Source organism: Photobacterium kagoshimensis (assembly GCF_050337045.1).
GTDB classification, from domain to species: domain Bacteria; phylum Pseudomonadota; class Gammaproteobacteria; order Enterobacterales; family Vibrionaceae; genus Photobacterium; species Photobacterium kagoshimensis.
Genome location: NZ_JAKJSO010000014.1, coordinates 173015 through 230685, shown reverse-complemented (window position 1 = coordinate 230685; position 57671 = coordinate 173015). Strand labels below are relative to the sequence as shown.

The window sequence follows — 57671 nt, the reverse complement described above, 5'->3', positions numbered from 1 at the left end:
ATTTTTAAATTAAAACAGGTCAGAGTTGTATTTAATGCACACACTGACTACCTTCCCCGCAAATGTTTAACGCTGAATAAGATATATTAATGAAGCTCTCTACACGGAAAAAGCAAAAAGGTGTTTTTGCTATCGAGTTTGCGCTTGGTTTTTTTGTACTATTTATGTTTACTGTTCTTATATTTGAAGTTTGCAGACTAACATATATTTGTTCCCTCTTAGACTATGCTTCTGCTGAAGCGGCAAGGGATGCTCGCGTACAATTGAATAAGAATCACGACTTTATAAAATATAAAGGTAAAAATTGTCACACTGACGTTCCGAAAAATGAGACCTCTCGCTGTCAAAAAATACAGTCTTATTCAGGGAATCAATTTGCAATTTGGTTTCATAGTTTCTTGAGCACTAATGGTGGTAAATTGTGGCAGGTATTTACTGCTAGTAATGAAATGTTTATCAAAACGAGACACTACAAAAACCTGCATGCATTAGCGCATGATGCTTCCACTTCATCTTGGTCTAAAAATTCAATTTCAATGTATGAAGTGACTTATAAGTATCAACCCATCTTCTTCAAATGGTCTTTCAGTAATAGTGATATTAAACGCCACGTTTTAGTTATTGATGAATTCGAGAGGCATCAAAGTGCAAATAAATAAACAAAAAGGTGTATTTTCTATTGAATTAGCCTTCGTATTAATTGGTATGACGAGCTGCTTATATTTTTGCTTTGACCTTGGTTTTCAGCAAATACGAAAAAGTCAGCTCGAGCGTACCGCTCACTCGTTAGTGTCTTTATTAAAAGAACGCAGCCTTTTTTACCCTTCCTCTCGTGGGCAACAATTTCATACCCGAATACAAGAGAGCCAAGCACAGCAACTACAACTTATAGGTGCAAAATTACTAAATAGTAAAGTAGAAGATGTTTCCGTCATTATAGAAGAACGTCTAAGCGGGAAACATCACCTTACGCGTCAGGCCCTCTCACCGGAGGTCAATTGCGCCCCGCCTTTTTCACTGGCCTCGAAAAAGCTCGATATCACCAGAGAAAAACAAGATAAGTACGCACCGATTTATCAGGTAACAATATGCCAACGAATACCTGCGTGGTTTGAACGCATTATGGGGAATGACCCTAAAAAAACGGATCGCATTCTCACATCGTATTCAACGTTCATAGGTAGATAATTCATGACCATCCAAAAACAACAGGGTGCAGCAGCAATATATTTTATATTTATCATAGGTGCCATTATGTCAATGGGTGTACTTGCCATCGAAGGTAGTCGCTACATTGGCAAAAAAGCACGCTTAGGCGATGCGATGGAAGCCGCATCGATTGCCGTCGCGGAAGCAGACACCACCAAAAATGACTTTAACGAAGCAAAAGCGAATCATGTTGCAACACAATGGCTAACGCACCTTATCGGTGACAGCAAAAACCTTGACGTAACAGCCTCTCGTCGCATAGAAGAAGACAGTTACGGGATCAGCGCCAAATCACCCAGTAAGTTTGCTTACTATCGCTATGACATCCACACCCATTCAACGCATGAGTCCTGGTTTAAATTTACTCGTTGGCCAGCTTTTGACAAAGAAGTGGTTGTCGCTAACTCAGGTGCAGCGGGGCGGATGCAGAGTGCACCTGTTGATATGGTGTTCGTGGCTGATTTTTCTGATTCAATGGATAATGATCAAGAGGGGTACAAACCAAATAAAGGAGATGACGACGACAAAATTGACCTCTTAAAAAAAATAGTTAAAGACGTGACCAACGCCCTTCATAAAAACAATGCTGAATCTAGCTTTGCTTTTATTCCATTCGCTAAGCGTATAGTCATTAAGCGTTACTCAGAAAAAGATCGTAAATTTCGTTTTTACTGTGTGTCTCCTTTACTATCGCCCCGTCACTCCTTATTTGAAAAAGTTCGCCAACACAAGGCATTTGGTGAATTAGTACTGACGCTTCACTCTAAAAAAGATAATCATGACCCAGGCATTAAAAAGCGTGAAGCCATCTATCACCGTGAAGGTTTTACCCAATATGAACGCTATATTGCAGAACAATATATGCAGTGGATACGGGAATATGATGATGACGATGATAAAAACAAAAACAAATACAATAACGGATTGAAAGATGATGACTTAGACGACGACTGTGACGACGATGATGAATACCATCCACTGCACGAATGCCGTCTGCAAATTTACCGTTATGAAAATAACCTACGCTTAGATTATAACCACCCAACTCAGCACCAAGCCGTAAATTGGGAACGACATATTGATATAAAACGTACCGCAAGAGAGATAAACATTACTCACTTACCCAACTTTTATAGCCCTATGCCCTATGATCTGGTGCAAGAAGGCAAATTTGGTGATGAAGATGGTATCGCATTTGAACGCCATTGTGCTGAGTGGGATGACGATGATGATAACGTACCCGATTTTTATACGATAGACCGCACGACTTTCAAAACCCAAGATCAGCTAGACAAGGGTTTTCATAATTTGATCGATGAAATGGAAGAAGACAGTGGGACAGATGTTTACCAAGGTTTACTCGCCGCGCCCCATCAATTTGCCAAAGCGACCAATAAAGAACGCGTGATCGTTGTACTTTCAGACGGTATAGAAAACAACGACATGTTTAAACAATTAGTCGATGCGGGTATGTGCGACACCATTCGGCATCAGCTAAAGCATCATGGCAAATCAGCGCCCTATAATGCACATTTGCTCTTTGTTGAATTTAGCCAAAAGGAGAAGGACGATGAAGAAACTGATTTCTACGGTAGTCTTCCAGCCTATAAAAAGTGCTTTAAAGATAACATTATTAAAGCCAATGACCATGCTGATATTTCAGACGCAATACTCAACTATTTAACTGACGATAAAGGCCACAATTTCTACCGCTGATAGATCGCTTATGATGTGAATACAGTACTTTGCCTTTTAATAAGAATAAGTACTGTATTCACAGTAAACATAACTTACATCGAGCCTAACAAACGTAACCAAATATTAATAAGAGTTAGTCAAACTAGTCTTATTTCTTACTTTCTCTCCCTTATTGTTTTGATTTCACTCGCAGAACATATAAATGTCATTATGTAGTGATATATCTCTCTATCACTATGAATCACAGTTAAAACAATAATGGATTAAATAATGAAACTACGTTATCTCGCAGTGCTGCTTTCTGTAATGAGCTCATCAAGCATGGCATTTGATCTCACCACACCCCAAGCAAACAATACGGACAAGCTAGTATGGACGGGTCATTTAAGCCCAGACACCGACACTGTGACATCCGCAATTGCCGCAGCACATATTTATGGTGGTACTCCTGCCGTGCCAGAAGAGATTAATCCTGAAAGCCGTTTTGTACTCGAATACTGTAAAGCGACAGCACCAAAACTGCTTAAAGAGGTCTCTGCGCAACAATTTGGCTTGGTTGATTTTAACCAGCAAACACAACTGCATCATTCTGTGGATGAAAAAAGTATTGTCGCGATTATCGACCACCACGCCATTGGGGGAAACCCTGTAAACATGACACAAGTTGCCTCGATTGATATTCGCCCATGGGGTTCAGCTGCCACTATTCTTGCAAACCATGCCGAAACGCTTGGCATCGAGTTTCCAGCGACTATCGCTTGTACTACGCTAGGTGGTATTTTATCTGACACCGTGGTGTTCCGTTCACCAACAACGACAAAGTACGATCGTAGCTACGCAGAAAAGCTTGCTAAAGTGGCAGGCATTAAAGACATCAACGCCTTTGGGGAGAAAATGCTGGAAGCAAAATCAGACCTCAGCCATGTCAGCGCTACTGATATTCTTACTTTAGATTACAAGAACTTCACTTACGGCGGTAAGAAAGTGGGTATTGGTGTAGCAGAAACCATTACCGCTCAGCAGCTGTTAGACAGAAAGCCTGAATTTATTGCGGCAATGAAAGCTTATAAAAAAGAAGCGAACTTAGATCACCTCTTCTTCTCTGTGATTGACACTAAAAACAAACGTGCGAATCTTTTATGGATAGACAGCGCCGATCAAAAAATTGCTAACGCTGCATTTAAAGGCAAAGCATCTGAACAATGGCTAGTGCTTGAAGGTGTGACTTCACGTAAGCGCCAAATTGGCCCTGCCATTCAAAAAGCAGTTGAAGCGAAGTAGTTTAGTTCACCGTCTACACATAAAGCCCTTCATGTCACTTGGTCATGAAGGGCTTTTTATTGCCAGTACCAATGCCTCACTCATACTATTCACTATAGGCATGCATCATTCATTAAAAATCAGGTTGCATAATTAATACTTGTGCAATTTATTAAGATAAGCATGAATAAATTTTCTGAAAATCCTTTCAACACAATTAGTTATCAGCCATAAAAACAGTCTTAACCAGTTCAAGAAATGAGATTCAAGTCACCATAAAGTGGTAATCCAAATGGGAGCATACATGCATAATTTGAGAATAATCACAAATGGTACATACCTCCCATGCCCTACTTACATTTTATTTTTGGCCTTGCAGTCGTCGCCGTTCTTGCATTATTAGCAAGTAAAGACCGAACAAACATTAAGCTTCGCTATATCGTCCAGCTACTAGCAATTGAAATGAGTGTGGCTTACTTTTTACTTAACTCATCTGCGGGTACTGGCATAGTTACCGAGTTCGCCGAAGGGTTTAATGGTCTAATGGCTTTTGCCGCAGAAGGGACCAACTTTGTATTTGGAGGCCTTATTAATGAAGGCGGGTTCGACTTCTTCCTGCAAGTCTTAATGCCGATTGTCTTTATTTCTGCACTTATTGGTATTTTGCAGCACATCAAAGTGCTACCTATTGTGATCAGTGCCATTGGTTTTTTACTGTCCAAAATAAATGGCATGGGAAAATTAGAATCATTTAATGCCATCAGCGCCTTAATGGTTGGCCAGTCTGAAAACTTCATTACCTACAAAGCTATTTTAGGCAAAATGTCTGAACGTCGTATGTACACGTTAGCGGCAACGGCAATGTCTACCGTTTCTATGTCTATCGTGGGTTCTTACATGCAGCTTATCGCACCCAAATATGTGGTTGCAGCGCTATTTTTAAACATGTTCAGTACTTTCATTATTCTATCGATCATTAACCCATACGATCATGAAGCAGAAGAAAACTTTGATGATATGGTTGCTGAGGCTGAAGGCGAGCGAGTGACCTTCTTTGAAATGCTGGGCGAATACATTCTTACTGGCTTTAAAGTTGCGGTTATTGTGGCAGCGATGCTAATCGGCTTTATCTCATTAATCGCAATGATCAACAAAGGTTTCACCGTCGCACTAGGCATCAGCTTCCAAGATCTAATTGGCTATGTGTTCTATCCTGTTGCTTGGCTAATGGGTATTCCAGCAAGTGAAGCACTACAAGCTGGCAGCATTATGGCAACTAAACTGGTTTCAAATGAGTTCGTTGCTATGATGGCGCTACAAGAGCAACTTGATACCCTATCAGCCCATACTGTTGGTACAATTTCTATCTTCTTAGTGTCATTCGCCAACTTTAGTTCTATCGGTATTATTGCGGGTGCTGTTAAAGGGGTGAACGAAGAGAAAGGTAACCTTGTCGCTCGCTTTGGTTTACGCCTACTTTATGGCTCAACTTTGGTAAGTATCCTTTCCGCGATGATCGCAAACATTATGATGGCCTAACGCAGTTCCCCCTGCCTAACATCAAGAATTTGCGTTGAACACACCACACTAACAAAGCCGGCTTATGTCGGCTTTGTTTTGATATATCACCCATTAATCCAAGTAACTTGCTGTATCTCGCAACAAGCAAAAGGCCAGCACATCTGTGCTGGCCAAACAAAAGACAAAAAACGAAGTGACTTAGTAGTTAGTCATGTGTACGACAGGGTGATCAGCATCCGTCTTGAAGTACATGTCTACTTTTTTACCATCAATTTTGTAAACCGTTGATGTCACTGTACCCATCATTTCACCGCGACCTTTCCATAATGGTTTGCTTTCTAGCAAGTGACGAATTTCAGCTTCGGGGGTGTCTGCGTTTGCATTTTTGACAAACTTCTCTGCCGCTTCTTGGCGAGCCAAGCTATGCGCTGCAAATTCACTGTCAACAAACGCTTCAGGTGTACGGTAAATTGAGTGGTTAGCATGTGCTTTCCAGTCGCCAGTGCTGAAGTTAACTTTACCTGCGTAAGTATTTTCGATATTCATTGCAGGAGAGTTAGCAGCAGCGGCTGTGTAAGTAAAGTACGCCGAGTACTCAGGGTAGCGAGTGAATACGTCCCGGATCTCATCATAAGACTCTGCATTCATTACAGCCCAGCTTAGGTGAAATGAAGGCGTGGCTGTTTCAGTTAAGACTTCACTGCCAGCCAATTGGCGCAATGTGCCTTCGTCAGCCATGGTGTTCATTGCCATCGCTTGAGCACCTTTGGTTACACCACCGTAAGGGATCAAACCAGCCCAGGTTTGAATAACACGTGTTTTACCATCGGTGTCTTTATGCTTAAGCATGATAAGACCCGTGTAGTTAATCCCCATGTAATCGAAGTTAGATGCAGCCCAAGATTTATCACCTTTTGCTTTCACTGCGATTGAAGTACATTTCGCAGGCGCTTTCGGATCATGGCCTGTTTTTTCTGCTTGTAGGAAACCCATGCCACCATTGCGCTGAGACTCTAAAATTGCCTCATCAGACATCGCCACTACTAATAATAAGTTTGGAGAACGATTTAAGCTTTCAGCTAAACCTTTGATGTACGCTGCAGCATCTGGGCTCGATTTTTCTAACTTGCCAAATACATTCTTAGACTCAAAAGATTTTGAAAGCGAAATCACATTAAGACCAGGCAGCATAACACCTAACGTCGTATCAAAGCGGTCGATGCTGTCTAGGATTTGCTCTTTAGCAACCTCACCAACGTGCTTACCCAGTTCATAAGTCGAGCCAGTGAATTGTACTTCTGCAATTTGATCTGTATGTTGAATCAGTTGCGCATTTACTGTTGCTGACATACCCATAGCTAGGGCAAGAGCGATCATTGTTTTTTTCATTATGGGATACCCGATGTTCTGTAACTTGCATTAATTCAACGTCAAATTACAGAGCTAATGGTATATAGTCAAACCATTAGACACCATTTGTTACTCTGATCACGGGCCTAAATTGTGGTTTAATTTTCAAGCAACAGCAAAATTAAAAGTTAAACTCCCCCTTTTACCCTGCTTTACTCGGTCTCTAGCGGCGGTTGTGAAGTCTTATCCAACATACTTAAATGGAGTGAAGAACTGACTAAAACGCATTTCTGCTAACTCATTTACTTTTCTAATCGTTATTCATTGCGTTTTTTCGGATAAAAATAGCCAATCAACTTCATTACGCGGTAAATTCAGCCAAAGTCTTTAAACAATGCTGAAACAAACACCTATGATGAACCTTGAACAAATTCTTGCCTTTGTCACCACAGTTGAAACAGGCTCTTTTTCTGCGGCTGCACGCAAACTCAATAAAAGCCAAAGTTCAGTCAGTATTGGCGTGAGTAACTTAGAAGATTGTTGGGGCGTTCAATTGTTTGATCGCAGCTCTCGCAAGCCGATACTTACCACCGATGCTCAGCGACTCTACAGCCAAGCAAAGTTACTATTACGCCAAGCAGATAAGATGAACAGCTTCGCTTCAGCAATTAATAATCAGGTAGAAAGTAAAATTGTTATTGGTGTAGACCCAATGGCCCCACTCTCCTGCCTCGATTCAATGCTGCTCACTATCGATCGACTTTACGCTAATACCGAAGTAGAGATTCGCCTGCTTGATCATAAAGCACTGCAACAAGGGCTACTCAATCACAGCGTCGATATTGGCGTGCACTTTGGTGATGATAGCTATCCGCAATATTTGAATTTTATGACCACCCACCAGTATGAATGGCTTTGTGTTTGTAGCCCCGATCATGCCTTGGCAAACTGCGCACAGATCAGCAACGAGGAGATACTCTCTTCGCGTCAAATCATCAGCCAATCGCTAAAAAATCACCCGGTACTCAGCAAGACTTCCATCATGTCGCAAGATACATGGGAAGCAGACAATTTAATTCAATCAAGCCATATGATTGAGTTGGGGTTAGGTTGGGGGATCTTACCTGCTGATTGGTGTGCTGAACGCTTCAGTTTAGGATCGCTAGTCGCAATCACGCCTGAGTTTAACCAAGCCCAAATGTACTCAGCACTCGACGTAGTCTGGGCGGCCAACCGCAATATTGGCCCAGTATGCCAAGCGATCATTGAACACATTACCATTCGAAAATCGAATAGTAATTAATTTAGTCTATTCGAATTACATTGATAGGATGCACTCATCGCAAATAAGGAATATTAATTATGAAAAAATCAGTTATCTCTCTCGTTGTATTATCTATCCTAGGTGCGACCGCTCCCGTTCATGCGGTCACTTACCATGATCCTGTCGTCGAAGTAGAAGCTGGTTTGAATAATTTCGGTGCAGGCATCGATAACTGGGAAGAGCAACATCTTGGCGCCTTCACTTATCCAGATGCGCACCTTTACCACAAGCACGCTTACATCATGAATAACGAAGCCAACAAAGCGCCAATGGTTAAGTCGCCAACTCAGGTCGACATTACTCAGGTGAAGGTATTTGGCGGCACCAAAATGATGGATTTGTACTCGTTTATGCGTGATCGCGCCAACATCCACAACTTCGTATTAATGGATAGCCAAGGCCGTATCATGGCCGAAGATTACTGGAACGGTACTGATATCAATACCGCCAACCATGCGATGAGTGCGGGTAAATCATTTACATCAATGACCTCTTCTATTGCGGTAGAAAAGGGTTATTTCAAAATGAGTGACCCTATCGAAAAATGGATCCCAGAGTTTAAAGGCACGCCACTTGAAGGCGCTACAGTGCAACACTTTGCTGACATGCGCTCTGGCGTACGTACTATCGATGCCGAATACGACGACACTAACGGCTACCACTGGTCGATGGGTGAATGGTCTACGTGGGATTGGTCAATGCCACTTGCAGCAGGCTACAACGGCTTTGACAAAGACGCGAACGGCAAGCTAATCAACAAAAAAGGCGCACACGGTCGCCTAGACGGCATTGAAGATTTCATCAAAGTGCTTGGTCAAAACGTGAAACTTGGCAACAAGCACGGCGAAGGCTACAACTACAAGTGCGTTAACACCGAAATCTTAGGTGTGGTGACTGAACGTGCAGTGAAAAAAGCGACGGGGCTAACCTTCAACGAGTTCATGGAGAAAGAGCTATGGACGAAAGGTGGTTTCCAAACCCCACTTGCAGTTTACTCTGATTTGAACCACGGCCGTATGCCTTACAGTGGCGGCGTAAACCCAACAGCACGTGATTTCGCACTTATGGCTCAGCTAATGGCGAACGAGGGTAAGAACTTTAAAGGTGAACAGCTGATCCCGAAATGGTTCGTCGAACAAGTTCGCAACGGTGATGATGAAGTAAAAGCCGCTTGGAAATACAAAGATAACCAAGAGCAAATCGCTGACCCTGAAGGTTTCTACACTAACCAATTCCGTACCGTACATATCAATGGTCGTAAGATCTCTGCCATGGTGGGTGTTAATGGTCAGTTCAACGTTATCGACTGGAAAACAGGCAACACACTATCCATCTTCTCAAGCTTTGGTAAGCCATCTGGCCCATCGATGATCGCCACCTTCTTCAACGTGATTGACGGGGCATTTAGCGCAGCAGAACAAGCGCAAGCCAAGTAACCCGCAAGCGCTTAGTTTATAAAGAAGAGATAAACAACAGCCCCGCTTTTTTAAGTGGGGCTGTTTTAGTTTAAGCCTAAGTGACTGCATCGCCACCGTCACGAACCACTCAGCTGCCTGTTCGGCAGTGAAGACTATAATGCGCAGGGAAACAAGGTTCGCATTTTTCTAAGCTGCCTGTTCGGCAGTGAAGTCAAGTACGATAAGTCACTGGTGTTTTATGATTTTCTAAGCTGCCTGTTCGGCAGTGAAGGCAAGAACATTTACAAATCTTGCAGCCTGATTTTTCTAAGCTGCCTGTTCGGCAGTGAAGTCTTGCAGCTCCCGAAGGTGCTCAAACATGCTTTTCTAAGCTGCCTGTTCGGCAGTGAAGTCTAATTGATGTACTTTCGGAAGTGCCATCTCATTTCTAAGCTGCCTGTTCGGCAGTGAAGATAATTACGTTAAAAAACTTGTTAACCATATTTTTCTAAGCTGCCTGTTCGGCAGTGAAGCCCTTATTAATGCGGTAACTAAAGAAGTTATCTTTCTAAGCTGCCTGTTCGGCAGTGAAGCTGGCGGGTTGACTGGCCAAGTTGATACGTTTTTTCTAAGCTGCCTGTTCGGCAGTGAAGCACCCGCGCATTGGTGGCTGGTGATGTGCAGTTTTCTAAGCTGCCTGTTCGGCAGTGAAGGCAGCGCTTGTATGCTTAGCCACACCATCAACTTTCTAAGCTGCCTGTTCGGCAGTGAAGTAACGATAGCAATATCAGTTTCTCTATCATCTTTTCTAAGCTGCCTGTTCGGCAGTGAAGAATGAAGTTGAATTCGAAACCGAAGCCAAGCATTTCTAAGCTGCCTGTTCGGCAGTGAAGTTACGCTAGACAATGAAGGGCAAACTATCTTCTTTCTAAGCTGCCTGTTCGGCAGTGAAGATCTTTTACTTGCTCATAGATGCGCGTAGATATTTCTAAGCTGCCTGTTCGGCAGTGAAGTCACTTGCTTCTCCCAATCGTGTTTATTTCTCTTTCTAAGCTGCCTGTTCGGCAGTGAAGATCAATAACATGGCCATAAATCGTAGTCTGGATTTTCTAAGCTGCCTGTTCGGCAGTGAAGAGCGATACGTGACTACGATATGCAGATCGCACTTTCTAAGCTGCCTGTTCGGCAGTGAAGCCAAATCAAGAAGCATTACCTTCATATCATCATTTCTAAGCTGCCTGTTCGGCAGTGAAGATTCAGACTTTGACTGGTTCATATTGAAATAATTTCTAAGCTGCCTGTTCGGCAGTGAAGGAAAAATGATCGATTCTCAAGTGTGCCTGGAATTTCTAAGCTGCCTGTTCGGCAGTGAAGAGGTTGTTGCAACTACTGGTGGCCTACCTTACTTTCTAAGCTGCCTGTTCGGCAGTGAAGCCGTCGCCCTTGCCCTTTTTCGCCATCTTGTCTTTCTAAGCTGCCTGTTCGGCAGTGAAGACTGACATCCTTGATTTAAACGATGTTATATGTTTCTAAGCTGCCTGTTCGGCAGTGAAGTTATCGAGGGGTTATTTACTGACTCTGCTAGTTTTCTAAGCTGCCTGTTCGGCAGTGAAGTTAAGCCCGGCAATCATGCTGGCCTCATCTTCTTTCTAAGCTGCCTGTTCGGCAGTGAAGACACATAAAGTGCATAGAAGGTGGTGTTCATTTTTCTAAGCTGCCTGTTCGGCAGTGAAGCGCGGGTGTCAACAATTTTCTTTCAGCGTATGTTTCTAAGCTGCCTGTTCGGCAGTGAAGTAGATGATATATTAAATCAGGTGAAAATATATTTTCTAAGCTGCCTGTTCGGCAGTGAAGTCTAGCAAATAGTTACTTGTTAATTCTGCGATTTTCTAAGCTGCCTGTTCGGCAGTGAAGGCTCCCAGTGTTAGAGGCACCCCGTCATTGTTTTTCTAAGCTGCCTGTTCGGCAGTGAAGCCTAACGTGCCCGCCACCTCAGTGCTTGAGTGTTTCTAAGCTGCCTGTTCGGCAGTGAAGATAACGGCGTCCCTTTTTGCATTCCTCGCGATTTTCTAAGCTGCCTGTTCGGCAGTGAAGCATCCTTTAGCGTTATTACGGCAATTCTTGCGTTTCTAAGCTGCCTGTTCGGCAGTGAAGCAAATATCTTGGCTGCATCGATAAAGCTCTGATTTCTAAGCTGCCTGTTCGGCAGTGAAGCGTTGAGTTTATCGCTGAAGGCTTGATTGTTAAAGAGCTTGAGGGAAATAAACGAGAAAAACCCTATTTTTTAACTACCCTACTCACCAGTTAAAAATCAATGAGTTACAGGTAGCCTAAAAAATAGGGTAAGAAAGGTTAGAACCAAGGAATAGTTGCTTGGCTACTAAAACCGTAGCTAGAGTATTCACCGCTTACTGCTTGCTGACTGATATCACCATGCTTGACATAAATACGCAGTACGTTTTTATTAGAAAGGCTTTGTATCTGCAAATATGGCAAGTTCAACTGAGGTTGTTTGCTCTCGGGAATTTGGTGTCTTGCTTCTTCCTCTGTTAACCAACCTTTTGCAATAGATCGCTTACGCAAGTTTTGTGGGCTTTTCTTTTGCACCCGCGAAACGGTGCGATAGCCGAATAACTCAGCAGGAACAGGTAATACATCACCAACCTGGGTATAATCTCTTAGCCCTTTTAGCCAGGGCTGCGCCATTAATAAATCAATGGATTGCTTCGAGCCATGTAAACGCAGCACATCACCTAGCACTCGACCATGCTTTGGAAAGCTTACTGCAACCTGCCCTTTGCAAGTTTGAGCCATTACGCGATGGAACTTGGCGAATAGATTATTTAACAAAGCAGGCGCCGTAATTTCGAGATCTGGCTCTACTTGAATATCAAGGTAGTAATCCATTATTACTCTCCGAATACGCCACCGCGAACCAACATCGCCATTAGGTAATGCTGTTCATTAAGCTCTGGGGTTTTATCTTTCAGCATCCAGCTATCAAGAATATTATAGAAATCCGTTTTGTCTTTTGGTTTACGGTAAGCAACACCACGGTTGGTTACGCTACCATACGGTTCAATGGCAATTGGACCAAACTCGTCACTTTGTGGGTACCACGTATCAATCGTGCGCAAAGCATTACCAATTTTTTGCGAGTGCATGGCTGCTTGGTCGCCAAGTTGATAAAGGAACTTACTCTTCTTGTCACCCGAGTTCATCACCAACTCTTGTGATGGGAAAACAGTTTGCGCTTCGCCAAGTTGAACGTAGGCTTCAACTGTCAGCAGTGTTGCTTTTTCACCTAAAAGCCCGAGTTCAATAACAGATGATATTTGATCTAATTTATCGTTATTGTGATCAAAAGATTTCAAACAAAGATCTTGTGCATCGAATGTCCACTGCTGTTCACCGTGGCTGATACGCACTTCTACTTGCTCTGCACCTACGCGGTTACGCCACAAGAAACGACCATTAGCTAAGTTGGTAGCGTAACGCTTCGCCAGCTCTTTAAAGCCATTTGCTTGAACATAACTAGAGATCTTATCCGCTAAAGCAGACTGATACTCTGGGTTATTACAAGTTGATGGCACAGCTAAGTCGCCTAATACACGTAGTGTAAAGGTGACTTTCAATGTGTCGGAATCAAATGGTAACGCGGCGTTATCGACAGTTTGTAAGTTAGCTTTTTCTACTTCAGCATCGATTTTACTGGCTTTCGCGCCTTTCAAGCGGTTTGAAATGGTGCCTCGTACTGACTTTTCTGTCACTTGAATCGCTGTCCAGCCATTTTTTACAGCGCGATCTTGCCAGTTACCTGAGTGCATAACGGCATCTGAACACGCAAGTTTAGATTCAAAAGCCAATACGGAAGGGGTGGTTAATTTTGTCATTGTTACTTTCCTTAAAAATCGAAATCTAATTCTTCATCAGCCATTGTGTCGTCCTCTGTAATTTCTTGAGTACGACATACATAAAACGGGGCGTGGTAATGGTATTTCCACATTATTTCTTGTAGCGATTCCAGCTTACTTGGCGCTCCAATCCACTCGCCAATGCTGTGCACTGGCTCAACAAAGCTCACTGGTGTTTGGTTGTCGCGTACATTTGCGACTTCACCTGCTGAGTAGGTTGGCGCTATTTGCTTGTAGCCGATTTGAATTGGCACTAAGTAGCCCTTAGGTTTTGCTACTCTGTCCCATTTCACTTTGCCGCTTTCGTCAGACTCACTTAATGGCTCATCTGTCGCAGCAAATTTAAGTGCTGAGAAATCCAACCAGTTATCTAACGAATTACCGCTTTGCTCATTCTTTTCAGCCAGTAAGTCTGAACGTTCACGTAGCACAAAACCGGGCAATAAACGGCGCAAAATCGCTTTATGGCAATCACTCTTCGCTAGAGCACAACTGTCGATAGAAGTAATACGCCCGCCCGCTAACTTATGCCTTTCGGCTAACGCTTTGATCGCGGCACATTGTTCATCCCGTATTTGCTCACTGACAATATTGATACCGCTTGCTTTAATCACTAAAGAGACGGTTAAGTGCATGCGCCCTTCTTCATTGATTGGCGCTGTCTTTCCTTCTTTCGTTAGTGGGTTTCGAGTTAATGCAAAAGAATACGGTTCGTATTGATTTTCTCGATAAGCATGAACTTGATGCTGATGACACATGATGCCAACATCGTCTAAACGAATGCCGTGGCTTTGCTGTAACTTACGCGATAACGCATGCACGTAACCAAGAAAGTGCGTAACCGCAGGGAAACCATAAGTAAACCCAGCAATCGCATTGGCATTACTGATGCGTATTTTTTTTAAGATAAGATATTGTGCTGCCATTAGCTTATCTCCCACAGTGCTTGCTTAAAGGCTTCTTGCCATTGATTTGATTCCACAAGGCCGAGTGAGAGCTCATCTTTGGCAAAGTGATTTACATTCGCGACTAACCAACTACCGAATGCTTTGGCAATATCTTGCTGCCATTGATCATCATGCTGATCCCACATAGGGTTGTTGGGATCTAGCCAACGACACTGCGCAGAAGCTAGTTCATTGGTCTCGTCACTCCACCCTAGAGGCAATTGCTGCCATTGGCTTACTTTTGCAAACACTTCATCTATCACTTCATCAACTAACCGCTTAACTTTGTTTCGGATAGTTAAGTTACTTTCTCGCTCTTGCTGATTCACTTGAATCAAAAAGCGCACTAGGCGCTTGACAGCAAATCGCGTGGCATAACGAAGCTCTGGATGAGTAAAGATATTGTCACTGGTTAGTGGCGCTTTAAGCTGCGATTGCCACTCTGGTGGGCGAGTAGAAAACAGATAATTACGCCCACCTCGCCCAGAGTTAAGCTGTGATACGTTTTGTGGTTTAGAGCCCCCAGCAATCGTAACGGCTAAGTTCGGGTATGCCACAACAGGTTCTGAATGCGGTACTTGTTTTTTCCGCGCTTCTCGGGCTGCCACCATCTCTGGGCTAAAGCGGCTGTAATTGATCGCTTGATAGATCGCCTGAGAAAGCGAAGAAGAATACAGCGGCGCTAGCAAGTGATACTCGTTATCCGCAATGGGAAAATAGACCTGCTTAGCCAGTGTGTGGCTGCTTGGTGTCGCATCTAGTAAGGCTTGCTTTAAGCCAACTCGCCACTCTTCTAGCTGAGCATCATTTTTAGCAATGGCCTTCAAAGAAGCCACATCATCTGATTTTAAGTAATCAAGCAAAGACTTACCGTTGTCATCCGATAATTGCAGTAGCCTTGCGACATCAAGCGCTGCTGCGTTACCTACTGCGTCAATGGCGGGCATTTGTAGTACGGCTGTATCTAAATAACGATAGTCTTGGCCTAAATCAGTGGCCAGCACGTTTGTGCCTTTAGCGGAACTATGAGTAAACTTAATGGCATGCGTTGCCATGCTGATCTGCGAAGCTCTTTTTGCCGCGCTATCCAACCAGTTGGGGATGTTAAAGTCTGACTGTAGCTTGTCTTGCTTATCAGCAAATTTGACTTCAACGTCTTCTATATCTTGTGCCGTTGTCGCTTTACTGCGTTCCTTTTCATAATCCTTATCGAGTGTTTCTCGCTTGGTTTGATAGCGCTCCTCGATAAAGTGATGAATTGCTTTGGTTAATGATTCTGTCATTTTCCCTCCATAAGATATGGTGTTGACAAGATACTACCAATTCAACATCAAACACTCAACCTATACAGCAGTATTTGTTTTATGTTGGCCATTAATTTACATCTCACTGCCATTGGCTTAAAATCTCCCCCCTACGTTCCACGTAGTTTAGAAATATACCGCAGTGTTTTTCGTACCATTGACTACCGCACAGGTAGCTTACTGAGCTAGCACAATCGCTAGCTCATTTCTTTCCCTTCAAAAATCCCAAGCACAGGGTGATACAACCACTGCTTACCCAGTTCGTTCTCACGCGGAGCACGTAAACTAACCGAAGCAAACTGAATACAGGTTTCTTGCAACTCTGTATCGTGCCATTCGGATAGTTGTTCAATAACCTCTGGTAACTCTGCGGCACCCCAAATTGAATTACTATCGGCCACCATAAGATCACCAAAAGGCTCAAAACCAGACGAGTCAATAAGTTCGTTCGATACCCTATCCCACTGTTTGAATACTGGCTCTTCACCAAGCTCATCCAACATGCACACGTAATCAATCGATGGGCTACTTTGCCTAAATGGTGTCTGTTTTTGGAACTCCGCAAATAAATGTGCTTTGCTATTGCTATACCAAGGTTTAACTGTATCTCTTAGCTTTAAATTCATGGCGAGATGTTCCAACTCAATAAAACCACCCGCTTGTTTTTTTACTAGCAACTGGCTTTTTTCAGGCTCAACAAATCTAGGTGAAGAGCTAATCTCATGTAAATTTTTTGCTTCCATCTGCAAACATAGATCATGAGACAAAAGCTGAAGACATGGCACCTCACTACCATTTTTGCTTAACTTATAAGTTTGCTTACTTTCAAACCCAGGTTTTGAGTAGGCGGCTTTATCTAGGCCTTTAAGTGCCTTAACATTTTGATTTAACACTAAAATATTGGTGGTTTGCGGGGCGATACGCCTGTGCCTTTGCACGCGCCCCGCCAATTGAATGATCGAGCGCATAGAACTTGGCTCAACCACAGCCCAATCGTAGTCATGATCGCGCCCGACTTCCGCCACGGGCGTTGCGAGTACCACAAAAATATGATGCTGCTCAGGGTATTGATCCAATGCAGCTTCAACCACTGGCGTTTTGATGATCCCTTGAAGATCGTCTCGGTCACGCTGCAACAGCCCATCCAATTGTTGCTCTATAGCCGAACGCACCGCTAAAGGGTGCTGGCTATGATAGATACAGTAATGGATGCGCGTATTTTCAGGCGGCGGGGTTGCTAACAAGTGCTTTGCTACAGCCACTAAAGGCTCAATGTTGGCCATGCGAACAATACCTGCCGATACTGTTTTACCTTTAGAGCCTCGTAGTTCAGAAACAGTTTTATGCTCAGCGGCAAGCTGAGTTATTCCTTGAAACACCCTAGTAGCAAAAGTTTCAATAACTTGGTGCGGTGGAAGTTTAGTCTCTGCTATTTTCAGCCAGTCCCCTTTATGTAGATGCTCTGAGTGTTTGGTCAGTTTATCTGCTCTAAGCTTTGTAAACTCATCATGACAAGCTCTAAATTCAGCGATACCACCTGCACTATTCGATTTCACACCAAATTCATCAAACCATGCGCATGAAACAGGCATGGCAACTTGCTGTCCTATCACTTGATTATATTGCGCACGCCCGCTTTGGTAGCAAGCAAATAAATGCGTCACTAACGCTGGCGGCAACGTTGCTGAGGAAAGCAATACCCTTGAACCAAGAAGGCCAGCAAAATAAACCAACCTAGCAAGGGCGGGATCATCTTCCAACGAAAAATCATCGGGTTCATCAAGCACTAAATCGCTGGTTAACAGTCGTAACATTGGCGCTATCTGCTGGCCACCTGTCACGCCTTCTGATACGGGAATAATATGATCTATGGTACTAACCGATAGTGGAGCACTTACTAGCTTATGAATCGCGCCTCTGTTTTCTAACCAACGATGTAAATACTGGTTATCAATTTCACCGTCATAACGCACATATTCATGCTCGGCAAAGATCTGTTCTGACTCACTGCCACCTTCGCTAGCTCTCTCTAATTTTTCTAGTTCTTCTTGCTGCTTTTGCTTATAAAACAGCTCTTTCACCGCTTGAGAACCAATGTGTACTGCGAGGTCGTCAGTATCTAGGTTCAACCTTTGCTGTAGCGCATCACCCGTTTGTAAAGTAAGGGTACGTAGGCCTAATGCCACACTAAAACGACAGCCTATTGTCGGATTGGAAAGACCATACATAATACGCGCGTTGGCAAAGGTTTTACCTTGGCCTGTAGATGCCATATTTACGCCGAAAAAACCCTGTTGCTCAGTTTGTTCAGCAATGCTGTAGGCACAATCGTAGGCCTTATCTTGCCAGCGAAATTTACTGATTTTGCTACGACGCTTGAAGCCTTTATGATTGGTGATTGCAGGCATTACCCCGCGAAGCTTAGGCATTGTACGTGCTAATATGTAGGCGTGATGAGCCACGCCCACGCAGTGCTCATCGAGCTTTTGTTTTGGCTTGCCTGTTTCTCTGTAGGTATTGGCATTGGCGTTATAGCCATCATCTTGCCAATAGGTATTCGGCTCCCCTGAAGAATATGCATGATCAGCCAACATCAATGCCATGCGAGCAATGTGTAATGGAAAGGCTTTATCAAGGGAGGCGTACTCCGCCAAGTTAGCTTGATTCAATGCTCGCTTCGCAAGCTCTTTGGCCTTACTGCGCCATTTATAACTGCGCATTGGTGTACCATGAGGAAACACGGTAACAGCAGCTCTTTCTGCTGGGGTAAACTTATCTATACAATGGTTTAGCGCATTCCAATTGGCGCCAAAGCCCGTAAGCCAGCTATCCACATCATTTAAGTCTTGTTTTGGTCCATCACCAAGGCATTTTGGTAATCGGTGATGAGATAAAATCAACCAGACTATACATTGGGCAAGCGGGGACTGAGACAAATCAGTAAAGCTAACACTTTGCGTTGGGTCACAACCTTCAATTAGTGGTTTGTCATCATTTTCAGAAACAGTACCAAGATGCACTAACCACTCTTGATCGGTTCGGCCTGCCACAAAACCAATAAACAGTTGGCAAGATAGCCACTCGTGGCGGTAAGGTTCGAAACCTTTGCTTTTTGATTTAGGTTTTAGCTTCTGTTGAAACAGCTTGTTGCCTTTACCGAAGTCGTGGAACAGAGCCGCAATTCCAGCCATAAGAGCGGAGGCTTGAATGCTATTCATGTTGTTTTCATCTTGGCTTCTAAGAATATCTCGCTGAGTCATATTAGTTGGAACACTGCCATCTAAATTAAACTTGCGACGATTACCAACAACCCACATTAATTCCGTATGGTTTTTGCCACGTACCCAATGGCAAGCTACAGCGGTATTGCGCCTTGCTGTTTTCTTTAATAATTGTCTTAATGTTTTTAGCCCTTCATAGGTGATTGGTGTCTGCCATGTTCGCCTACCTTTACGCTCTGCAAATTGGTCTAAGACGCGGCGTGTTTCTGGTAAGGCTTGCTTGCTGCACTCAGAAACCAATAAAATATTCACCCTTACTGCTCCACTTTGTTATTTTGCGCCAATACTGAAGCCGTGCTTTGCAATGTATCGATCATCACATCTAATGCATGCGCTGAACGAAACTGATTTAAGCATCGCTGACGAAATTCTTGTTCGTCGTCTCCTTCCATGGCGGCGATAAAGGCTTGGGGTAATATTAACGCATCTTTAATTATATCTGCGACGTCAAACACTAACCCACCTCGGCGCGTTTTACCATGCAATACCGCTAATCCATGAGGTAAGCCAATCACCCAACATGCTGTTGCAGCCAAACCATAGGCAAGATAATTACCATGATCTAAAAATCGGTTAGCAATATCACTGCTGTTACCTCGCTCAGAACGGGTAAAGTCGCCATATTGGCTGGCATGGCAAGCAAGTTTATAGAGCGTTTTGGTGGTGGTGGCTTCTAAAGAGAGAAGATCTTGCGTAGTAGCACAGGTTTGCATTTTGTCTTCAAAGCGATTTAGAGCCCCTTCTAGCTGTTCACTATTGAGGTTAAAGTCATTTTTAATATTGGCAGACAGCCAGTGTTTACGAATTTGCTTAATGCGTTCAACTTGAAATAGTTTGGCAGCATCAACACGTTTTTTGTCTTCAAACCAAAAACTTACCCATTGCTGAAGATATTCTGTCGGCCTATATTCAGACTGAGGAAGCAACCAAGACACGTCTACTTGCACTTCGTTGCCTGAGTACAAGGGTGTTCCACCGCCACCGCAAAAACCAACCAAAACCCCAGCTTTGGCTAACTCCCGCATTGCCGCTTGCGTAATGGATGTACCCGTACCTAACATTAGCGCGGTCGTATTTGCGATAGGAATATTCCAATACAGACTTTCTTTACCTTGGTCGGTAACATATTCAACTCGCCCTGCATTTACCAATACACGACAATGCTGCAAGTAGTAAAGATTGGCACGCTTGGAGTGTAGAATCGTTTTCAGATCGCTAGGAGTCATTACTTTAGCCATAGGTTCACCTAATGATTGATATTAAACCTTAGTTTCACTCATACCGTTTTTACTTATCGTGATGCAAAGCGTAATTTTCTACCCTATTTTTCAAGGCTCATAACCACCAGAATCAAAATGATGACTTTGAGTGACATTAAAAAGGGAATAAGGCTACCTATATGATTTTGTCTGTTTGCTCGCTTAGATCTTTTCATTACCGCCATAGTAACGATCAGCCGTCATCACTTACCCTCAACAGATAAAATCTTGAACAAACACTAAATGTTACGGCGCGGTAAGCAATATGCTACTTACGCATATATTGTTAACCACCGTGTGAGAGGCGAGTCAATTTCTGCTTGCACAGTATTGCTAAGTCATTGACCAAATAGATAACTTTGCTCAAGAATACATCGCTCACAATAAATTCGGTCACTATCAAAGCAAGCTGCTCGTTGGCTAAACAATTACATTTATTTCGCGTAAAACAACTTAACACGCAAAGCCAATCTACATATTGCACTTAAATACAGCGCCTATGCTGTGAACTATTACAAGGTATCTGACAGGATTTACCCCAAATAGGACATTAAATTGCCCTGTGTTTTAGTGGTTTTAATGCAAGGAATGTAGATATGAATTTTAAAAGGGTTGTACTCTGTTTAGTCGTTAGCTTCATTGCCGGTTGTGGCGGCGGATCTGAAAAAACAGGTAACAGCACCGCCGCGACATCAACAGCATTTTCTAATCCGTACCTGCCTGCCCAAGGTGGCGCAGTATGGCGTTATGATGTCGCAGATTCTAGCGAGAGCATCACGCTGTCGAGTAGCAATGTTATTAAAAATAACGGCCAAGAAAGTGTGGAGTTAACATGGGATCACAGCGGGTATAAGCAGACGCTACGTCAGAAAAATAATGCAGTCTATATCGACCGTATCAAACTCAATCAGGTTACTGTCGACAATAAAGACTATCAAGTTGACGTCGATTTATCAGGAGATCCCGTTTTGCTACTCCCTGAATATGCAGTTATTGGCAATATGGCAGGGGTTGATGGCTATCATGATATGAAAGTGACAATATCTCCCAATGTCGGGCCAGCATATGGTGAGTATACATATGAGTGGTCATATAAAGGTGCTGAAACCGTTAAAACCAATACTGGCAACTATGAAGCCTTACATATTAGCTACCGTCTTATCCTTTTAATATCTGTTACGACACAAGATTATGGCACGGTACATACTCAGGTAGATATCAATCAGGAATTCTGGCTAGTACCTGATATAGGTATTGTTAAATTAGCCGACTATAGTGCTGCCAGTTCTACCCCATTTATTGCTATGCTTAGTGGCTTCAATAAATACAAAAATGAAAATAATGTTATCGCCCCCTTGCCGCATAAAATAACGATCCCATCAGATAGCCCATGGAAAAATATCCATAGCATCTACAAACTCAACGAGTTATACGGGAACTGGGAGAATGAATACCAGTGTGATAGCAGCACAGAGTACAGCCCTTCATTCAAACTGTCGTTAAATGAAACCAGCTATACACTGCGTACACTTGTGACCAATAACGAGAGCTGTAATGAGGCCGAGGCTCGCGAATATATCGAGTCTGGTACTTATAAACTACTTGGCCACGACATTATAGATACCGATTACTTACACTTAGAGTTAATGCCAAGTTCATCGGAGCAGAACTTGTACCGATTTGGCAATTTAGTGCACAATACCCAGAACTTTGCTTACACTCATGACATCAATTTGGCTAAAGGCAAAAACGGAGAGCTCAAATTCGCTGTCAATACTATTCCCGAAAAGTTTGTCGATCAGCGTCTCTACACAAGATTAAAGCCTACAAAAGCAAAAACACCTAACATCGAAGGTTTGGAAAAAACAGCACTGGTTTATTTTATAAAGTACGATGACGTTATGATGATCGCCCCAGAAGATGACTTTGCAGGTTGGGGAATGCAGGTATGGAATGATAAACAATGCGATTCTATTCTCGATTCACAACTCAAAGACATCAGTTGGGAGAAACCACTTCAACCTTTAGGCTATGATCCAAGCTACGGTATTTACTTTGAATTAAAGATAAAAGAGGGGAATACAGGCTGCGCGAATGTAGTTATCCATAAAGGTAATCAGAAATCTGTGGATGATAATATGAGATTGAAGTTATCCGCTCCGCTTTATTCTACTATTACCTATAAAGACACTCTCATTAGTTATAATTAACTATTTTAAAATAATAAGAACCGCTGAAGCCTCAGTGGTTTTTATTTTACGATCCAACAAAAAAACAGGCTTTATCATTTACCCGTTAATACACGGTTCAAATGATAAAGCCTGCCAATTTATTTTAATATGATGCAGCTTGCCTTAATAAAGATAGAGCAAGCTGCAATCTAAGCGATTAAGCTTGTGGAAGTGTACCTTCACCGTTAGAAACAACAGCGTCGATTTGAACTAGTGCGCCCATTTCGATTTGAGAAACACCTACAACTGTACGTGCTGGAAGCTCACCGTTGAAGAATGTTGTGTAAACTTCGTTTACTGCGTCGATATCAGCAACATCTTTAAGTTGGATGTTGATTTTAACGATGTCGTCCATTACGTGGTCAACGCTTTCAACGATAGCTTTGATGTTTTTCATGCACTGCTCAGCTTGCTCTTTAGCACCGCCAGCTACGATTGCATTTGTTTTAACGTCAACTGGAAGTTGAGCTGCAACGTGGTTGTAGTGAGAGAAAGCAACTGTTTGTGTGTGTAGTGCGTTACGTGGTGCTGCATCTGTGTTGCTTGCACGGATAACGATGTTGTGGCGGTCTTCAACTTCTTGTGGAGGTGTGCCGTCGCCGTGTGATACAGAAGCATCGATTTGAACTAGTGCGCCCATTGGTAGCGCGTCTGCTGCGATAACAGAACGTGCAGGTACGTAAGCAACTGTACGTGCGATAGCTGAATCTGGGAAGAACGTTGAGTAAACTTCGTTTACTGCGTCAGCATCAGCAAGATCAGTTAGGTACATGTTGATTTTAACGATGTCATCGAAAGGTACATCGATGCTTTCTAGCACAGCTTTCATGTTTTTAAGACACTGAGCTGTTTGCTCTTTCACGCCGCCTTCTACTAGTGCGCCAGTTTTAGCGTCTACTGGTAGTTGAGCAGAGATGTTGTTGTAGTGAGAGAAAGCAACTGTTTGCGTTGAAACTGGGCTTTGTGGTGCATTTTCAGTGTTGCGAGAAAGCTTGATAAGCGCACAAGGAGCTTGTGGAGCAGTACCTTCACCGTTAGAGATAAGCGCATCCATTTGAACCAAAGCATCGCCCATTGGCAGTGCGTTCACTTGAACAACTGTGCGAGTAGGTAGAAGATTAGTGAAGAATGTCGCGTAAACTTCATCTACAGCTTCAATATCAGCAATGTTTTTAAGGAAAACGTTAATTTTAACAACGTCGTCCATCACGTGGTCGATGCTTTCAACGATAGCTTTAATGTTAGCTAGACATTGTGCGGCTTGGTCTTTTACGTCACCAACAACGATTTCACCTGTTTTAGGGTCTACTGGCAATTGAGCCGAAAAGTTATTGTAGTGAGAGAAAGCAACTGTTTGAGTTGATAGCGTGCTTTGAGGTGCGTTCTCAGTATTACGAGAAACTTTGATGATCGCGTCAGTCATTGGAATATTATCCTATTATATAGTACATAAATACGTTTTTATATTGAACGTAACGTATTTGAAAGAATGTTTTAAGTGCGGCAATAGTATGTGAATTAATTCAGGGTAAATGTGACCCAGCTCTAAACATTTTTTTACTAGCGAGACGAAAAAATAGGATAAATAGTCACTTTACGACTAATTATCCACGAATTAATTAAAATTCTGGGTATTACTTCATTTTATTTTTACGTTCGATTCGTCAATCGTGAATATAATCTCATCGAGTTGAATGACATATTTTGTGGATTTCGTTTAATTATGATAACCAGTTCACACTAAGCTTGTTAAAGTTAATACCATCACACCATTAGACCGACGTTTATGCCGTTATTAATGCATAAATTCTCCTAAAAGCAGCATCCTGCCCACAACCTGGTAATCAAGTTGTTAATAATGTTATTTGTATTAAGGAGAATAAATATACATGTGGGTGTTTTTCATAAAACAAAACAAGGTCGGGCTAGTAAATAACGTTATTCAATAAGCCGTTATTACTTTATGCATACAATACAACTGAGGCTTTCGTAGTTTATCTGGCTATAGCGGGCTTTTTCTTGATACGGCGAGGCGTTCTGAATGTGGCGGAGCGCTGTGGGTATGGCGGATTTGATGCAAATCCTTTTCACGTTAGCTCAAACGTAAAAAAGGCGCTAATAAATTTGCGCCTTTCTTGAATGTGGCGGAGCGCTGTGGGTATGGCGGATTTGATGCAAATCCTTTTCACGTTAGCCCAAACGTAAAAAAGGCGCTAATAAATTAGCGCCTTTCTTGAAGGTGGCGGAGAGATAGGGATTTACTGCTCGCAAGCTCGCGCCCTTCGGGCTATTGCCTTTTCGCGCCTTCGGCACGGGCAATGTGCTTTCGCTTCGCTCAGGTGAACCCTGCTCTAGGGTTCGGCACCCTATCTATAATCACAAAATTTAGACGAAAAAAAACCGCTGACGTTTCAGCGGTTTTTTCGAATGTGGCGGAGAGATAGGGATTTGAACCCTAGATACGCTACAAACGTATGCCGGTTTTCAAGACCGGTGCTTTCAACCACTCAGCCATCTCTCCATGCGGCGGATAATACGGATGTTGCTAAGCACTGTAAAGCATAAATTAAATATTGGCGCTCAAGCGGATAGTAAGTAACCATTATGCGTTAATTTAGCAACATTGGTGCGTGCACACGCATATCACCGGATCACATATCAAAATTAATATTGCAACATTAAGTAAGAATATCTGGAAGCAAGATATACTCTAGCAATAGTGATTATTATTAGTAAAAACAACAATATTAATAACTAAATATACTATTGTTTGCGTACCACTATTACGGTATAACGTTCCATATTTAAGGGTAGATTCATCTTCACGGATAGGCATCATGGGTAAAGCGCGTACACTTTCTCTCATACTTACAAAATTGACACGCCTTCAGCAATCAACGAAGCATGATGCAGTTAAACAACTGCGTGCTGAAATCAATCAAATGATCGCAATAGAAGGAATCACTCTCCCTGACGAATACGATTGTTTTTTAACCGCTTACGATGTTTATCGTAGCCAGGCGATTGAACATGCCATTCCCTACTTCATTCATTGTCAGATACTCTGCAACTCCAATAACAATGAAGTGTTACACCTATATTGCGATGTCCACCTTGGTACTATTTACTCTCTTATTGGTCAATACCACCAAGCGTTAAAGCACTTCTTAGCTGCTCAGCAAAGTAATACGGTTGAAGATGAAAACTTAAAGCTACTGCTTAATCTTAATGTCGGTGATACCTACTTATCACTGGGTGATTTTGACCGTGTTAAAAGATATTGTTTAAAGGCTGCAGAAATGGCAGTAGCCAGCAATGAACAAAGCTGCCTAACCTTGGCGCTAGACAATATCGCTCTGGCCGAGGGTCACCTCGGAGAGTTAGAGAGTGCTTTAGATTACATTGAACAAAGTATTGAAATCGCAAAAAAACTCGATTGTTCACGCTCAATGGGTTTTGCCTATGCGTATAAAGCGCGCTTACTAACCTTAAAAGCTGAACATAGCGCAGCAGCCGATTTATACCGTAAAGCTGATTTATCTTTCCTGCAAACATATGAATACATGGGGCGCAGCGATAATTTATACCACTATGCACGATTATTAAAAGCATCAGGCGATCTTGATTCATCACTTGAGCAATGCCATCAAGCGCAATTGCTCATTCACCAAGAGCAAAACTATCAGCTAAGAATTAAGCTCTTTCAGCTAGAGGCTGAAATACACCAACAACATGGTGAGGTTGTACTTGAAAAAGAAGCTATTACTAAACAAGTAGAGCTTGCCAACCAAGAACTGAAACGTGCAACCAGTAATGAGACAGAGTATATAGAAAGTATTCTCAAACTCGGCGCAGATAAGCGTGAGCATGACTCCCTACAAATGTTACACGGTAACCTAAAAATCATCACACAGATAGGCCAAAATATTGCAACCGTTAATAGCCTTAACGACTGTCTTCTTGATGTCTTTAACCAATTAAACAAAATCATCCCTATTCACGTATTCGGGATAGCCCTTTATAATGAAGACAAGCAAGCACTTAATTACAATCATTTTATTGAAGACGGCGAGCTAATTACTCCTTTTACAATTAGCTGTGAGAATATTTCAAGTTTAGGGGCTTACTGTATTCATCACCAAAAAACGCTGCTGCTAAACACAAGTTCCGAGAATGAAGTATCAACATACATTGATCTTAACCATTTAGATCGACAGATGTACTTTGGTGATGGTGAACGCAACCAATCCGCAATTGTCACCCCTATAAACTTAAATAACAAAACTATCGGTGCACTTTTTTTAGAACATAAAACGGCATACCTATACCAAAGCTACCACTGTGATCTTGCCGAACAGCTAGCAAGTTTTATTGCTGTTTCACTTGAAAACCAACGTCAGACTCAAACACTGCGTAAACAGCAACTAGAACTGAAAATTATTAACAACAAGTTAGACACCCTGTCGCGCCAAGATCCACTCACACAGTTACTTAATCGATATGAACTTGAAAAAGTTGTACCCAAGTTGTTACACAATGCACAGCACTTTCAACTACCTATCACCTGCTTAATGATCGATATCGATTTTTATAAAGGGTACAACGATTATTATGGCCACCATGAAGGTGACAAAGTGCTGGTTCAGTTGTCTGCCATTTTTAAGCAACAATTTTCATCTAGTGATGATTATGTTTTCCGCTTCGGTGGCGATGAGTTTTTAGTGCTACTGTACGGACAATCGCTTGAAGTGTGTCATAAGAAGGTTCAGCAGGTTCAACACGCCGTTGAACAGCTTGCGATCCCGCATCAAGCCTCTAAATGTGATTCAAAAATCACCCTCTCTATTGGAGGATACTGCTGGCATACCAACAGTAATAATACTGATGAGATGGATATTAATGGCTTGATTCAGTACGCAGACGAAGCGCTTTATCACGCAAAAACACAAAGTAGAAATACCTTTGTTGCTTATGAAAGCCATACATTAACAACACCATCAATTATAGAGTATTGATAACTCTATATTTTGTTGCTGTAAAAGAAAAGCCGCACCATTGCAGTGCGGCTTGTTTGTTTTGATCCTTAGTCTACCTAGTTCAGTACACTCAAGGCCATTTGTTACTCTACGTTGTTACTGTCTATCTTTATTACATGTACGTTAAATAGTACATTTGAGTCGTGTAACATTGTACTTGGAGCTATGTTGCTATGTCTCTGTAACAAATGTAACTTTATATCAGGCTTCGCCACTCACTACGTTGAGTTTGCCGTGCTCGTAACGTCAATCGTTGATCGAGCGCTATAATTTAGCGAAGAAGTATTTTAGTTTTGTGTTGCTATCCAAATTGTAATGTACCAGCTAAATCACAACTGATGCATTTGATGATGCAAGAGCATTTTCTACTCGTTACATCCGAACCTACACCCTTGAGACAGAATAAAACAGCTTTCCTCCGAAATGCTATGAAACAACTCATTGCAGGTTCACTATAAATATGGTCATAAATTTGGTTTTTGGCAAATTAAATAATGATTTTTCATGGGTTGGATCACCTCTTACAATACTCTCTTCTAACCAATTGAAATTAAATAATAAAGGGAATAAATGCCGATTTCCTCATGAATTTATGACTAAAAATAGTGTAAAGTATTGTTTCTTTTTCACTCAAACGTACAAGGCTCACAGTATAAATGGCTAGTTTGGCGTCTCGACTACAACGCATTCCAACCGCCCAATCCGCCCTAGCTCTTGGAACCACGGGTTTAGGTCTAGCCTGGTCTTTATTTCTTCCTGAACATTCGCATGCACTTCGCAGTATTTTTGCTTTTATCGGTGCTTGTTTGCTTATACCTGTACTATTGAAGTATCTGCTCAATCCTGCATTGTTCATCCAAGATTTAAAACACCCTCTCTATGGCAGCCTGATGGCACCTATGACAATGACGCTTCTTGTACTGGCCGATTATTTATCTTCTATTCATATAAATAGCGCACGATTATTATGGTATCCGGCACTTTCGCTGCATTATGTCATGCTGGTTTGTTTTTTCTATTTTCAGCTTAGAAACTTCCGCTTAATACACCTCTACCCAAGCTGGTTTCTTTATCCTGTTGGGGCTATTAGTGGCACGCTAGCGGGTGTACAAATTGGCCATCATGCTTTTTCACTCGCAATGACAGATATCTGTATTACTTTATATTTCATCATGCTACCTGTTGTTTTATACCGTTTATGTTTCGCAGGCAGGCTTCCGCGAAAAGCTCGACCAACGCTTGCCATCATGGCTGCCCCTGTGAATTTATCGTTAGCGGCTTATCTGCTCAATGTGCAAGACCCCGACCTTATCCTAACGGGGGCGTTAGCTGGCGTAGGGATCACTATGACCATATTGGTTTATCTATGTTATTTCGATCTATTAAAGCAACGCTTCCAGCCATCGTTAGCTGCCGTGACTTTCCCATCGGTTATTAGTGCTGTTGCCAGTGAACGTTTAAGACAGTTTTTGATTGAGGATTTCCCACAGTGGGCATGGATTGAAAAGCTCGGGTTATTAGAAATGACGGTGGCGACAGGGCTCGTTGCTTGGGTAAGTTATCAGTACGCATGTTATTACTATGGTCAGTTTCAATCAAAGCCACTGACAAACTAACCGCGATAACCCACAAAAACAAAAACGGCTCTGAATTACTCCAGAGCCGTTTCATTTTAGATGCTCTTTCTTGGGTGCTGCTTACTGCTAGCCCCCAAAAAATTAGATGTAAAGCTTAGCAACATCAGATGGTTCTAGCTCGCGACCTTCAAGTTGGTCATTCCAGTTAAGGCCAACAAGAACGCCATCTTCAGCAAGTGTGATCATCCAATCTTCAACAAAGATATCTAGCGGTAATTCTGCAACACGGAATTCTGCCCACTCGTCGACGCAATGCGTTTGTGCGTCTTCTTTGTTTGACCAAAATGGCATCACTTCTGAGTTTTCGAATTCAGAAGAGTCAACGGCTAGCCAATCACCTTCTTCATTACAAAGGCCCCAAACAAAACGGGTGTCTTGGCTTTCAGTCACGAATAGGTCCTGATTAGCTTGGATATCCGACGTTAACTTGGTCATAATTTTCTCTCTACTAGTTCGTTGCCAAATTGGCGATGATTGAAGCCTATTTTATCAAAAATTCCAAGCAATACGTGAAGTTATTATGCCCAATTTTTGCAACTATCCCTTTATGTCCAAAAAGTGAGCAATCACCTACAGTCCAACTCGTTATACTTAGTGAGCATTTTGCTATCAACAAGGCGCGTTATGGCTACGGTCGACTGGTTAAACTACCTCAACACCCAATCTTTACTTCCGCCACGACCACATGTTGTCGAGGCAAATCAATTTCTTGGTGAACGACAAACAATGAACATTGCGGTTGATTGTGGGTGTGGCGCAGGACGTGATGCCCTGTACCTACTTGAACAAGGGTTCCAAGTGTATGCGTTTGATAAAGACTTACCCACCATAGAGAAATTAGCACAACATACTTTAGCAACCGCTAATCCAATGCTTGATGTCAAGATAAGTTCATTTGCTGAATACCAGTTCCCACGATCTCACCTTGTAAACGCCAGCGCCTGTTTGTTTTACAGTGAGCCTGAAGAATTTACGACGTTTTGGCAGAAGATGACAAAAAGTTTATTTAGTGGCGGTATTTTTTGTGGCCACTTTATAGGAAAAGATGACATAGGCATTGATGAGAAGCTGCCAATTCTTACCCATACCAAAGAAGAAATAGAAGCACTATTAAGCGGTTTTTATATCATAGCTTGGCAAGAAAAAAGAGAACGATCATCCCAACTTACGGGCCAACAACGCTATTGGACTGTCTATACAGTGACGGCATTAAAAAAGTAATGCGAAAACTGATTATTTTTCATCAAAACGTATGATAAATAACTTCTCGTGAAAGCCCTTTAATGACAAAATCGCATCATTCCTGACTCCTTTATTATTATGGGCTACTCATGCAGTCTCAACGTGCGGGTAATGCTTTAGCCGCTTTTTCATTTGTACTTTGGGGTTTATTACCTCTGTATTATCAATATCTGCCAGGTGCAGATATAAATGATTTGCTCGCTCTGCGTATTATATTTTCTGTGCCATCTATGTTATTGATTTGCTGGGTGTTACGCCAGCCTCGACCATCGCTAGCGTCAATCTTACAAGATAAGCGATCACTTATCATGACTGTGATTGCCGGCTTGATTATGTGTGTGTCTTGGTACGCTTTCACCTGGGCGATGACGCATGGACAAGTGCTTGCTGCCAGTCTTGGATTTTTTATCAACCCTTTATTTGCCATTGCACTCGCCGTTTTATTCTTAAAAGAGCGCCTTTCCCACGCGCAGTCTATTGCTGTTGTTCTAGGTATATTAGGTATTGCTTATCAAGTATGGCATTACGGTGAGTTGCCGTGGATTTCACTGATCATGGGAAGCTTTTTTGCACTCTATGGTCTATGTAAAAAGAATATCCGATTCGATGCCATGACATCAGTGACATTAGAATCGGCGATCTTAGCGCCCTTCGCCATCTTGTACCTACTGTGGGGCTATAGCCAAGGCACAAGCACAGCATTGAGCGCCGATTTTACCACGCAGCTACTTTATATTGGTTCCGCACCCGTTACTTTGGCTCCATTGGTCTTTTTTGCTCTAGCGATCAATCGTACGAGTTTAACTATGGTCGGCTTAATGCAATATATAGAACCAAGCTTACAATTTTTACTCGCAGTACTTTTATTCAATGAAGTCTTTGACGAGGTAAAAGCCGTCAGTTTCAGCCTGATATGGCTAGGCTTGCTACTATGTACATTGGAAGCGGTTCTGAGGATGTTCAAACGAAGTAAGCGCCTGCAAGCCTAACCTTGTAAACCACCTGAGCCAATACTGCGATTGGCTCAGATTACTCTTATTTTTCTAACTAGCTAAATTATCAAAAAACCACATAACTCTAAGCTGCTACAAAGTGTTTATCGCTCAGTATTATACATTCATCACATTATATACATATAGATTCGCAACCTAACCATTTCCCCAATATCTTATAGTTAGAGTCATTTCGCATGGTTCAGCAACAATAGGTGAAGGTATGGATATTATTCAGTTGTTTAACGATAGCTACGATAGATGTAACCGTAACGATGAATTTCTTGATATTTTTTATACCAAGTTTTTTGAGAAGGGTAAAAGATTCAAGCAGATGTTTGACGGTGTTGATATGGAAAAACAAACAACTATGATGAAAGCATCACTGCTTATCATTATGTTAGCCTCAACATCTGCCTCAGCGCGCGCCAATGTGAAAAAATATGCCTTACGCCATGGTAAAGATGGGCTAGGTATCAGTGAGGATGACCTGAGTATTTGGTTTACGTGTTTATTAGAGGCGGTTGCAATCTGTGACCCCAAGTTCGATGAACGTATTGATGAGGCATGGCGTCATTGCTTTGCAGATGGCTTGCAGATTATGCGGGAAGAATGTGGGTAATTGACCTACAACTACCCAGAAGCTCTCACAACCCGTGATTATTTATGACCTACACCGCGGTTTTCTTTTTGTGCCAACGTAATGCGACCAAATCCAAGCTTTTTGAAGTGGTTATCACGGTAATCTTTGGCTGCTTTTGTCGATTTAGAAACGGCTTCAACTTGCTGTTCCATTTTAAGAAATGCTGTTAAATCAATACCTTCCTCAGCTGCTACGGCTTCATGAATAGTACGGTATTGATCGTATGAAAACGTCAGTGTTTTTTCCTGTTTCTTGTAAGTATAAAGAATCGTGCGAGACATCAGTCATAAACTCATTTTACAAATAGGCGCAGACTTTACCTTATTTGGCGCCGTTCTGTAAAATAAATTTAAGTCATACAAGCATAGAAGAAAGCAAGATGTAATAGCGGGTTTTAATTATGGAGGGTCAACACTGTAACCCTCCTTAGCTAAAGAGCAGGCTACTCTTCGATCATATTATTCAGTTTACAAGATAAATAGTTCGTAGCATCGCTACCATCCATATTATTGTTGTCCTTATTTAATTGAGCGGACGCACAAATAACAGGGCTTATATTACTTGTATTTACAGTCTCACTTGCAATAGCACCAATAGAATACACAGATGCAAGCAGTACAGGTATTAATAATTTTTTCATACAATCACCATAAGTATATTATTGACAATAAAAGTATTCGAACTTTCTTTACCATTGCGAATTATCTTCGCTATGTCATTACAATAACGTATTAAACTTAACAGTTGTTGAATATTAGAATTAACTTGAAACAAGTTTTAATATATTCAACTGTGATTCAGATTATATTAGTTCATTATTATTTGCCTAACTTACCACTTTTTCAGCATCCATTAAGGCTATTATATTTTCAATTGGCATTGCTTTGTGAAAATAGAATCCTTGAACATAACGTACACCTAAGGAAGAGATGTATTGAAGTTCATCAAGTGTTTCTACCCCTTCAACAACCAGTTTGGCATTGGTGACTTTTCCCAATTCAACTACGATACGAAGTAACTCTTTACCTCTTGCGGTATCCAGTTTTTGGATTAAGGAACGATCAACTTTGATTTTATCGAAATCGTATCGAGATAAATAAGCCAAAGACGAAAATCCGGTACCAAAGTCATCTAAGGCGACCGAAATTCCTAAAGCACGCAACTGGTTGATCACAGCGGCTGTCATTTCTTCATCAGACACTAGCAGCTCTTCTGTAATTTCAATCTCTATCTGTTCATGTAGCAGTGCACTTTCGATGATCAATTTATCGAGATACTTTACAAAACCCTTCGTTAATATAGTGTCAGATGACACATTGATAGACAATAAAAAGCCTGAGTGATGGCTATAGGGCGCTGTTGCTTGAATGGCTTGCTCTAACACCCAATAGTCAAGTTGCGGCATCATTTTAAGCTGTGAGAAGGATTGAATAAAGGTAGGAGGTAATACTGTTCCTTGATGAGTACGATAACGTAAAAGGGCTTCCATCCCAACGATCTGGCTATTTTCCACATCAACCTGAGGCTGATAATACAAAATCATTTCACCTTCTGTATTTAAGCGCTCAACATCACGTTGTGCTTGTAGATTACTTTGCATAGAAGGAATAAAACTTGCGAGCTTAGACTTCGCATCTATATCACCATTAATAAAGAATCGGCGATTAAAAATTCGCATCAGATCAATGCCATCACTGCGTTTATCCATCACTTTGAAAAAAGGATAATAAATAGCAACACCTACTACTAATATGAACACTTGTAGTATTACACCACCAGCAGTACCACCGGTTGATAAATAACCACTAACTAATGGCGGCAGCAGCCAGCTATTCACTTCACTGATAGGCGCAACCCACCCAGCCCAAAAAGCAAAGTAAGCAATAATAAGGCTGATTTGTGGCACTAATAGAAAAGGGACTAACATTATTGGGTTGAAAATGATGGGTAACCCGAACAATAGCGGCTCATTAATATTAAACAGCGCAAGAATAAATACGGCTTTTGCTAACGTTTTATAACCACTACTTTTAGCAAAAAGTAACATACAAATCACTAAGCTAAATGTATTGCCACTACCGCCCATACCCGTGAAAAAATCATAAAAATTAGCACTTAAGATATGAAGTGATTCACCATTATTTTGCCACGCGGCTATGTTAGCGACTGTCACTTCATACAACTCAGATTTATATGTATGCAACAAGTTGTGACCATTAATACCCAATGACCATAAGAGTCCACGGCTAAATTCATAGATCATTGCATCACTAAAAACCAGAGGATCCAAAACGGGAAACCACTGATATTGAGAAATAATAGGTATAACTGCGATTTTAATAAAAGTACTAGTAACTACAATCGTTCCTAGTGTTAACACGTAGCAATTTAGTACTTTTAGACTGTTATCCATTACACTGCTTGAATTATCTACGTGTAAAATCTTGGTGCGGTTTATTAACTTGATGATCAGGCAAGTAATGAATGCACTCAATAATGCAACAATAAAACTATGAGGTAACGGGATAACCGAAGAAATGAGTCCCCATTGATACGAAATGATAAAAAATGCGGCTAATGAACATGCAACTGTCGCGGATTTGGGTAGGCGATGCGTATCTGATAAGTACATGGCCATGTATATATTTATGAGTATTGGGAATAGATGCGCAGTCAGCCGCCCAACATTGCCGACAATGTCAGCTAATAGCAGCCAATCCATCTTAAATGCAAAAATCTCTATTAGATTGCAAAATGTTGCTATTAAAGAAATAGGCAAAGCCATGATGAATACGTTACATAAAGCGATGGCAAATCTATTGTTCGACAGGCGTGTTATAAGCTGAGAAAGCACGATTAAACCTTATCGGTCATTCCGCATAAGCATGACCATATCGTTAGATGAGAAGCTTGATTACTATTCTATCTATGATAAGTGAATATTCAATTAATTTAGTGGAAAAGGAATGAATTAATACCCAGATGAAATCAAAATGTTTAACTAGCTTTATTAATGTATTAGGCATTAAGCATGAAAGCGCTTTCATTTGCTAGCAGTATATATAGTTTATTGGAAAGCTGGCGAGTGATTAACTCGCACAACTTTTACTTATTATTACTTTGCACACTAACAGGATCCAACATTAAAACTGGTTACACTTTACGTAATTTTAGTTCGAGACAACTTGCCCTTTAGATTTAACCTGTAATTGCGTTACCACATAATCAGGCGCAATTTTCCCTAATTCATCCAAACAAGCTTCCGTTTTATCACTTGCTGTACGAACATAAATATCGCACACCGCATACAATTGCTCGGGTGCGCCTGAAATCAAGTAAGCTTGTTCAAATGATTTCACCGACTTATCTATATCTAATGGCTCTTGTAACACACCATTTAAATACCAAAAGTAGCTATTAGTTTGTGCCATATTCGCGGCAATTTCGATCGCATCCGCCGCTTTAGCTTTCTGCTCTAAGCGTACTAAGGTTAGTGCTTGTGAGTAATACAAGTTGGACTCATTTGGCTGAAGAACAATCGCTTTATCCAACGCCACAAGAGCTTGCTCATCTTTACCTTGGCCGCGTAAATTATCAGCTACACTCAACCAAACCTGAGCATTTTTTGGATTGGCTTTGATCAAGGTCTCATACAGCGACTGCGCTTTATCCCACTCTTGATGCCAGCGGTAAACATCAGCTAATAACAAAGCTGACTTTAGATTCAACTGTACATTCTCAGACGTACTTTCTTGTATATCTTCTTGTATATGGCCTTTTACATTAGCTTGAGCGCGAAGAAATACCACCAGCTCTTGGTAGGCAGATTCAATAGTGTGTTGTTGCTTTGGTGACATGTTGCCAAAATCACGGATTAAATTGGTTGTAGCTGTCACTCTGACCTGCTGGTTTGGATCGGTTAACAATGGCTCCAGCATTCGCCAGCGATTAGTAAATTGGTAAGGTTCCGCCGCAATAACAGCAGCTTCTCTCACTGCCTCGCAGTCATCTTGCAAACCTCGCACCACGGCAACAAGACTGTTTTGGCTCGGGTATGGTGCCAGCTGGCGTAAAGCATTGGCTCTTACTTGATCACTCTGGCGTTTATCTTGCGCGGTATACACCCACTGTTGTACTTGCTCGGAGCTACTATTAGCCATCGAATTTTGCGCTGATGATGACTGAGAATGAGCATCTGAAGCGAGTGTCGTCGTATCAGCCTGACTCAATACGCTATGTTCCGCTTGGTTCTGTATATCACTATCTGTGTTTACCGCCGAAGCGTTGACAGTCGATGTATTTGCCGCGTACGACTGTGTCGTCATTAACGCCAACGTAGTCAATACTGTTAAGAGTTTCTTCATCATATTGCTCCTAAAACTTCGTTGGGAATGCGTGCGCACGTCTAACCTGTAGCGCCATCACTTCATCGCTGTATTTACCATGTGCGACTGGGTTCCCCGTCATACGCAACACATACGCCATTGCCTTGTCTGCATGGCTAAAGAATTTATGCCACCCCGCACATAAATAGTTAAGCCCCGGCTCCCCTTCTTTGGTGCGAATGAAACGATTTTTCGGACACTCACCATGACAAGCAAATTTATAATCACATTGCTGACATTGCGTCGTCAAAGTTCGGGATTTCGCAAAACCAAACTTTTGCTGTTCAGGGGAATACGCCATCTCATCAAGCTTCTGATGATGAATATTGCCAACTTTATACTCAGGGTAAACGTAGTGGTCGCAGGTAAATACATCGCCATTGGGCTCCATCGCCAACCCTTTGCCGCAGATCTCACCTAGCGTACATAAGGGGTTCTTGCGACCCATCCAAGTCTCAACACTGGCTTCAAAGTATTGAACAAAGACTTTACCCAGATCCTTCGTTACCCACTCATCAAACACCGCAATCAAAAAGTCACCCCATGCTTCAGCAGACACACACCAAGGTTCAACTACAGAGGCTTTGTGGTACGGGTTTAATCGGGCATCGCCTTGCGTTAACTGATCTTGTGGCTGCCATTTTTGCGGCGCTGTGGTGCGAAATGTTTTTTGCTCAACAATCGGAATAAACTGCATTTGTGGCGACTTCACCACATCACGCAAAAAGCGGTAAACCTCTAGTGGGTTTTGGCTGGTTAAGTTATTCACACAGGTTAAAGTCGCAAAGTTGACCTTGTACTTGTGTAATAGCTCAACCGCTTTCATCACTTGCTTAAACGTACCGCGCCCAGCTTTGTTGGTACGATAGGTGTTATGCAGTAGCTCGGGTCCATCAATACTTAATCCAATTAAGAAATTATTGTCAGCCAAAAACGCACACCACTCATCGTTAAGTAAGGTGCCATTAGTTTGTAAATCATTTGAAATTTTCACGCCTGCTGGCTGATATTTCTTCTGGAATGCGACTATTTTCTGAAAGTATTCCAACCCGAGCATCGTCGGCTCACCACCTTGCCATGAGAAGATGATTTCAGGGGTGTTTTGCCCTTCGATGTATTGTCGAATGTAAGTTTCTAATGTGTCGTCATCCATTTTTGGCGAACAGCTTTTTTTGTACTCCAGCAAATCCTGTTTACTCAAGTAATAGCAGTAAGTGCAATCAATATTACAAGCAGCACCTATGGGCTTTGCCATCACGTGCAAACGCTTGGACGCCTTACCGTTAAACTGTGGACCTTGAGTGACTAACATATCTCACCTTTCGAGCGACAAACTAAGAGTGACCATAATAAAACCTGCCCTGCGCTATAGCTTGTTATACCCCTTATAACCAATGGGAATGGGAAGATTGCCTACAATGGATGCTCGTTTGATTAGGTTTTGGCTCAGCTCAACATGGCCTCAATGTAATCTCGACTTAGCTTCGATTTGGAGATACATCCATGTTTGCATTAAGTTCTAAATACTCTCTCGCGGCCATTGCGATAAGCGCAGTTACTCTAAGTGGCTTATTTGCCTGCACCATGTCAACAACACCTCACCCTATCGCACAGCAAATTGATAGCAACATGGTTCGAGTCGAAGGCGGTAGCTTTGTCATGGGCTCAAATCAGCCAAATGCCAGCAAAGCAGAAAGCCCAGCCAGAGACGTCACGGTCGATGGTTTCTACCTCTCAAAATTCGAAGTTACTCAAGCGTTGTTTGAATCTGTAATGGGCTCATCGTTGAGCTACTTTAAAGCGCCCGATATTCCGGTGAACAACCTCAGTTGGCAGCAAGCCAATTTCTTTATTGAGCAACTTAACGAACTGACAGGCGAACATTATCGATTACCCACCGAAGCCGAGTGGGAATTTGCAGCAATAGGTGGCAACAAGAGCCAAGGTTTTACTTATAGCGGTTCAAATAACCTTGATGACGTCGCCTGGTATGCGGCCAATGCCAATAACAAAGCGCAACCAGTTGGCCAAAAACAACCCAACGAACTTGGGCTGTACGACATGACAGGTAACGTCGGCGAGTTTGTTATTGATGCTTTTGATGACACCTTTTACCGCTATGGCCCTACAGACAACCCCAACAATGCCAAAGATGAAAAAGCCGGTTTAGCCCACAAGTCTGTCCGTGGTGGTAGCTTCGCCTATGACCCTGATGAATCAGAGAATTTCCGTCGCGACTTTGCCAGCCAGTCTATAATTATGTCCGATATGGGTCTTCGACTGGCGAAAGACGCGAATTAAGATCGAGTAAACTCGAGAAGCGACGTTTAATGCCACCTCAGGGTCTTAGAGTATCTGTCTATGGTTAGGGTGAGGATTAATCACGCTGTTCTCATTGATGTTTCACCTCAATGTATTGCACCAATACACTCAAATTTAGGTAAATAATAATATGAACAAAAAACGTATTTGTACCCTCGCTGTCTTATCTGGCCTATCTTTCTCAACCATGGCGATGGATTGTGATCCCAACCAGTTACCATCTTGGAAGGACGGTAATAGCAAGGCCGCCATTGTAAACTTCGTTGATCAATCTACAGACAAATCAAAAGAGACCTTTGTACCTGTCGCAGAGCGCATTGCGGTCTTTGATAATGACGGTACCTTGTGGTCAGAAAAACCCTATTATTTCCAATTGGCGTTCGCGCTTGATCAAGTCAAAGCGATGGCAAAAGATCACCCTGAATGGAAAACACAGGCGCCATTTAAGTTCGTATTAAACGACGATATTGAGAATGTATTTGCTGGCGGTGAAGAAGCACTGCTTGAGATCGTCAAAGTCACTCACAGTGGTATGACGGTTGAGGAATACCAACAAACTGTCGACCAATGGCTAACCACAGCGAAAGATAAGCGATTCAACAAAGCCTATACTGAGCTTACCTACAAGCCAATGCGTGAAATGCTCACTTACTTGCAAGCGAATGATTTTAAAACGTATATTGTGTCAGGTGGTGGCGTAGACTTTATGCGAGCATGGGCACCTGAGGTGTACAATATTCCAGCAGAACAAATCATTGGCAGCGCCCTTAAGTACCAATACGCATACAATGACGGTCAGCCGACCATCACCAAAATGGGTGAGATCCTCACTATTGATGATAAAGGTGGCAAGCCAGAAAACATCCAGCATATTATAGGTAAAAAGCCTGTACTCGCCGTCGGTAACTCAGACGGTGACCACGCGATGATGCAATGGGCGACCAGCCAACCAAATTCTATGGCGATGATTGTGCACCACACTGACGAAGCACGTGAATGGAAATATGACCGTAAGTCCAGTGTCGGACAACTAGACAAAGCAATGGATGAAGCTAATACCCGCGACAACTGGCATCTTATTGATATGAAAAATGAATGGTGCACCGTGTACTAAGCTCTTCAGCCAACACACTAAGAGCTCCTTACTTTGAGGAGCTCTTAAAGCAAAGAATACCAATCGTCAGGTTCTACTCTCCGCTAACTTTTCTTTATGACTTTCCCCGCTTGCTTCACTTGATTCCTCAGCCACTTATGGGCACTTTCACTGGTTCGGCTTGGGTGCCAAATCGCACATAAGTCATAAACCTTATCGGTAAATGGCAGCGGAATGCCTTTTACATCATAAGTATTTTCAAATGCCTTAATGGTCGATTCGGGCAACATACCTATGTACTCACTGTTGTGGATCACAGGTAACATTTCCACTACACCGGGTGCACGATACTTAATATCTCGCTTATCAAGGTCTGCGATATCTTCATCATTCAACAAGCTTTTCCTACTGTGCCAGCGAGAGACCACTACGTGCTGTTCTTTTAAAAACTGTTCAGGCGTGATGGAATCTTTGATACGCGGATGTTGTGTACTACATACCACCAATAAGCGTTCAGAAAAAATGGGTTCTACTTTTAAAACGGTCCGGCCGCGAGGGACTAAATCAACGATCAGATCATAGCGCTGAAGCCGTAAATCACTTTCAAAATCTTCAGTAAACAACGGGTGCACTTCAATAGAAATATGCGGCGCCTGTTCGTGGATCTGTTTCATCAATTGCGGCATCAATTCATAACTTGCTGCCGAGACACAAGCAACTGAAAAAATACGATTTGAGACTTTAGGATCAAATGCCCGTGAAGCTGATAAGGTCGAACTAAAGTTTTTAAATGCAGCAGACATCGCGGGGTAAATATCGCGGGCAAAAGTGGTTGGCTCGACACCTGAAGTATTACGATGAAACAACGGATCATCATAGATCTCACGCAAGCGTTTCAGTGCTTTACTGACGGCAGGCTGAGTAATATCCATCCGCTTGGCGGCGCGCGATAGATTTTGCTCTTCAAAGATAGCAACAAAAATGGGGATTAAATTGAGTTCAGTACTTTTCATTCTTCCTGCTGATAAAGCAAAACCCATTAAGCATGATGAAGCAAGCTTAATGGGTTGAATACATGTAATTCGAGTGTAGGAAATCCCACGAAACGGGGCGAGCGTTATTACTCAATAGTTTGAGCTAAAGTTCGTTTTTAGTGTTTATTGTCTTTAATGCAGGTAACGCTTTAGGCAAAGAGCAGCCTTTGATTGTCACCTTCTTTATTTTCAACCACACACTGATAAATCCTGCACGGCTCAACTTAGCTTGCTGCAACCGCTGACTCAATGAATGCCACGATGACGAGGCTTGATACTGATGCAGCTCAAGCTGTTGGGTTTGACCTCGTAATTTACGATAGATCAGTAATCGTGCTGTGGCCCAGCTTTTCGTATTTAGTGCGCGACTAAATGCTAACCATTGTGGTGTAGGTCGAGTACGGTAATAACGAAGCATCATTCGAGCCTGAATATAACCCACAGCCAACAAAGCGAGCACGGTAAACAAAATAGGACCATAAAGTGACAACCAAGAGCGCACGGTGTGTTTAACCGTAAAACGACGCCCTTCAAGCGTCAGTGTCTCAAGCTGCTGTGTATCTGTATTCCACCACTGTAACTTCAGATCTGGAAAGTGCAGCTCGCCCCCTTTTTGCAGTACGTACACCACCTCTTCTGTTCGTGATGACTGATAATTTCCCCGTGACTGGCTATCGGCTAATGCATTTGGCTGCGGGTAGCGATGATAACTGTCACTCGGCTCATGATTCTCTGTCGCGGCTAGCAAGGGAGGAAGCAACACCGATAAAGTGTCCGTGCCTGTTATTGTCACGCTGCGTGTAATGCTATCACCGACTTTTAGCTCGCCCTGTTCACGTGATACTTGCCATTGCTCGCTTGCGGTTAACGCACTGGCTGCAACCCATCCTTTGTCTCCGCTTAAAAAGCCAGACGGAAGACTAGCCTTGAATGCCAATGGCGGCGTGGTTAAATTCGCCTGTACATTCTGGCCATTTGGCGCTGAAACTTGAGCCGTTACACGGGTCGGTGGAATATGAAATTGTCCCGATACCTGTGGATACAAGGTAATTTCCCAACGTTGAATTGACCAAGTTTGTCCATCACGACGTTGGGTATAATTGGTCGCCAACGGGTTACGTTGCTTAACGATGACATTAGGAATTTCAATATTGTCGATCCGAGTACCACCAGTTAACCAACGCGGGGTCGAGACTTCAACCACCATGATGATCTGTTCACTAACCGCATACACGGCTTCTTTCTGGGCAAGTGCTTCTTTCTGATCAAATGTTTCTTTATCGCTGTCGGTATTGCTATGCTTTGCACGTTTAGAATCCTTGGCATTTTTATCAGTCCCTTCAAGCCAAGCATTCACACTCACCCAATTTTTCATCTCTGCCTGATCAGATTTCGAAATAATGCCATTATCAGCTGCCATAACAGGGTGTAAAAACAATAAGATAAGACTGAGTAAGACCCACTTTAGCTTATTCATTGGCTTCATCAGCGCCTCCTTGTGAGGTAGTAGAACCAATTTTGCCCTGCTCTGCCGTTTGCGCTATACGCTGCAACTGGAATTTAGCGCGCAAAAAGTATTTAGGATCCGCCTCTACCCGTCGCAGCCATTTATCGGCCAGTTCATCACTCCCGAGAATTTCATTGGCATTGAGCGTCTCTCGTACCATCATTTCCGAACTCACTTGCTCTTCTGCTCCTTCGGCAGTTTGCGGGTTATCACCCAATTCAAATGATTCTTCAGGGCCGTCGGTCGTGCCTGATTGACTTTCACTGGTACGGTTAATCTCTTCAACAATGCCTTTAATCACTTGGTAATTATGATCGGCTTGTTCGCGAATAGTCTCGGTTTGCGCATGTTGCGCCAGTTGTAAGAACATGTCGCGTGCGGCAAGGTATTCTCGCTGACGTGCCAACGCATTCGCGGCATTGAATAACCCTAATTCACGTTGTGCAGAACGCGTGTTATCCAGTGTCTCGCTACCCGTCTTTCCTACTTCCTGACTAACAACTGTTGGGCTTTGCTTACCCACTTGTAAAAAGGCACTGTGCGCCAACTGATATTCAGCGCCGTAGTAATACGCCACGCCTTTGCGTAAGGGATCAGTAAAGTGCTGCGCCGCTTTGACATACTCTTGCTGGTTAAAATAAAGCTGGCCTTGCTGATCTGGCGTTAACCACATATCGAGCCACCATGCCGACACTCGGTCAAATACTGTGACTGTCTCAGTTTCTGCCGCAATTTCCTCTGCCGTTGGTGTCGCTTTCGTGTGAACACTTTGTGCTGACACTGGCGCCGAAAATGTCACGGGAAAAAGCACTGCCGCCACCAAGCACCATTGAACCAGCCACCCTTTCCTAAACCACAACAGCAAAATAAAGGTGATAGGAAACAACACGTAATAACCCATGTCTTTCCATGGCATTGCAGATTCATTATTAAGCTGCATGTGGCGCTCAACATAACGATTCAAAGTTTGCACATCACTGGCATCAACCGAAACCTCGACCAATTTGCCGTCAGTGCTATCTGCTAATTGATTTAAAGATTTCAAATCAAAAGACTGATGACTCATCACATCCGAGTTCCCCATCGCCAGCACTAATAACTGGTGAGGGCTATTAGCAAAATAAGCGCTAAAAGCATCGATCGTGGTGGGGTTTGCGCCATCAGTAATGAATAAAACCGACCCTGCTAATTCGTTACCCAACAAGCTAGAGATAAGCGGTAAGGCTTGTTCAGCAGATTTACCAGATTCAGGCATAATGCTCGGATCTATTGCCGCTAAAAATGGCGAAAACACATCGCTATCTTGGGTGGGTGGCATCGCTGTATGGGCAGAACCGCTATACACTACTAACCCTGTTTTACCGCCTTGCCTTAGCGCCAACAGGTCACGCACCTTTTGCTTAGCGCGCTCTAGACGGCTTGGCGCCACATCTTTTTCTAACATGGACTCGCTGGCATCCATCACCACCAGCATGGTCGCTTTGTCTTCACCAAATGGGGACGCTTCACGCTGCCAACTCGGGCCTGCACATACTAAAATCGCCAGCACCATCAACAGAGTCAGCACTTTTAGCGGAAGTTGTTTTTTCCAACCTTTCTCACCAATCGTCAGCGCGTCACGTAAATGCTTTGGCAACACCTGTTGCCATGTTGATACATCATCTAGCTGCCAGCGCCAATAAACCGTGACCGCCAAGGGAATAAACGCGAGTAACCACCAAGGGCGAATAAAGTGAAAAGCACTCAGCAATTGCTGCCAAAACAAAGAATCAGTCATGCTGTTCGCCTCCTTGTATGTCTGCGAATCGCTTACGGCGCTTAACCACAACAACACGTTTTAATGTCAGAATGGAGAAAGCCAGTAAATAGATCGCCACAACCGCACTGATCAAATAATGATGAATCGTCTGTTTAGGCTGATAGGTTGTCGCTTCATAAAGCGCGGGCTCTAGCTCACCGATAGTGGCATAGGCTTGTTCCAGCTCAGACTGATCCAAGGCTTGAAAAGATTGGCCACCGGACAAAGCGGCAACACGCTTAATTGTATTCATATCTAACGCCTGCTCACCTACGGTTGCGGGATCTCCCATGGCGACCATGTGAATGCGTACACCTTTCGCCCCTGCCACTTTGGCCGCTTCTATAGGCTCAACAAAGCTGCCGGTGTCGTTGCCATCTGTCAGCACAATCGCCACTTTTTCTCTCGCTGGTTGGCTAGGGTCTTGGTCTTGGTCTTGGTCTTGGATATATGTTTGGTCAAAGACTTTGATCGCCAAGCCAATCGCATCACCCAAGTACGTACTTTGCCCTGCCATCGCGACATCTGTTTGCTGTAACAGATCCAGCCAGGCTTGCTGATCGGCAGTAAACGGGGTTTGTAAAAACGCAGCGTCACCAAACAAAATTAAACCAAGACGATCCCCCTGGCGCGTGTTAGCAAAATCTGTCAACACTTGCTTGGCTGCAGCCAAACGAGAGATTCGTTGTCCCGCTTGAATCCCCTTTTCGAGGTTATCTTGAGTCGCAACAAAGTCGGTCTCTGCCATCGAGCCAGATAAATCCACCACCACCATGACATCACGGCCAAACTGCTCACGTACCTGAGGCTTGCCTAAAATCATTGGCTTAGCCAATGCAGTGATGACCAATATCCAAGATATAATTAAGACCACTCTTTGCCACCAGCTCGGTGTTAATTGGCTTGCACCTTGGTTGGGTGTTTCTCCCAACACTGCCATTAAGGTGTCAAAAAATGGAATTTTTATTGCCGTTTTCTTGGTGCGATAAGCGGGAATAAACCAATACACCAACAGAGGGAGTGGCAATAACAAGAAGCTGTAGGGGTGAACGAATTCAATTGATGCCCCTAGCCATGCGCTAAATATTGTCATCATTGCGCCCCTTTATTGCTTGCGCTAATTGGCTCTGGCTTACGATGAAGCAGCAACCACGAACGGGTATGCTCAATCAAAGTCGCTAATTCGGGATCAGTCAGAGTGTGCTGGCTCGACAAACTTGCCGCTAACCACTTTTTACCAAGCTCCCCCTGATATTGAAAATCAGACTGAAAATTTGACTGAAAGTCAGACTGAAAATCAGCATGATGTTCAGGCTTAACCTCAGCATCACCCTTGGCACTGCTCGGCGTTGCCGATGGCAATAAACTATCGAGTTTTTGTAATAAAGCCTCACCAAATAACGCGGCATTTTTAGGGTCGAGATAAACCAACACTGCTTTGATAATGGTTAGCAAAGACATGGCACTTTCGCGGGGCAAGCCAAGATCGAGTGTTGCCAATGCTTGCAAAGCTTCGCGGCGATAGCGGTTTTGCCACCACACATTGATGTGACGATAGCCCCAGACGAAACAAGCCATCAAGATCACGAGGGCGAGTATCTGCCAACCTATGGTTTGTGGCCACCACGCCACAGATTCTGGGACCGCAACATCAACAATATCGCGTAAAATATAGGTACTAGGTGGAGTGTGAATACTCATTAGCGCCCTCCCACCGCACGTTTAAATTGCTCGAGATGTTGTCCTTGAGTATCAAGTTCGATCATCGGAAGGCGTTGAACTGCCATAAGTTGTAAAAGCTGTTGTTTCTTTAATTGATGGTGTTGCTCTAACCCTTGCCGTGCTTTCTCCATTTGCTGACGATTAGCAAGATTAAATTGATAATCACCGTCCCCCACCACCCAAGGCGTAAACGAGCTGGGATCTGAAGCCTTATCTGCAGAATGCATCGCTGTAGAATGCATCGCCACAAAAGCACTCTCTAAGGGATCAGCAATGAGTACACCTAATACATCGTTGTGTTTTTGCAGATGCTTCAAATGAAGAATATCGTCACTGGTGACACCAGACCAATCACTCAAAAATATAATGGTGTTATTGCGGCATTTTAATCGCCCGAGTAATCGCACCAAAGCCGTCATACCAACATCGGGGCTATCTTGGCGGCTGACATCCAAGGCTTGGTTAGCTTGAGCTAATTGATTGAGATTAGACAGCACATTGGCTTGCGAACGCTTAGGCATGCTGTATTCGATGTAATCATGACGGCTAATCACAAAACCGACCCGATCGCTGTCTTTCAGCACTCGCCACGCAGTTAAGGCGGCGATTTCAGCCGCGACCACCGATTTCATCCTATTAACCGATGAAAAAAACATGCTGCTGCGCTGATCAACACAAAGGATCACACTACGATCTTTCTCTTCGGTATAGCTTCGTACATGAGGCTTACCCGTTCGCATCGTGACTTTCCAATCAAGGTTACGAATATCATCACCTTGTTGGTAATGACGTAGCTCTTCAAAGTTCAGCCCTCGCCCACGAAACGATGAATGGTGCCGACCCGATAGCGCGCTACCTGCTTTACGCTGAGGAAGGAAACTGAACCCATCAACCTGCGCTTGGAGTCTCACTAAGCGTGAGTAATCACAGTAAATTCGTTCATCGAATTGCTTTAAAGAATGATTTGAAGCGTACTTTGAAGAGTGTTTTGAAGTGTCACCTTTTCTTTTATCTGCCTCATCTTTGAAAGTCATAGTGCCGCCTTAGCCAATAACGACATGATCAAGAAGCTCATTCACCACATCTTGGCGCGTAATGCCATCGGCTAACGCGTCATAGCTCAGCGTAAATCTGTGCCCGAGCACATTGGCAGCAACCGCGCGGATATCATCAGGCTCAACGTATGTTTTACCTTGTAGCCATGCATTGGCACGCGCACATTTATCTAATGCAATCGACGCGCGAGGACTCGCACCCACATCAATCCAACGCGCAAGGCGAGAGTCAGGGTAACGCTCGGGTTTTCGTGTCGCCATCACAAGGCCCACGATATAACGTTCAATTAGATCAGACACTTCAACCGTTGGCAGAGCTTGGCGTGCCGCTAAGATATTGGCAGGATCGATAGTACGTACTTGAGTGTGGGTCTGGATCTGACTATCGCCACCGTTTGCAGTGCTATTCGAAGTGCTATCGGGACTCACCACCTCTTCACTGCGCACCAAGCGAATAATATCAATTTCGGCATCATCGTCAGGGTAATCCACAGTCACCTTCATGATAAAGCGGTCCATCTGCGCTTCTGGCAGTGGGTAGGTCCCTTCTTGTTCTATGGGGTTTTGGGTCGCCAATACCATGAAAAGCTCAGGTAATTGATGGGTTTTATCCCCGACGGTTATGGTGTTTTCCGCCATCGCTTCAAGCAAAGCCGCCTGCACTTTGGCTGGTGCACGGTTAATTTCATCAGCAAGCACTATGCTGTTAAAAATAGGACCTGGCTGAAAATGTAACTGCGGTTTACCATCAAGATCTTGATACACCTCTGTGCCAGTGACATCCGAAGGAAGGAGATCTGGGGTAAATTGGATCCGACCAAAATCCGTATTCAAGGCGTTTGCTAAGGATTTCACCGAACGCGTTTTTGCGGTTCCCGGTAAACCTTCCAGCAACACGTGTCCATTAGTGAGTAACCCTATCACCAAGGCCTGAACCACATGGCTTTGCCCTATGACGCTTTTTTCAGTTTGTTGAATTAATTGGTTAATAGCTTGCTGTGCGTGGTTCATAACGTGCCCTCGAATGCTCAATGCTTCACTGGGTACAAGCTACCCTCAAATCCTATAACTATTGGTTATAGTCGCTATCCGCCCCTAGTGATAAATCAATCACTCATTCTTAACATTCAATGTCCTCCTCACCAGAATATTGCGGCTAAATGAAAACGAACTCCCACCTTCTAGCGATTTACTAGCCTGATCAAGCTCACAATCTTTGATGTATCAAGGTTTACGCTGCATCGACATAAACCTTCTAAAATCCTTTAAAAACAAGCTTCTTAATCACTTTCATAACAAATGGTTATAGTGACTATAAAGCGACAATTTTCAATCACATCATTAACTTATTAGCCAACGACAGCACAGGTGTTTATCTGTGCTTCATTTCCAACTCTTAACTAATTTGGAGTTTTTATGGCTTACCAAATGAGCAAACTGGCCGTCAGTATCGGTGTGTTGGCAACCTCTGGCGCAGCAGTTGCGGCAGATCAGCCAAACATCCTTGCTATCTTTGGCGATGATGTGGGTTACTGGAACATCAGTGCTTATAACCAAGGTATGATGGGTTATGAAACCCCGAATATCGACCGTATTGCGAACGAAGGTGCATTATTTACTGATCACTACGGTCAGCAGTCTTGTACTGCGGGGCGTGCCGCATTCATTACTGGTCAAGAACCGTTTCGAACAGGCTTGTTAACCATTGGTATGCCAGGCTCTGATCAGGGTATTCCTGATTGGGCACCAACCATTGCCGACCTTTTGAAGAATCAAGGGTATATGACGGCGCAGTTTGGTAAAAACCACCTTGGTGACCAAGATAAACACCTGCCGACTAACCATGGTTTTGATGAGTTCTTTGGTAACCTTTACCACTTAAACGCTGAAGAAGAGCCTGAAACTTACTACTACCCGAAAGATCCTGAGTTCCGTAAGAACTATGGCCCACGTGGCGTTATCAAATCTTTCGCTGATGGCAAGATTGAAGATACCGGTCCAATGACCCGTAAGCGTATGGAACATGCCGATGAAGAGTTCCTAGAAACGTCACTGGCATTTATGGAAAAAGCGGTCAAAGCCGATAAACCTTTCTTTATTTGGCACAACACCACACGAATGCACGTTTGGACGCGCCTTCAAGAGAAGTACCAAGGTAAATCAGGCATCAGTATCTATGCTGACGGTATGCTAGAGCACGATGATCAAGTGGGTATCCTGCTTGATAAACTGGATGAGCTTGGCGTAGCCGATAACACCATAGTTATTTACTCAACCGATAACGGGGCGGAAACCGTATCTTGGCCTGACGGCGGTGCGACACCATTCCACGGTGAAAAAGGCACAACATGGGAAGGCGGGATGCGTGTTCCTCAGCTTGTTCGCTGGCCTGGCGTGATTGAACCGGGCACTAAGATCAACGAGATGATGGCGCACCAAGATTGGCTACCAACCTTGCTTGCCGCCGCTGGCGTTGACGATGTGAAAGAGAAACTTGCTAAAGGTTATAAAGCCAATGGTAAAGAGTGGAAAGTGCACATTGATGGCTACAACTTTAAACCTTACTTCCAAGGTAAAGCAGAAAAAGGCCCACGTGATTCCCTACTCTACTTCACCGCGAATGGCGAGCTCAATGCGGTACGTTGGAATGATTGGAAACTGCACTTCGCAACACTAGAAGGTAACATTACTGACGCCGTACGCTTCTCACCAAACTGGCCGAAGATCATCCACCTGCGTGCCGACCCATTTGAAAAAGCACCACACGAATCAGGCATGTACCTACGTTGGATGGCAGATAACATGTGGTTATTCGTTCCAATCCAAGATGTATTAGGTGAGTTCTTCCAAACACTGCCAGATTACCCAATGCAGCAAGGTGCGATCATGAACCCAGCCAGCATTGATTACCAATCTTTGGGCCTTAAAGCCAAGATAAGTCAACTTGATGAGCTACAAAAGAAAGTAGCGACCATGAAATAATAGTCAGTTGACTCATTGTTCATAAAGACAATAAATAAAAAAGCGCCTATCAACTCTGATAGGCGCTTTCTTGTTTGTAACTAAGATTTAGAAACGATAAGCAATGCTATAAACAAAACAGTGTTCACGGCAGTAATCCCCTTTGTTATACACAGAAACAGTGGATAACTTTTTAGCTCCCGCCCAAACTGCTCAATTTTTCATCGAAATTAATCAATTATAAATCTTTAAAGTGATGAATGATTTGATTGTCACTTCCCCGCCAAACTAATGATGGATCGTGTTTATCTTGCTCAAACTTACCGTCAATCATCACATCCACCAGATCAACCACAGCCTTCTGCTCAGCACTGAGTTCGCCCAGTAAGTACCCCGACCAGAGCCAAATATCTTTGTCTGGGCATTCTTTGCGTACCCGCTGAACCAATTGGAGCACAGCTGCAACATTCTGTGGATGTAATGGGTCGCCACCTGATAGTGATAATCCGCGACGCTTAATCCTTGTATCATTCAAATCCGCGATAACGCGATCTTCCATCTGCTGGGTAAACAAATGTCCACTGTCTAATCGCCACGTACTCTTGTTATAACAGCCGCGACACTGGTGCACACAACCCGACACAAAGAGTGTACAACGTGTACCTGGTCCGTTTACAACATCGACAGGGTAATAATTATGATAGTGCACAGTGTTTCCTCGCAGCTAGAAAAACAAAAGAAGCGCACGGGGCACTTCTTTTATTTAGTGTTAACGTATTTCTTTATATATCAATGTACTACATGTGCTTAACACGGCGTTTAACTTCTTCTTGCTTACCAAAGTTAAACGGACGTGCATCAGGGCTACCTAAGTAACCGCATACACGACGCGTTACAGATACTTTCGATGGCTCGTGGTTACCACATTTAGGACAAGTAAAGCCTTTACTTGTACAGTCAAATTCACCCGTAAAGCCACAATCGTAACATTCATCGATTGGGGTATTCGTACCGTAGTAAGGTACGCGGGTATAGCTGTAATCCCATACGTTTTCTAACGCTTCAACATTGTGTTGAATGTTCGGGTATTCACCGTAACAAATGAAACCACCATTCGCGATTTCAGGGTATGGCATTTCAAAATCAATTTTGTCGTACGGGTTAACTTGCTTCTCTACATCTAAGTGGAAGCTGTTAGTGTAGTAACCTTTTTCAGTTACACCGTTTACCACACCAAACTCTTTCGTATCGATGGCACAGAAGCGGCTACACAAGTTTTCACTTGGCGTGCTGTAAAGGCTAAACCCGTAACCTGTTTCTTGTTTCCACTGCTCGGTTGCATCTTTCAGGCGTTGAACAATCGCAACGGCTTTGTCACGAAGCTCTGCACTATCGTAAACATGCTCATCTGTACCGTATAGCGCATTGATCGTTTCATGGATACCGATGTAACCCAGTGAAATAGATGCACGGCCATTTTTGAAAATTTCAGCAACATTATCGTCAGCGTTCAAACGTACACCACAAGCCCCTTCCATATATAGGATAGGCGCTACACGTGCTTTCACACCGTCAAGGCGCGAGATACGCGTTTCTAGAGCACGACGTGCAAGTTGTAAGCGCTCATCAAGCAGTGCGAAGAATTGGCTCTCGTTGCCTTTTGCTTGTAGTGCAATACGTGGCAAGTTAAGGCTAACAACACCAATGTTATTACGGCCTTCGTGTACTAACTGGCCATTCTCTTCGTACGCACCAAGGAAACTACGACAACCCATAGGGGTTTTAAATGAACCCGTTACTTCAACGACTTTATCGTAGTTAAGAATATCTGGGTACATACGCTTAGAAGCACATTCAAGCGCTAATTGCTTGATGTCGTAGTTCGCATCGCCCGTTTTGTGGTTTAAGCCATCTCTGATTGCAAATACCAGTTTCGGGAATACCGCTGTTTTGCGATTCTTACCTAGGCCAGCAATACGATTCTTTAGGATAGATTGTTGAATTAAACGAGATTCCCAAGATGTACCCAAACCAAAACCAAAGGTTACAAACGGTGTTTGGCCGTTAGCGGTGTGCAGTGTGTTTACTTCATACTCAAGCGATTGGAATGCGTCGTAACATTCTTTTTCTGTGCGCTTTTTAGCAAACTCTTCTGGCTGAGCGATTTCCCACTCTAGCGCAACGGCTAAGTGCTTCTCGTAGCTCACTGTCACAAACGGTGCTAACACTTCATCAATACGGTTGATGGTAGTGCCGCCGTAAATGTGGCTAGCCACTTGTGCGATAATTTGCGCTGTTACCGCTGTTGCAGTCGAAATGGATTTTGGCGTATCAATTTCCGCATTACCCATTTTAAAGCCATGAGTAAGCATGCCGTCTAAGTCGATCAACATACAGTTGAACATAGGGAAGAACGGTGAGTAATCCAGATCATGGTAGTGAATATCGCCATTCTCGTGTGCTTGCACGATATCACGTGGTAGTAAGTGCTGTTTTGCATAGTGCTTAGCAACAATACCCGCTAACAAGTCACGTTGCGTTGGAATGACCTTACTGTCTTTATTTGCGTTCTCATTCAACAGTGAAGCATTGCTCTGTTCAATCAAACCACGAATTTCATTGTTTAAATGACTTTTCTTCTCACGAGAAAGATCGCGATCATGACGGTACTCAATGTACGCACGAGCCACTTCTTTATGTGGTCCTGCCATTAGGTGGTTTTCAACCGCATCTTGGATAGCGTGAATTTCCACTTCCTCTGCCGACATAAACTGTGAAAGCACACCGTCAGCAACAGAAGCCGCATAGGCTTGATCCATCACTTCCACTGACTTAGCAGCACTCAGCACGGCCTCTTTAATACGGTATGCATCGAAAGGTACACGGCATCCATCACGCTTAATAACAACAGGGTTCACAGCAGGCTCCTATAATGACACTGTCACAAAAACACTAAATGTAGGGGTATAACAAACAACCGCTACAATATATGGTGCGTATTAGGCAGAATTTAAAGAAAACAAACATTGATCAATATCAAGTTTTTACAAAGAGCGGATAGGGATCGAACGATGATTTTGACCTACTCCAAAAAACCAAATGTAATTTATTTCCTGACACTTTTTGTCAAACCATTTATTCGCTTTCAACCCACCTTTTCAGCAAAAAAAATTCTTGCAATCTCTAAAATAAAGTAGAATGGTTAAACACTTAATTAGGATGTTTTTTACATGGATGAACTCAGCCTAACCGCTCGAGTAGACAAAGCTGCACTTACCAATCTATCAACAGGGTTTCGTTGGGCTTCTGCTGTATCTCTCTTCTTCTTATTGATGATGACCTTCTCTTTTCGCATTGAAAAAACGGACATCATGGATGGCTATTACGACCAATTCTTCCTACTCTCCATCATAAACAGCTTCATTTTTATTTTTGGTACCAAATTATTAAACATCCCGTATTTTCAACAGCACTGGAAACAGGCCAGTATTATCTACTCAGGGGGGTTTGGCGCTGCCTGGGCGGCTATCATTTGCGTACTATCGATTGGCGGTGACTATTATGATGCTGCTGACATCCTTAGCGATATCATGTTAATGATTGTTTTATTAGGTTTTTTCTCTTACCGACCAGCGCTTTACGCCGCTATCATACCCATTTTACTGGTCAGTACTGTGCTTAGTTTTATCGCTGCTAAAAACAGCTTCATCTTACCGATAGAGAAGTTCATTGCGGCTTGTTTAGTCATCGAGTCAGGGCGACGGATCCTTTACCGCTGGTTTTATAACAACATAGAAAAAGAGCATGAAAATAACCGCTTAATGGAAAAACTCTCCGATATGGCTTCACGCGATCAGCTGACTAACATCCATAACCGCAGGTTCTTTGAATACGAACTGGATAAACAATTCCTACAAGCAAAACGCACGCAAGGCGAGTTAGGGTTGGTGATGATAGATATCGATCACTTCAAAAGTTACAACGATCAGTTAGGGCATGTAGAAGGCGATAAGTGTATACGTACCGTCGCAAGCATTATCCAGCAGAGCTTAAAGCGCCATACTGATAGTGTTTCTCGTTATGGTGGTGAAGAGTTTGTGGTCCTGCTCCCTAACACGGATATCGCAGGTACGCTGCAGGTGGTTAAACGCATCCAAACCAAGTTAGCAGACGCGGCACTACTCCACCCAGATTCCAGTACCAGTGAGTGGGTTACGGTAAGCCAAGGGATTGCGCAATGGCATCAGCATATCGGCCCAGAATCTTTAGTTAAAGAAGCCGATAATTATTTATACCTTGCAAAGAAAGCGGGGAGAAACCAATACCTCTATTCAACAGCATGACGCACTACCGCTTAATCATCTTTACTATACTGACTGAACAATCACTATTGTTCTTCTTTCTAGCTAAAGATGGTGACCCTTGTGAAGATATTAGAGACACACAATGACGCCCCCCACTGTCTTTACAACACGGTAACCGTCCACCTATCAATGCTCAAGTCGGTAATCACCGCACTGATCTTGCTCGTTATTAGCACGACAATACTCACAACAACAGTACGAGCAATAGAGATCTCCCCCATTCCTACTATGCGTCATACAGGGGATCTCAATACCATTAAAGATGAAGGGGTTATCCGTGTACTTGTTGCTGCTGATCTCGGCTTTTATTACCTCGATAAAGGCAAGCCCAAAGGCGTGGTATCGGAAATGCTTATTTTGTTTGAAAAATACCTCGCAAAGCACACCAATAAACGGCTACACCTCAGCGTTATCCCCATCCCCCGCGATCAATTACTGCCTGCTCTGATGGCGGGCGTTGGTGACATTGCCGCGGCAAACCTGACGATTACCGCCCAACGCGCAGCCAAGGTTGATTTTAGTACCCCTATATTGAAAGACATTGACGAGGTTTTCATTACCTCAAACAAAGCTAAACCCATCACGGGTTTTGAGCAACTTGCAGATCGAGATGTATGGATCCGACCTAGCTCTAGTTATTATCAAAGTATTCGGAAGATAAATCGCGCTCTGAAACAACAAAATTTACCGCCAATGCAGGTACATTTTATAGAAGAGACAATGCAAGATTACGAGCTACTAAAAATGATCCAATCCGACATGATTTCGATGACAGTGCTTGATAGCCATAAAGCCGAGTTTTGGGATTTAGTCACTGATGATTTACAAGTACATACCCAATCCCCTATTCGAACAGGAGGACAAATTGGCTGGATGTTCAGAAAAGACAGCCCCGAGCTTGCCAAGATCGTTAATGGATTTATTGATAGCAATCGCCGCGGCACACTCAACGGTAACATCATTTTTAATCGTTACCTCAATAGCCAGGCATGGTTCAAAAAAGTGGTTAGCCCTGACAACATCAGAAAATTCAAGAAGCTCGAAAAGCGATTCACGCGTTATGGCGACAAATACGAAATTAACTGGTTGATCATTGCCGCCCAAGCATTTCAAGAATCACAGTTTGATCAATCAAAACGTTCGCATGCAGGTGCTGTCGGCATCATGCAAGTGCTGCCACAGACCGCACGCGAGCCTTATATCAATATTCCTAACATCTACAACATTGATAATAATATCCACGCTGGCGTGAAATACATGGATTTCATTTTAGAGCACTATTACCAAGACGAAGATATTGATGAAGTTAACAAACTGTATTTTGCCCTCGCCAGTTACAATGCAGGGCCAAATAGAATAAAACGTATGCGTAAGCTCGCAAACGAGCAAGGCTTCAACGGCGATGAATGGTTCAACAATGTAGAAGTGATAGTAAGAAAAAAAATCGGGCTCGAGCCAGTTATCTACGTGGGTAACATTAGCCGATATTACACCATCTACAAACAGATCTTTGCACTACAGAACATTGCAGGGCAGCGTCAACTTTCTCGTATTATGCCAAGTCGCTAATCCAAACTCTATATTAGTCAAAGTTACAAAACGAGTGCGAATAACCTCGCAAAAAACAGCGGTGTTTTTCCTAATCGGCAAATAAGAACCTACACTGTTCTCATGAAAAAATATCTTATCTTTCTGATTGTTGGGTTAGCTTGCGTGGGTATCACCACACACTTGCTGCTGCCCACAGGTAATCACTCTGCCCCTTCATCACTACAGCTAAATAGCGATAATAAAACTGACGCCCGACCTGATAAAACCACCGCCATTACATTAATGAGCTGGAACTTAGAATGGTTAACGTTAACCCCGTTCAAATATGCCCCTCCCCGTGATGCAGCAGACTACCAAGCCCTTGCGCGTGTCTTTGCCGATGTTTCCCCCGATATTCTCGCCTTTCAGGAAGTCGATAGCCTTGAGGTATTACAAAAAATTGTTCCTCATACACAATACCAATTTTTCTTATCAGATCGCGCAGACAAACCAGATGATATTTTCCGAGATGTTAACCAATACACAGGGTTTGCGGTTCGTAATGGGCTGATCATAAAAGACATCAAAGACCTTGCTATGATGAACCTTAATCTTTCAAGAAAGCCGACCAAACTCCGTTATGCCAGCCATATTACTATCCAATCATCACCAACGACGCAGCCTGTACACTTACTCTCGGTTCACCTCAAAAGTGGCTGCTACAGCTCAAGTCACGCCAAAGCTTCGTCTCAGAAAGTAACCCCCTGCAAGGTATTAACCCAACAACTGCATACTTTGTCCCAGTGGCTTGACGATCATCAGGATCAATTTGTGATCATCGCAGGCGATTTTAACTACCGCTTATCTTCGACTAATACGTGGCTTCAAGATCAACTTAACCTTTCAACACCAAAGGTTGTATCACTAACGATGAATACACAAGCTAACTGCTATATCAAACAAATACGACAAGGAAAAACACATTATCGGCGCTATAAACATCTGATTGACCATATTTTTTTATCATCATCTTTGGCTGACATACACGAAAACCCGCTTCAACCAGCCGTGCAGTATCGCTATCCAAAGGCCGATGTTAAGCAATATCAACTCACCGATCACTGCCCAATCATTAGCCGAATTCAAATACCGTAAAAACATCTCCCCTATTGAAATGAGTTAAAATCCATCAACCACCAATAAATTTTGAGATATAGAGCAAAGTTTCATAAAAATGAGATATTAATCAGAAATAATTCAGCTTATTGATAGGCATTAGAACCACATTAACGAGCAACTCAAGCTGCCCTTTTGCTATTGAGCTGGGACAAGCATGCTCATAAGGAGATTGTTATGGATGCAATCACGCGCGGAACTTTCGTTGCACCCACAGAAGATGAATTACTGATTGAACAACCTGAGCCATTTTGCTCAGCAGATAACCTCACAGCAGAGCTTGAAGATAGTGTCATTGTTTTAAATATTATCTGCCACGATGCGTAACCTTACGCCTAGCGAACACTATCACGCTTAATACGCTGAAAAAATAAAAAAAAGGGCTTCATCTCAGTGAAGCCCTTTGTTATTTCTCGCGTACTATCTTTTATTACACGTGATGATTACTCGTCATCCAGATTAACTAACTTGGTTGAACC

43 protein-coding genes, 1 tRNA gene, 2 pseudogenes and 1 CRISPR repeat array (1 of these 47 cut by a window edge) are annotated in these 57671 nt (G+C 43.0%); of the genes and pseudogenes, 20 read left to right on the top strand and 26 right to left on the bottom strand.

Features of this window, described 5'->3' with window-relative positions:
- The first annotated feature begins 89 nt into the window (after window positions 1–89).
- The 5 genes from L4C35_RS13190 to L4C35_RS13170 all read left to right on the top strand — a co-directional run bounded on the left by L4C35_RS13190 (window position 90) and on the right by L4C35_RS13170 (window position 5706).
- The gene (locus L4C35_RS13190) at window positions 90–659 is read left to right on the top strand and encodes a TadE/TadG family type IV pilus assembly protein (RefSeq protein ID WP_428463301.1); all 570 of its coding nucleotides are present in this window, start codon (window positions 90–92) and stop codon (window positions 657–659) included.
- Complete coding sequence (gene tadF, locus L4C35_RS13185; RefSeq protein ID WP_428463300.1) at window positions 646–1188, top strand: tight adherence pilus pseudopilin TadF; 543 nt, start codon at window positions 646–648, stop codon at window positions 1186–1188. Before L4C35_RS13190 ends, tadF begins: the two co-directional genes overlap by 14 nt.
- A gap of 3 nt (window positions 1189–1191) precedes the next feature.
- Window positions 1192–2925 (top strand): pilus assembly protein, encoded by a 1734-nt coding sequence (locus tag L4C35_RS13180; RefSeq protein WP_428463299.1) that lies wholly within the window; start codon window positions 1192–1194, stop codon window positions 2923–2925.
- 252 nt (window positions 2926–3177) lie between these two features.
- The gene (locus L4C35_RS13175) at window positions 3178–4188 is read left to right on the top strand and encodes a manganese-dependent inorganic pyrophosphatase (protein WP_428463298.1); all 1011 of its coding nucleotides are present in this window, start codon (window positions 3178–3180) and stop codon (window positions 4186–4188) included.
- 324 nt (window positions 4189–4512) lie between these two features.
- The gene (locus L4C35_RS13170; RefSeq protein WP_428463297.1) at window positions 4513–5706 is read left to right on the top strand and encodes a NupC/NupG family nucleoside CNT transporter; all 1194 of its coding nucleotides are present in this window, start codon (window positions 4513–4515) and stop codon (window positions 5704–5706) included.
- Window positions 5707–5886: 180 nt separating this feature from the next.
- Here L4C35_RS13170 and L4C35_RS13165 read toward each other — a convergent pair whose 3' ends face one another.
- Window positions 5887–7077, bottom strand: coding sequence for a C45 family autoproteolytic acyltransferase/hydrolase (locus tag L4C35_RS13165; RefSeq protein ID WP_428463296.1), 1191 nt, complete (start codon window positions 7075–7077; stop codon window positions 5887–5889).
- 355 nt (window positions 7078–7432) lie between these two features.
- On the opposite strand from L4C35_RS13165, the gene L4C35_RS13160 reads away from it, so the two are divergent.
- On the top strand, window positions 7433–8341 hold the full coding sequence (locus tag L4C35_RS13160; protein WP_428463295.1) for a LysR family transcriptional regulator: 909 nt from the start codon (window positions 7433–7435) through the stop codon (window positions 8339–8341).
- 59 nt (window positions 8342–8400) lie between these two features.
- Window positions 8401–9798, top strand: coding sequence for a serine hydrolase domain-containing protein (locus L4C35_RS13155; RefSeq protein ID WP_428463294.1), 1398 nt, complete (start codon window positions 8401–8403; stop codon window positions 9796–9798).
- A 105-nt stretch (window positions 9799–9903) separates the two neighbouring features.
- Window positions 9904–11973: a CRISPR direct-repeat array (repeat unit 28 nt; unit sequence TTTCTAAGCTGCCTGTTCGGCAGTGAAG).
- 138 nt (window positions 11974–12111) lie between these two features.
- Here the strand turns inward: L4C35_RS13155 and cas6f are convergent.
- From cas6f to cas1f, 6 genes are all read right to left on the bottom strand, one after another.
- Window positions 12112–12666, bottom strand: a complete 555-nt coding sequence (gene cas6f, locus L4C35_RS13150) for a type I-F CRISPR-associated endoribonuclease Cas6/Csy4 (protein ID WP_428463293.1) — start codon at window positions 12664–12666, stop codon at window positions 12112–12114.
- Window positions 12667–12668: 2 nt separating this feature from the next.
- Window positions 12669–13652, bottom strand: coding sequence for a type I-F CRISPR-associated protein Csy3 (gene csy3 / locus L4C35_RS13145; RefSeq protein WP_428463292.1), 984 nt, complete (start codon window positions 13650–13652; stop codon window positions 12669–12671).
- A gap of 11 nt (window positions 13653–13663) precedes the next feature.
- Window positions 13664–14599 carry a type I-F CRISPR-associated protein Csy2 gene (gene csy2 / locus L4C35_RS13140; protein ID WP_428463291.1) on the bottom strand — a complete coding sequence of 312 codons (936 nt, stop codon included), beginning with the start codon at window positions 14597–14599 and terminating at the stop codon, window positions 13664–13666.
- Window positions 14599–15903 (bottom strand): type I-F CRISPR-associated protein Csy1, encoded by a 1305-nt coding sequence (gene csy1, locus L4C35_RS13135; protein WP_428463290.1) that lies wholly within the window; start codon window positions 15901–15903, stop codon window positions 14599–14601. Before csy1 ends, csy2 begins: the two co-directional genes overlap by 1 nt.
- Before the next feature lie 218 nt (window positions 15904–16121).
- Complete coding sequence (cas3f, locus tag L4C35_RS13130) at window positions 16122–19457, bottom strand: type I-F CRISPR-associated helicase Cas3f (protein WP_428463289.1); 3336 nt, start codon at window positions 19455–19457, stop codon at window positions 16122–16124.
- 2 nt (window positions 19458–19459) lie between these two features.
- Window positions 19460–20443, bottom strand: a complete 984-nt coding sequence (cas1f, locus tag L4C35_RS13125; protein WP_428463288.1) for a type I-F CRISPR-associated endonuclease Cas1f — start codon at window positions 20441–20443, stop codon at window positions 19460–19462.
- A 617-nt stretch (window positions 20444–21060) separates the two neighbouring features.
- On the opposite strand from cas1f, the gene L4C35_RS13120 reads away from it, so the two are divergent.
- A complete protein-coding gene (locus tag L4C35_RS13120; RefSeq protein WP_428463287.1) occupies window positions 21061–22674 on the top strand; it encodes a pullulanase-associated domain-containing protein in 1614 nt (537 codons plus the stop codon).
- Between the two features lie 178 nt (window positions 22675–22852).
- Here the strand turns inward: L4C35_RS13120 and L4C35_RS13115 are convergent, their stop codons facing one another.
- The gene (locus L4C35_RS13115) at window positions 22853–24118 is read right to left on the bottom strand and encodes a RidA family protein (protein ID WP_428463286.1); all 1266 of its coding nucleotides are present in this window, start codon (window positions 24116–24118) and stop codon (window positions 22853–22855) included.
- 1007 nt (window positions 24119–25125) lie between these two features.
- Window positions 25126–25216: transfer RNA gene (locus L4C35_RS13110), tRNA-Ser, on the bottom strand.
- Between the two features lie 316 nt (window positions 25217–25532).
- On the opposite strand from L4C35_RS13110, the gene L4C35_RS13105 reads away from it, so the two are divergent.
- On the top strand, window positions 25533–27710 hold the full coding sequence (locus L4C35_RS13105) for a sensor domain-containing diguanylate cyclase (RefSeq protein ID WP_428463285.1): 2178 nt from the start codon (window positions 25533–25535) through the stop codon (window positions 27708–27710).
- A 677-nt stretch (window positions 27711–28387) separates the two neighbouring features.
- Window positions 28388–29347, top strand: coding sequence for a TDT family transporter (locus L4C35_RS13100; protein ID WP_428463284.1), 960 nt, complete (start codon window positions 28388–28390; stop codon window positions 29345–29347).
- A 102-nt stretch (window positions 29348–29449) separates the two neighbouring features.
- Here the strand turns inward: L4C35_RS13100 and L4C35_RS13095 are convergent, their stop codons facing one another.
- Complete coding sequence (locus tag L4C35_RS13095; protein WP_428463283.1) at window positions 29450–29803, bottom strand: DUF2750 domain-containing protein; 354 nt, start codon at window positions 29801–29803, stop codon at window positions 29450–29452.
- A gap of 189 nt (window positions 29804–29992) precedes the next feature.
- On the opposite strand from L4C35_RS13095, the gene L4C35_RS13090 reads away from it, so the two are divergent.
- The 3 genes from L4C35_RS13090 to L4C35_RS13080 all read left to right on the top strand — a co-directional run bounded on the left by L4C35_RS13090 (window position 29993) and on the right by L4C35_RS13080 (window position 32224).
- On the top strand, window positions 29993–30589 hold the full coding sequence (locus L4C35_RS13090) for a class I SAM-dependent methyltransferase (RefSeq protein ID WP_428463282.1): 597 nt from the start codon (window positions 29993–29995) through the stop codon (window positions 30587–30589).
- A gap of 110 nt (window positions 30590–30699) precedes the next feature.
- Entirely contained in the window at window positions 30700–31599 is a 900-nt protein-coding gene (gene rarD, locus L4C35_RS13085) for an EamA family transporter RarD (RefSeq protein WP_428463281.1), read from the top strand.
- A gap of 226 nt (window positions 31600–31825) precedes the next feature.
- Window positions 31826–32224 carry a globin gene (locus L4C35_RS13080; protein ID WP_428463280.1) on the top strand — a complete coding sequence of 133 codons (399 nt, stop codon included), beginning with the start codon at window positions 31826–31828 and terminating at the stop codon, window positions 32222–32224.
- Window positions 32225–32262: 38 nt separating this feature from the next.
- Here L4C35_RS13080 and L4C35_RS13075 read toward each other — a convergent pair whose 3' ends face one another.
- The 5 genes from L4C35_RS13075 to L4C35_RS13055 all read right to left on the bottom strand — a co-directional run bounded on the left by L4C35_RS13075 (window position 32263) and on the right by L4C35_RS13055 (window position 37942).
- A complete protein-coding gene (locus L4C35_RS13075) occupies window positions 32263–32526 on the bottom strand; it encodes a DUF2960 domain-containing protein (protein ID WP_428463279.1) in 264 nt (87 codons plus the stop codon).
- Window positions 32527–32687: 161 nt separating this feature from the next.
- Window positions 32688–32885 carry a hypothetical protein gene (locus L4C35_RS13070; protein WP_428463278.1) on the bottom strand — a complete coding sequence of 66 codons (198 nt, stop codon included), beginning with the start codon at window positions 32883–32885 and terminating at the stop codon, window positions 32688–32690.
- A gap of 186 nt (window positions 32886–33071) precedes the next feature.
- The gene (locus L4C35_RS13065) at window positions 33072–35030 is read right to left on the bottom strand and encodes an EAL domain-containing protein (RefSeq protein WP_428463277.1); all 1959 of its coding nucleotides are present in this window, start codon (window positions 35028–35030) and stop codon (window positions 33072–33074) included.
- Between the two features lie 385 nt (window positions 35031–35415).
- A complete protein-coding gene (locus tag L4C35_RS13060; protein ID WP_428463367.1) occupies window positions 35416–36570 on the bottom strand; it encodes a HEAT repeat domain-containing protein in 1155 nt (384 codons plus the stop codon).
- 49 nt (window positions 36571–36619) lie between these two features.
- Window positions 36620–37942 carry an anaerobic sulfatase maturase gene (locus L4C35_RS13055; RefSeq protein ID WP_428463276.1) on the bottom strand — a complete coding sequence of 441 codons (1323 nt, stop codon included), beginning with the start codon at window positions 37940–37942 and terminating at the stop codon, window positions 36620–36622.
- A gap of 272 nt (window positions 37943–38214) precedes the next feature.
- Between L4C35_RS13055 and L4C35_RS13050 the strand changes: the two genes are divergently transcribed.
- Window positions 38215–38931 carry a formylglycine-generating enzyme family protein gene (locus L4C35_RS13050; RefSeq protein WP_428463366.1) on the top strand — a complete coding sequence of 239 codons (717 nt, stop codon included), beginning with the start codon at window positions 38215–38217 and terminating at the stop codon, window positions 38929–38931.
- 151 nt (window positions 38932–39082) lie between these two features.
- Window positions 39083–40066: an HAD family hydrolase gene (locus tag L4C35_RS13045; protein WP_428463275.1), complete on the top strand. Its 984-nt coding sequence runs from the start codon at window positions 39083–39085 to the stop codon at window positions 40064–40066.
- A gap of 83 nt (window positions 40067–40149) precedes the next feature.
- On the opposite strand, the gene L4C35_RS13040 is transcribed toward L4C35_RS13045, so the two are convergent.
- From L4C35_RS13040 to L4C35_RS13005, 8 genes and pseudogenes are all read right to left on the bottom strand, one after another.
- Complete coding sequence (locus L4C35_RS13040; protein ID WP_428463274.1) at window positions 40150–41058, bottom strand: LysR family transcriptional regulator; 909 nt, start codon at window positions 41056–41058, stop codon at window positions 40150–40152.
- A gap of 124 nt (window positions 41059–41182) precedes the next feature.
- Complete coding sequence (locus tag L4C35_RS13035) at window positions 41183–42565, bottom strand: BatD family protein (protein ID WP_428463273.1); 1383 nt, start codon at window positions 42563–42565, stop codon at window positions 41183–41185.
- Window positions 42549–44363, bottom strand: a complete 1815-nt coding sequence (locus L4C35_RS13030) for a vWA domain-containing protein (RefSeq protein ID WP_428463272.1) — start codon at window positions 44361–44363, stop codon at window positions 42549–42551. Before L4C35_RS13030 ends, L4C35_RS13035 begins: the two co-directional genes overlap by 17 nt.
- On the bottom strand, window positions 44356–45480 hold the full coding sequence (locus tag L4C35_RS13025) for a vWA domain-containing protein (RefSeq protein ID WP_428463271.1): 1125 nt from the start codon (window positions 45478–45480) through the stop codon (window positions 44356–44358). The genes L4C35_RS13030 and L4C35_RS13025 overlap by 8 nt, the downstream gene beginning before the upstream one ends.
- Complete coding sequence (locus L4C35_RS13020; RefSeq protein ID WP_428463270.1) at window positions 45477–46085, bottom strand: DUF4381 domain-containing protein; 609 nt, start codon at window positions 46083–46085, stop codon at window positions 45477–45479. The genes L4C35_RS13025 and L4C35_RS13020 overlap by 4 nt, the downstream gene beginning before the upstream one ends.
- A complete protein-coding gene (locus L4C35_RS13015) occupies window positions 46085–47140 on the bottom strand; it encodes a DUF58 domain-containing protein (protein WP_428463269.1) in 1056 nt (351 codons plus the stop codon). The genes L4C35_RS13020 and L4C35_RS13015 overlap by 1 nt, the downstream gene beginning before the upstream one ends.
- A 9-nt stretch (window positions 47141–47149) precedes the next feature.
- Window positions 47150–47497: pseudogene (locus L4C35_RS13010) on the bottom strand (AAA family ATPase); the annotation flags it as partial.
- A gap of 86 nt (window positions 47498–47583) precedes the next feature.
- Window positions 47584–48172, bottom strand: a pseudogene (locus tag L4C35_RS13005) (AAA family ATPase); the annotation flags it as partial.
- Between the two features lie 405 nt (window positions 48173–48577).
- Between L4C35_RS13005 and L4C35_RS13000 the strand changes: the two are divergent.
- Window positions 48578–50143 carry an arylsulfatase gene (locus tag L4C35_RS13000; protein ID WP_428463268.1) on the top strand — a complete coding sequence of 522 codons (1566 nt, stop codon included), beginning with the start codon at window positions 48578–48580 and terminating at the stop codon, window positions 50141–50143.
- Window positions 50144–50360: 217 nt separating this feature from the next.
- Here the strand turns inward: L4C35_RS13000 and nrdG are convergent, their stop codons facing one another.
- Both nrdG and nrdD read right to left on the bottom strand, forming a co-directional pair.
- On the bottom strand, window positions 50361–50831 hold the full coding sequence (gene nrdG, locus L4C35_RS12995) for an anaerobic ribonucleoside-triphosphate reductase-activating protein (protein WP_428463267.1): 471 nt from the start codon (window positions 50829–50831) through the stop codon (window positions 50361–50363).
- An 88-nt stretch (window positions 50832–50919) separates the two neighbouring features.
- Entirely contained in the window at window positions 50920–53040 is a 2121-nt protein-coding gene (nrdD, locus tag L4C35_RS12990) for an anaerobic ribonucleoside-triphosphate reductase (protein WP_428463266.1), read from the bottom strand.
- 312 nt (window positions 53041–53352) lie between these two features.
- Here nrdD and L4C35_RS12985 point away from each other — a divergent pair, with 312 nt between their 5' ends.
- From L4C35_RS12985 to L4C35_RS12970, 4 genes are all read left to right on the top strand, one after another.
- A complete protein-coding gene (locus L4C35_RS12985) occupies window positions 53353–54465 on the top strand; it encodes a GGDEF domain-containing protein (RefSeq protein ID WP_428463265.1) in 1113 nt (370 codons plus the stop codon).
- 81 nt (window positions 54466–54546) lie between these two features.
- Window positions 54547–56055 carry an MltF family protein gene (locus L4C35_RS12980; RefSeq protein ID WP_428463264.1) on the top strand — a complete coding sequence of 503 codons (1509 nt, stop codon included), beginning with the start codon at window positions 54547–54549 and terminating at the stop codon, window positions 56053–56055.
- Between the two features lie 102 nt (window positions 56056–56157).
- The gene (locus L4C35_RS12975) at window positions 56158–57171 is read left to right on the top strand and encodes an endonuclease/exonuclease/phosphatase family protein (protein WP_428463263.1); all 1014 of its coding nucleotides are present in this window, start codon (window positions 56158–56160) and stop codon (window positions 57169–57171) included.
- Window positions 57172–57369: 198 nt separating this feature from the next.
- Window positions 57370–57519 carry a hypothetical protein gene (locus tag L4C35_RS12970; RefSeq protein ID WP_428463262.1) on the top strand — a complete coding sequence of 50 codons (150 nt, stop codon included), beginning with the start codon at window positions 57370–57372 and terminating at the stop codon, window positions 57517–57519.
- A 116-nt stretch (window positions 57520–57635) separates the two neighbouring features.
- On the opposite strand, the gene L4C35_RS12965 is transcribed toward L4C35_RS12970, so the two are convergent.
- Window positions 57636–57671, bottom strand: the 3' portion of a protein-coding gene (locus tag L4C35_RS12965) for an efflux RND transporter permease subunit (RefSeq protein WP_428463261.1). 3117 nt of this gene lie beyond the right edge of the window; 36 of the gene's 3153 nt are visible here — the last part of the coding sequence; the start codon falls outside the window, past its right edge — the gene reads right to left on this strand; it ends in the stop codon at window positions 57636–57638.

Excerpts from the sequence above, each read along its gene's own strand:
- L4C35_RS13040 (WP_428463274.1), bottom strand. The coding sequence starts at position 41,058 with ATGAAAAGTACTGAACTCAATTTAATCCCCATTTTTGTTGCTATCTTT.
- L4C35_RS12975 (WP_428463263.1), top strand. The coding sequence starts at position 56,158 with ATGAAAAAATATCTTATCTTTCTGATTGTTGGGTTAGCTTGCGTGGGT.
- csy2 (WP_428463291.1), bottom strand. The coding sequence starts at position 14,599 with ATGGCAGCACAATATCTTATCTTAAAAAAAATACGCATCAGTAATGCC.
- L4C35_RS13095 (WP_428463283.1), bottom strand. The coding sequence starts at position 29,803 with ATGACCAAGTTAACGTCGGATATCCAAGCTAATCAGGACCTATTCGTG.
- L4C35_RS13015 (WP_428463269.1), bottom strand. The coding sequence starts at position 47,140 with ATGACTTTCAAAGATGAGGCAGATAAAAGAAAAGGTGACACTTCAAAA.
- csy3 (WP_428463292.1), bottom strand. The coding sequence starts at position 13,652 with ATGACAAAATTAACCACCCCTTCCGTATTGGCTTTTGAATCTAAACTT.
- L4C35_RS13065 (WP_428463277.1), bottom strand. The coding sequence starts at position 35,030 with ATGGCTTTGCCTATTTCTTTAATAGCAACATTTTGCAATCTAATAGAG.
- L4C35_RS13115 (WP_428463286.1), bottom strand. The coding sequence starts at position 24,118 with ATGACTGACGCGATCATCAAAGTTTCTCGTAATACTGAGAACGCACCT.
- L4C35_RS13180 (WP_428463299.1), top strand. The coding sequence starts at position 1,192 with ATGACCATCCAAAAACAACAGGGTGCAGCAGCAATATATTTTATATTT.
- L4C35_RS13030 (WP_428463272.1), bottom strand. The coding sequence starts at position 44,363 with ATGACTGATTCTTTGTTTTGGCAGCAATTGCTGAGTGCTTTTCACTTT.
- L4C35_RS13120 (WP_428463287.1), top strand. The coding sequence starts at position 21,061 with ATGAATTTTAAAAGGGTTGTACTCTGTTTAGTCGTTAGCTTCATTGCC.
- L4C35_RS12985 (WP_428463265.1), top strand. The coding sequence starts at position 53,353 with ATGGATGAACTCAGCCTAACCGCTCGAGTAGACAAAGCTGCACTTACC.
- L4C35_RS13050 (WP_428463366.1), top strand. The coding sequence starts at position 38,215 with ATGTCAACAACACCTCACCCTATCGCACAGCAAATTGATAGCAACATG.
- L4C35_RS13060 (WP_428463367.1), bottom strand. The coding sequence starts at position 36,570 with ATGACGACACAGTCGTACGCGGCAAATACATCGACTGTCAACGCTTCG.
- L4C35_RS13045 (WP_428463275.1), top strand. The coding sequence starts at position 39,083 with ATGAACAAAAAACGTATTTGTACCCTCGCTGTCTTATCTGGCCTATCT.
- L4C35_RS13155 (WP_428463294.1), top strand. The coding sequence starts at position 8,401 with ATGAAAAAATCAGTTATCTCTCTCGTTGTATTATCTATCCTAGGTGCG.
- L4C35_RS13190 (WP_428463301.1), top strand. The coding sequence starts at position 90 with ATGAAGCTCTCTACACGGAAAAAGCAAAAAGGTGTTTTTGCTATCGAG.
- L4C35_RS13070 (WP_428463278.1), bottom strand. The coding sequence starts at position 32,885 with ATGAAAAAATTATTAATACCTGTACTGCTTGCATCTGTGTATTCTATT.
- L4C35_RS13170 (WP_428463297.1), top strand. The coding sequence starts at position 4,513 with ATGCCCTACTTACATTTTATTTTTGGCCTTGCAGTCGTCGCCGTTCTT.
- L4C35_RS13080 (WP_428463280.1), top strand. The coding sequence starts at position 31,826 with ATGGATATTATTCAGTTGTTTAACGATAGCTACGATAGATGTAACCGT.
- L4C35_RS13100 (WP_428463284.1), top strand. The coding sequence starts at position 28,388 with ATGGCTAGTTTGGCGTCTCGACTACAACGCATTCCAACCGCCCAATCC.
- L4C35_RS13090 (WP_428463282.1), top strand. The coding sequence starts at position 29,993 with ATGGCTACGGTCGACTGGTTAAACTACCTCAACACCCAATCTTTACTT.
- L4C35_RS13160 (WP_428463295.1), top strand. The coding sequence starts at position 7,433 with ATGCTGAAACAAACACCTATGATGAACCTTGAACAAATTCTTGCCTTT.
- csy1 (WP_428463290.1), bottom strand. The coding sequence starts at position 15,903 with ATGACAGAATCATTAACCAAAGCAATTCATCACTTTATCGAGGAGCGC.
- L4C35_RS12970 (WP_428463262.1), top strand. The coding sequence starts at position 57,370 with ATGGATGCAATCACGCGCGGAACTTTCGTTGCACCCACAGAAGATGAA.
- L4C35_RS13175 (WP_428463298.1), top strand. The coding sequence starts at position 3,178 with ATGAAACTACGTTATCTCGCAGTGCTGCTTTCTGTAATGAGCTCATCA.
- L4C35_RS13000 (WP_428463268.1), top strand. The coding sequence starts at position 48,578 with ATGGCTTACCAAATGAGCAAACTGGCCGTCAGTATCGGTGTGTTGGCA.
- cas6f (WP_428463293.1), bottom strand. The coding sequence starts at position 12,666 with ATGGATTACTACCTTGATATTCAAGTAGAGCCAGATCTCGAAATTACG.
- L4C35_RS13105 (WP_428463285.1), top strand. The coding sequence starts at position 25,533 with ATGGGTAAAGCGCGTACACTTTCTCTCATACTTACAAAATTGACACGC.
- L4C35_RS13035 (WP_428463273.1), bottom strand. The coding sequence starts at position 42,565 with ATGAAGCCAATGAATAAGCTAAAGTGGGTCTTACTCAGTCTTATCTTA.
- cas1f (WP_428463288.1), bottom strand. The coding sequence starts at position 20,443 with ATGGCTAAAGTAATGACTCCTAGCGATCTGAAAACGATTCTACACTCC.
- L4C35_RS13165 (WP_428463296.1), bottom strand. The coding sequence starts at position 7,077 with ATGAAAAAAACAATGATCGCTCTTGCCCTAGCTATGGGTATGTCAGCA.
- rarD (WP_428463281.1), top strand. The coding sequence starts at position 30,700 with ATGCAGTCTCAACGTGCGGGTAATGCTTTAGCCGCTTTTTCATTTGTA.
- L4C35_RS13025 (WP_428463271.1), bottom strand. The coding sequence starts at position 45,480 with ATGATGACAATATTTAGCGCATGGCTAGGGGCATCAATTGAATTCGTT.
- L4C35_RS13075 (WP_428463279.1), bottom strand. The coding sequence starts at position 32,526 with ATGTCTCGCACGATTCTTTATACTTACAAGAAACAGGAAAAAACACTG.
- L4C35_RS13055 (WP_428463276.1), bottom strand. The coding sequence starts at position 37,942 with ATGTTAGTCACTCAAGGTCCACAGTTTAACGGTAAGGCGTCCAAGCGT.
- L4C35_RS13020 (WP_428463270.1), bottom strand. The coding sequence starts at position 46,085 with ATGAGTATTCACACTCCACCTAGTACCTATATTTTACGCGATATTGTT.